Here is a 55301-nt window from a genome sequence, read left to right as displayed (position 1 = left end):
GCGCTGTCCTCGCTGAACCCGGTCCTGTCCGTCGGCTACCAGCTCGGCGAGATGTTCCGCGTGCACCAGGGAGCCTCCAAGAAGGAGGCCAAGGCCAAGTCCATCGAACTGATGGACCGGGTGAAGATCCCCGCCGCCTCGTCCCGGGTGAGCGACTACCCGCACCAGTTCTCGGGCGGCATGCGTCAGCGGATCATGATCGCGATGGCGTTGGCCCTGGAGCCGGACCTGATCATCGCGGACGAGCCGACGACGGCGCTGGACGTGACGGTGCAGGCCCAGGTGATGGACCTGCTCGCGGAGTTGCAGCGCGAGTACAACATGGGTCTGATCCTGATCACGCACGACCTGGGCGTGGTCGCGGACGTCGCCGACAAGATCGCGGTGATGTACGCCGGCCGGATCGTCGAGACCGCCCCCGTCCACGAGTTGTACAAGCGCCCCGCGCACCCGTACACCAAGGGACTGCTGGACTCGATCCCGCGCCTGGACCAGAAGGGCCAGGAGCTCTTCGCGATCAAGGGCCTGCCGCCCAACCTGCTGCACGTGCCGAGCGGCTGTGCGTTCAACCCGCGGTGCACCGCGGTGCAGGACGTCTGCCGGACGGACATCCCCGTGCTGCACGCGGTGACGGAGCGCGAGGGCGGCGAGCTGCCCGGCCGTCGCAGCGCCTGTCACTTCTGGAAGGAGACGATCCATGGCTGACTCCCCGAAGCTCTCGAAGTCCGGCGAGCCGCAGGACGCCGCCATGCCCAACGTCTCCGACGTCGAGGTGGTCGACGCCCGGTCCGAGGCCGAGGCGGTCGCCGCCGTCGAGGCCCCGGTCGAGCGCGGTGAGCCGATCCTCCAGGTCCGCGGACTGAAGAAGCACTTCCCGCTGACCCAGGGCATCCTGTTCAAGAAGCAGGTTGGCGCGGTGAAGGCCGTGGACGGGGTCGACTTCGACCTGTACCAGGGCGAGACGCTGGGCATCGTGGGCGAGTCCGGCTGCGGCAAGTCCACCGTGGCGAAGCTCCTGATGAGTCTGGAGCGGGCCACCGCGGGCGAGGTCTTCTACAAGGGTCAGGACATCACCAAGCTGTCCGGGCGGGCGTTGAAGGCGGTGCGGCGGAACATCCAGATGGTGTTCCAGGACCCGTACACCTCGTTGAACCCGCGGATGACGGTGGGCGACATCATCGGGGAGCCGTTCGACATCCACCCCGAGGTGGCGCCGAAGGGCGACCGTCGGCGTCGGGTGCAGGACCTGCTGGACGTGGTGGGTCTCAACCCGGAGTACATCAACCGGTACCCGCACCAGTTCTCCGGCGGTCAGCGCCAGCGCATCGGCATCGCCCGCGGCCTCGCGCTGAACCCGGAGATCATCATCTGCGACGAGCCCGTCTCGGCGCTGGACGTGTCGGTGCAGGCGCAGGTCATCAACCTGATGGAGAAGCTCCAGGACGAGTTCAACCTGTCCTACATCTTCATCGCGCACGACCTGTCGATCGTCCGGCACATCTCCGACCGCGTCGGTGTGATGTACCTCGGCAAGATCGCGGAGATCGGTACCGACACCGAGATCTACGAGCACCCGACCCACCCGTACACGCAGGCGCTGCTGTCGGCCGTGCCGGTGCCCGATCCGGAGGCCCGGCAGAACCGGGACCGGATCATCCTCACCGGGGACGTGCCCTCGCCGGCGAACCCGCCCTCCGGCTGCCGCTTCCGCACCCGTTGCTGGAAGGCCGAGGACCGTTGTGCCGAGGAGGTGCCCCTGCTGGCGATCCCCGAGCGGCTCCGGGGCACGGACAGCCTCGCCGCGCACGAGTCCGCGTGCCACTTCGCGGAGGAGAAGGACGTGGTCCACGCCGGCTAGCCCGGGTGGACGGCCACCGTCCCCGGACGGTGGCCGCATCCTTGCCGAAGCCCCCCGCTGACCACAGCGGGGGGCTTCGGCGTTCCCCCGTGTCGTTCCCTGGTGCTGGTGCGGGTTCGTGCCAAGTCGTGCGTAACGTCCGGCGGTCCCCGGGCGTGCTTAAGGCAGGACGGCGGGAACGGCCGGCCACGGAGAGGGACGGGGGTGACGATGGCGACGACCTCAGCGGTGTCGGACGACTTCGACGTGTTCTACGCCGCCACGGTGAAGCGCCTGGTCGCCACGGTGTACGCGGTGACGGGTGACGTGGCGGAGGCGGAGGACGCGGTGCAGGAGGCGTACGTCAGGGCGTGGCAGCGCTGGCCGAAGCTGCTCGCCGAGGGCGACCCCCTGCCGTGGGTGCGCCGGGTCGCGTTGCGTCTGGCGATCAGTACCTGGCGGCGCAAGCGCGGCCGCATACTGGCCCACTTCCGACACGGTCCGCCGCGGGACGTCCCGGAACCGACCGAGGACAGGGTCGCCCTGATGACCGCGCTGCGGCAGCTGACCCCGCAGCAGCGACAGGTCGTCGTGCTCCACCACCTCTTGGACCTCCCGATCGAGCAGGTGGCGCAGGAGACCGGGGCGTCCAACGGCGCGGTGCGCACCCGGTTGAGCCGGGCCCGCAAGATCCTCGGCGAACGTCTGAGCGAGATGGAGGCGGAGACAGAGATGCGACATGAGTGGAGTGCTACGGGGGTGGTCGCGACATGACCAGAGTGGAAGAACTGTTGGAAGACGCGGTGCTGCGCATGCCCGCGGCGCAACAGCTCCGGGCCCGGGCGGCCCGCCGCCGCACCCGCCGGCTGACGGCCACCGGCGCGCTGGCGGCGGTCGTGGTCGGCCTGGCCGGCTGGAACTACTCCCCGGGAGAGGACGTCCAGGAGGTCCAGGCGGCGGCCGTACCGGTGGCCAGCGAGCGCCCGGCGTCCTCCGGCAAGCCGAAGGTGGACGTGGCCAAGCCCTCGAAGGTGCGGCCGCCCGGCGTGTTGCTGCCGCCGACCAACCTGACCAGCATGTCCGACCTGTGGCTCACGCTGAAGTGCGACGCGTCGAAGGCCCGGCCGGGTCCCCCCCGTCACCATTTCGTGAGCGTCAGCAAGGACAGCGACGGCAAGGGCGCCGCCACCGTGGAGCGCAAGACCCGTTACGGTGACCCGCGGCTCGCGCAGGAGGACCACAAGGACCTGCGCCGGGTGCTGGCCGCGTGCGGAATGACGACCAAGGACAAGGTGACCGGCCCGGACCGGTCGCCGCAGGCGCTGTACGAGGGCCGGGACACGAAGGGCCGGGACGTCACCGTCCTGGTCGACCTCGGCACGTACGACCTGGAAGTCACCGAGAGCGTCCAGGCCGCTCGGTAGGCCGGGGAGACAGCCGCGTGCCGCTGGGGCCCATCGGGGGGCGGGCTCCAGCGGACGCCGGTGAGCAGAGCCGAGCCGTCCCACCCGGTAGGTACACCCACCCGGGTGGCTGAATATGCGGAATGTCAGGAGTGAGGTGATATTTGGGCCTAAGTGAAGAGCGAACCTGATGAGGAGGCACTCCATGCGTGGAGTCAGGCGCGCCCCATGGGTCGCGGCGGCGACCGCCGTCGTCCTGGGGGTGACGGCGACGGCCTGCGGGGGCGGCGGCGACAGCGGTGGCGGCGGCGGTGGCTCCGGGGTCGTGAGTTCCTCCTGGGGGGACCCGCAGAACCCGCTGGAGCCCGCCAACACCAACGAGGTGCAGGGCGGCAAGGTCCTCGACATGATCTTCCGCGGCCTCAAGCGCTACAACGCCGATACGGGTGCCGCCGAGGACATGCTCGCCGAGAAGATCGACACCTCCGACTCGCAGAACTTCACCATCACCGTCAAGGACGGCTGGAAGTTCAGCAACGGCGAGGACGTCACGTCCCAGTCCTTCGTGGACGCCTGGAACTACGGCGCGAGCCTGAAGAACAACCAGAAGAACGCCTACTTCTTCGGGTACATCGAGGGCTACGACAAGGTCCACCCGGACTCCGGCGAGCAGAGCGCCGACACCCTCTCGGGGCTGAAGGTCGTCGACCCCAAGACGTTCACGGTGAAGCTGAACCAGAAGTTCTCCACGTTCCCCGACACCCTCGGGTACGCCGCCTTCGCCCCCCTGCCCCGGGCGTTCTTCGACGACCACGCCGCCTGGCTCAGCAAGCCCGTCGGCAACGGCCCGTACGCCATCGAGTCCTACACCAACGGTTCGCAGATGTCCCTGCGGGCCTGGGCCGACTACCCGGGCTCCGACAAGGCGAAGAACGGCGGCATCGACCTCAAGGTCTACACCGACAACAACACCGCGTACACCGACCTGATCGCGGGGAACCTCGACCTGGTGGACGACATCCCGGCAGCCCAGTTGGGCAACGTCGGCGCCGACCTCGGCGACCGGTACATCAACACCCCGGCCGGGATCATCCAGACCCTGGCGTTCCCCTTCTACGACCCGGCGTGGTCCGACTCGAAGGTCCTGAAGGTCCGGCAGGGCCTGTCCCGGGCCATCGACCGGAAGCAGATCACCGAAACGATCTTCCACAAGACCCGTACCCCCGCCACCGACTGGACCTCCCCCGTGCTCGGCGAGGACGGCGGCTTCCAGGACGGGCTCTGCGGCGACTCCTGCGACTACGACCCGGCGGCGGCCAAGAAGCTCGTCGACGAGGGCGGCGGCCTCCCCGGCGGACAGGTGAAGATCTCCTACAACTCCGACACCGGCTCCCACAAGGAGTGGGTGGACGCCGTGTGCAACTCCATCAACAACGCACTCGGCAACGACACGGCCTGCGTCGGCAACCCGATCGGGACCTTCGCCGACTTCCGCAACCAGATCACCGACCGGAAGATGTCCGGACCCTTCCGGGCCGGCTGGCAGATGGACTACCCGCTCATCCAGAACTTCCTCCAGCCGCTGTACTACACCAACGCCTCCTCCAACGACGGCAAGTGGTCCAACAAGGACTTCGACAAGCTCGTCGACCAGGCCAACGCCGAAACCGACCAGGCCAAGGCCGTCGGCCTGTTCCAACAGGCCGAAGAGGTCGTCCGGGACAACATGGCCGCCATCCCGCTCTGGTACCAGAACGGCAGCGCCGGCTACTCCCAGCAGATCTCCCAGGTGAAGCTGAACCAGTTCAGCGTGCCCGTCTACAACGAGATCGAGGTCAGCTGACGCCGGCGCCCGGCCACCGGTCCCGGCGCCGCCCGCCCCGCGCGGCGCGCCGGGACCCCACCCCGGACACCACGACCCCTGGAGCCGTTCATGGGACGTTATGTGATCCGGCGTCTGCTGCAGATGATCCCCGTCTTCATCGGCGCCACCCTGCTGATCTTCCTGATGGTCAACGTGATGGGCGACCCCATCGCCGGCCTGTGCGGACAGCGCGCCTGCGATGCGGCGACCGCCGCCCAGCTCAAGAAGGAGTTCGGCCTCGACAAGCCCGTGGTGCAGCAGTACCTCACCTACATGGGCAACGTCTTCACCGGCGACTTCGGCACCGCCTTCAACGGACAGCCCGTCACCGACCTCATGGCGTCGGCCTTCCCGGTGACCATCCGGCTGACGATCGTCGCGATCCTCTTCGAGATCGTCATCGGCATCACCCTCGGGGTGCTCACCGGGCTCCAGCGGGGCCGCCCCTTCGACACCGGGATCCTGGTGCTCACCCTGATCGTGATCTCCGTCCCCACCTTCGTCACGGGCCTGCTGCTCCAACTGCTCCTCGGGGTCGAGTGGGGCTGGATCCGCCCCTCGGTCTCCCCCGAGGCACCCTTCGACGAGCTGATCGTCCCTGGCCTGGTCCTCGCCTCGGTGTCCCTCGCGTACGTCACCCGACTGACCCGGACCACCATCGCGGAGAACCGCCGCGCCGACTACGTCCGCACCGCCGTCGCCAAGGGACTGCCCCGGCACCGGGTGGTCACCCGACACCTGCTGCGCAACTCGCTCATCCCGGTGGTCACCTTCATCGGCACCGACATCGGGGCCCTCATGGGCGGCGCCATCGTCACCGAGCGCATCTTCAACATCCACGGCGTGGGCTACCAGCTCTACCAGGGCATCCTCCGCCAGAGCACCCAGACCGTCGTCGGCTTCGTGACCGTCCTCGTCCTCGTCTTCCTGGTGGCCAACCTGGTCGTGGACCTGCTCTACGCCGTACTCGACCCGAGGATCCGCTATGCCTGAGCAACTGCCCGACGACGGCGCGATCGCCTCGACCGGCGCGGGCGGGGCGATGGACCTCGCCACCGCGGAGGGCGAGACGCTGGAGCGCACCCCGGGCGGGCCCCTCGGCACCGGACCCGCCGCCAAACCCCGCTCCCTGTGGTCCGACGCCTGGCACGACCTCCGGCGCAACCCGGTCTTCCTGCTCTCCGCACTGTTCATCCTCTTCCTCGTCTTCATCTCCCTGTGGCCCGGCGCCATCGCCTCCGGCAACCCCCTCAACTGCAATCTGGCCGACGCGCAGAAGGGCTCCTCGCCCGGCCACCCCTTCGGCTTCAACGGCCAGGGCTGCGACGTCTACACCCGGACCGTCTACGGCGCCCGCACCTCCGTCACCGTCGGCGTCTGCGCCACCCTCGGCGTCGCCCTGCTCGGCTCCACCCTCGGCGGCCTCGCCGGCTTCTTCGGCGGCACACCCGACGCCCTGCTGTCCCGGCTCACCGACGTGTTCTTCGCGATCCCCGTCGTCCTCGGCGGTCTGGTGCTGCTGTCCGTCGTCACCAGCAACACCGTCTGGCCCGTCATCGGCTTCATGATCCTGCTGGGCTGGCCGCAGATCTCCCGGATCGCCCGCGGCTCGGTCATCACCGCCAAACAGAACGACTACGTCCAGGCCGCCCGCGCCCTCGGCGCCTCCAACACCCGCATGCTGCTGCGCCACATCGCCCCCAACGCCATCGCCCCGGTCATCGTCGTCGCGACCATCGCGCTGGGCACGTACATCGCCCTGGAGGCCACGCTGTCCTACCTCGGCGTCGGACTGAAACCGCCCACCGTCTCCTGGGGCATCGACATCTCCTCCGCCTCCCCCTACGTCCGCAACGCCCCGCACGCACTGCTGTGGCCCTCCGGGGCGCTGGCCGTCACCGTGCTCGCGTTCATCACCCTCGGCGACGCGGTCCGCGACGCCCTCGACCCCAAGCTGCGCTGAGGAGGCCGCCGCGATGCTGCTCGACGTACGCGATCTGCGGGTGGAGTTCCGGACCAGGGACGGAGTCGCCCGCGCCGTCAACGGCGTCAGCTACACCGTCGACGCGGGTGAGACGCTGGCCGTGCTGGGCGAGTCCGGTTCCGGGAAGTCGGTGACCGCCCAGGCGATCATGGGCATCCTCGACACCCCGCCCGGGCGGATCACCGGCGGCGAGGTCCTGTTCCGGGGGCAGGACCTGCTGAAGCTCAAGGAAGACGCCCGGCGGAAGATCCGCGGCGCCGACATGGCCATGATCTTCCAGGACGCGCTGTCCTCGCTGAACCCGGTTCTGACGGTGGGCGACCAGCTCGGCGAGATGTACCGCGTGCACCGGGGACTCTCCCGCAAGGCCGCCCGAGCCCGGGCCGTGGAACTGATGGACCGGGTCCGCATCCCGGCCGCCGCGGAACGCGTGACCCAGTACCCGCACCAGTTCTCGGGCGGCATGCGTCAGCGGATCATGATCGCGATGGCGTTGGCCCTGGAGCCGGACCTGATCATCGCGGACGAGCCGACGACGGCGCTGGACGTGACGGTGCAGGCCCAGGTGATGGAGCTGCTGGCCGACCTCCAGCGCGAGTTCAACATGGGTCTGATCCTGATCACGCACGACCTGGGCGTGGTCGCGGACGTCGCCGACAAGATCGCGGTGATGTACGCGGGCCGGATCGTCGAGACCGCCCCCGTCCACGACATCTACAAGGCCCCCGCCCACCCCTACACCAAGGGACTGCTCGAATCGATCCCGCGCCTGGACCAGAAGGGCCGGGAGCTCTTCGCCATCAAGGGCTTGCCCCCGAACCTCGCGCACATCCCGTCCGGTTGCGCCTTCCATCCGCGCTGTCCGATGGCCCAGGACGTGTGCCGCACCGACGTGCCACCGCTGGCCGAGGTGTCCGACGAGCGCCGTAGTGCCTGCCACTTCTGGAGGGAGACGCTCCATGGCTGACGCCCCGGTCCCCGCCCCCTCCACCCCGTCCGACCCGTCCGACCCGTCCGACGAGGAGCGCGTCGACGCGTTGGAGACGCCCGTGGCCCGGGGGGAGCCGATCCTGGAAGTGCGCGGACTGTTCAAGCACTTCCCGCTGACCCAGGGCATCCTGTTCAAGAAGCAGGTCGGCGCGGTGAAGGCCGTGGACGGGGTCGACTTCGACCTGTACCAGGGCGAGACGCTGGGCATCGTGGGCGAGTCCGGCTGCGGCAAGTCCACGGTCGCCAAGACCCTCGTCCACCTGGAACGCCCCACGGCCGGGGTGATCAAGTACAAGGGTCAGGACATCACCAAGCTGTCCGGGCGGGCGTTGAAGGCGGTGCGGCGGAACATCCAGATGGTGTTCCAGGACCCGTACACCTCGTTGAACCCGCGGATGACGGTGGGCGACATCATCGGGGAGCCGTTCGACATCCACCCCGAGGTGGCGCCGAAGGGCGACCGTCGGCGTCGGGTGCAGGACCTGCTGGACGTGGTGGGTCTCAACCCGGAGTACATCAACCGGTACCCGCACCAGTTCTCCGGCGGTCAGCGCCAGCGCATCGGCATCGCCCGCGGCCTCGCCCTCAACCCCGAGATCATCATCGCCGACGAGCCCGTCTCGGCGCTGGACGTCTCGGTGCAGGCACAGGTCATCAACCTGATGGAGAAGCTCCAGAACGAGTTCAACCTGTCCTACATCTTCATCGCGCACGACCTGTCGATCGTCCGGCACATCTCCGACCGCGTCGGCGTGATGTACCTCGGCAAGATCGTCGAGCTGGGCACCGGCACCGAGATCTACGAACACCCCACCCACCCGTACACGCAGGCGCTGCTGTCCGCCGTGCCCGTCCCCGACCCGGAGGCCCGCGAGCACCGCGAACGCGTGATCCTCACCGGGGACGTGCCCTCGCCGGCCAACCCGCCCTCCGGCTGCCGCTTCCGCACCCGTTGCTGGAAGGCCCAGGAGAGGTGCGCACTGGAGGTGCCGTTGCTGGCGGTGCCCGCCGAGTTCCGGTACGTCGAGGGGCCCGCCGCGCACGCCTCCGCCTGCCACTTCGCCGAGGAGAAACAGGTGGTCCCCCCGGAAACCCCCGCGCCCCCCGAACCCCCGGAGCCACCTGCGCCCCCCGAGCCCCCGGGGCCGACGGAGGGTCGTTAACACCTCGGCAACCCACCCGCCACGATCCCGATATACGTGCGCGGCACGCTCGTGGACGTACGGCCGTGCGGGTGCCGTAGGCCGGCCGGAGGCACACCGCGTAGCCCCGGCCGGCCACCCGACGGGTCAGCGCCCACCCAGCCCGAGGGCCCGCCGCAGGAAGTCGACCTGAAGCAGCAGCAGGTTCTCGGCCACCTCCTCCTGCGCCGCCAGGTGCGTCACCCCGGTCAGCGGCAACACCTCGTGCGGACGCCCCGCGGCGAGCAGCGCCGAGGACAGCCGCAGGGTGTGCCCCACCACCACGTTGTCGTCCGCGAATCCGTGCACGAGCATCAACGGCCGGTGCGGCTCCGCGGCACCGGACAGCCCGTCGTCGGTGACGAGGGAGTTGGCCCCGTACGCTTCCGGGCTCTTCGCGGGATCACCGAGGTAGCGTTCGGTGTAGTGCGTGTCGTACAGCCGCCAGTCCGTGACGGGCGCCCCCGCCACCGCCGCGTGGAACACGTCGGGCCGCCGCAGCACCGCGAGCGCGGCCAGGTACCCGCCGAACGACCACCCCCGGATTGCCACCCGGGACAGGTCCAGCGGGAACCGCTCGGCGAGCCCGTGCAGTGCGTCGATCTGGTCGTCGAGCGTCACCGTCAGGTCCTGGTGGACCGCCTTCTCCCACGCGGGGGAGCGGCCGGGCGTGCCGCGGCCGTCCGCGACGACCACCGCGAACCCCTGGTCGGCGAACCACTGCGAGGTCAGGTACGCGTTGTGCGCCGCCTGGACCCTTTGACCGTGTGGTCCGCCGTACGGATCGAGGAGGACCGGCAGTAGACCCTGGTGGGGAGAAGGATCGGTCGGGAGCAGGACGGCGCACGGCACGCGCCGCGTGCCCCCCTCCGTGAGCGTCACGCGCGGGGCGAGAACCGGACGTTCCGCGTACGACGCCACCTCGGCCACGGGAGCACCGTCCCGCAACACCCGCACCCGGGCGCCCGGCGCGTCCGGTACCGCCGACACCAGCACGGTCACCGGCCCCGACCGCACCGCCCGGTGCACCCCGACCTCCTGCGAGATCCGCTCGTTGCCCCACTCGTTGACGCGGTAGACGTGCACCTCGCCGGTCTCCGGGGCGGCGGCCTCGGCCCCGGCCGAAGCCGCGACCAGGACGTCGTCGTCCGAGACGTCCAGGATCGCTCGCACATGCAACTGCGGACCGGTGAGCGGCCTGTCGCCCACCGCGAGCACCCGGGCGCCGCCCTCGTCGACGAGGCGCACCAACTGTCCGTCCGGTGACCAGCAGGGCGCTCCGGGGAAGAGTTCCAGCCAAGGTTCGCCGTCCTCCGCGTGCACCATCCGCGTGCTGCCGTTGTCCGGATCGAGTGCCAGGTACGCCTGCGACTGCTGGTCGCGCGTCTGGACCAGCAGCAGGGGGGCTCCGGCGGCCGACCAGTGCACCCGGGCCAGGTACGGGTGGCGCTCCCGGTCCCACACCACCTCCACCCGGGACCCGTCCAGGCCCACGACCCACAGCCCCACCTCGGCGTTGGGCGTCCCGGCGCGGGGGTAGGGGACCCGCTGCGGGGCCCCTTCGGGATGCGCCGGGTCGGAGATCCACCACCGGTGCACCGGTGCGTCGTCGGCCCGCGCCACCAGCAGCCGGTCCGATGCGGGCGCCCACCAGAAGCCCCGTGAGCGCCCCATCTCCTCGGCGGCGATGAACTCCGCGAGCCCGTACGTCACGGTGTCCGTCTCGGGCCCCACCAAGGTGCTCCCGTTCGCCGTTCCGTCGCCCGGGTCCGCGCCGTCGGCACGTGTCACTCGCAGCGCGCCGGCCGACACGTAGGCCACGTACCGGCCGTCCGGCGAGGGGCGCGGGTCCAGTACGGGGCCGGGCACGGGGAGTTCGCGTACCGTGCCGGCCCGGAGTTCCCCCACGAACAGTCGTCCGGAGAGGGTGAAAGCCGCCAACTCCACGGCGGCGTCCGTCGCGTAGTCCACGATGCCCGCGCTGGACTCCCGGCTGCGTTCGCGGCGGGCCCGTTCCGCCTCGGACAGGTGCTCCCGGGCCCCCGAGAGCACGGTGGCCGGGTCGGCGACCACTCGTTCGGTGCCTTCCGGAAGGTCGAGCACCCAGAGTGCATTCGCCCGATCAGTACCGTTTCGCGACCGCAGAAAAATGACGCGTTCCCCGTCTGGAGCCACGGTGAACGTCCTTGGTGCACCAAGGGAGAAGCGCTGAGTGCGGGCATACTGACGGGGGAAGGACAGGGGCTCGGAAGTCATCCTCCGAGCGTAGGACGCATGCGCCCCCCTGTGCTGCCGTGAGCCGACCTTGTGCGATCCATGCGATCACGCGGATAGTTATGATCCGTGACGCAAGGTGGGTATCAACCCGCTGTCAGACGTTCGAACCGTGACGGTCATTTGGGAGGTGAACCGCCGTGGCACTCTCGATTTCGGCGGTGGTGCTGCTGGCGATCATCGTCTTCATCCTGATCAAGAAATCGGGACTGAAGGGCGGTCACGCCGTCGTGTGCATGCTGCTCGGCTTCTATCTCGCCAGTTCTTCGATCGCCCCGACGATCACCGAGGTCACCTCGAACGTCGCGGGCATGATCGGCGACATCGACTTCTGACCCCGACCCGTGGTGATGCGCCCCCCGAGGGGCGCCCGGTGCCGTGCGCGCGGGCCTGGAGGCACGCGCGCCGGGGAGTACGCGGTGGTGCGCGACCCGCGCGCCGCCGCCGTGGGGCGGGACGGGCAGGGCGGCCCGTCACCGTCGCGACCCGCATAAGGATCGCGACAAGATCCCCTAACCCTTCGGTTCTTCCGCCGACGGGCGCCCCGTCCTCGTAGGCTGTCCACATGATGGAACTGCCCGCCCGGCGCCTGCTGCTCGTGCACGCGCACCCCGACGACGAGTCGATCACCAACGGGGCGACCATGGCCAAGTACGCGGCCGAAGGCGCCCGCGTGACCCTGGTCACCTGCACCCTCGGCGAGGAGGGCGAGGTCATCCCGCCCGACCTGGCCCGGCTCACCGCTGACCGCGAGGACGCCCTGGGCGCCCATCGCGTGCGGGAGCTGGCGACCGCCATGAAGGCGTTGGGCGTTCACGATCACCGGTTCCTCGGCGGCCCCGGCCGGTACCGCGACTCGGGCATGACGGGCCTCCCACAGAACCGTCGCGAAGGCTCCTTCTGGAGCGCCGACCTGGACGAGGCCGCCGCCCACCTGGTGGACGTCATCCGCGAGGTCCGCCCCCAGGTCCTGGTCACCTACGACCCGAACGGCGGCTACGGCCACCCCGACCACATCAAGGCCCACCGCGTCGCCGTCCGCGCGGCCGACCTCGCGGCGGAGCGCGCGTACCGCCGCGACCTCGGCGAGCCGCACACCATCGACAAGATCTACTGGAACCGGGTCCCCAGGTCCGTGGTCGAGGACGGCTTCGCCCGGCTCGACGAGGCCCTGCCGGACCTGCCGTTCCCGCGCGCCGCCTCCGTCGGCGACGTGCCCGGCGTGGTCGCCGACGACCGGGTCACCACCGTCGTCGACGGCAGTGCGCACGCCGAGGAGAAGGCTGCCGCGATGCGCGCCCACGTCACCCAGGTCGAGGTCGCCGGACCCTGGTTCGCCCTCTCCAACCAACTGGCCCAGCCGCTGTTCGCCGTCGAGTACTACGAACTCGCCCGCGGCACCGCGGTCGGCACCCCGGAGACCGACCTGTTCGCCGGAGTGGCGGACGCCTCCGCACCCGGCGCCTCCGCACCCGGCGCCTCCGCACCCGGCGCCGGTGACACGATCGGCGCGCCCCGCTCCGTCCCGGCGTCCTCCGCCGACGAAGGGGCGGCGGCCCGATGAGCGCCCCCGCACCCGACCCCGGACCCGGCGGCTTCCTGCTCCAGGGGCCGCCGCCCGCGGGCCGGATCGCCGCCTACGGCCTGCTGTTCGTCCTCGGCCTGGTGATCGGCGTGGCCGGCTCGCTGCTCCAAGGGGGCTGGTTCCCCGGCGGGTTGCTGCTCTCCCTCGCCGGGACGGGCGGACTGTTCCTCGGCGGCGCGTTCGCCACCCGGACCCGGGCCGGAGCGGTGGCGCCCGCCGCGGGCTGGCTGGTCGCCGTCATCCTGCTCACCTCCAGCCGCCCGGAGGGGGACTTCCTGTTCGCGACGGGCTTCGGCTCGTACGCGTACCTGCTCGGCGGGATCGCCGTCGCTGTGATGTGTGCCACCCTCGGCCGGGTGGTGCAACCGGGCGCGGATCCCGCCCGACTTGGCAAGTGACGTACCACTTCGCCGGAGCACGGCGGGGCTGGTTCGGCAGGGTTCTCCCCACGGCCGCAGTCCGCTTGCCGGCGGCGGCCAGTATGGTGGTGCGCGCCGCCGAACTACCCCAGCCTGCGACGGGGGAAACCCCCTAGCGAGGTCGAGTCGGGCGGTGGAGCCAACCGGGAGAACCTGCCTTGAGTCGTGAAACTGACAGTTCGTCCTCCGGGCCGCACGGGCGCGGAGGAGCCGCATACCCGTCGGGGACACCGGCGTACGGCACCCCCGCGGGTGCCGCCCCGGGTGTCGGGCCGGACGAGCGCCAGAGTGCCGACGCCTCCGCAGAGGACCGCAAGACGGAGACGACCCTGACCACCCGGGTCCGCATCAACATCCCCGGGTCGCGCCCGATCCCACCGGTCGTCATGCGCACCCCGGTCGCCGAGTCCGATGCGGGGCCCGGCCGGGACGCCGACACCGGGGCCACCCACCCGCCGGCGGTGCCCGGCCAGGCCGCGGCCCCGGCCGGCCCAGCCGCGCAGGCTCCCCGGCCGCCCGGCCAGGGGGCCGACGGCGATCCGGAGAAGCCGAGCGCGTGGTTCGCGCCCCGCAAGTCGGGCCCCGCGCGCGGCGGCCCGTCGGGCACGCCCGCCAACGGCACCCCGATGCACCCCGGTTCGCCGGCCGCCCCGGCCCCGGCGGACCACGGCCACGGCCACGGTCAGGTTCCCGGCGGCGGCACCCTCGGGGGGCTACCCGTCGGCGGCCCGCAGGACACCCACGGCGACCTCCCGTACTTCACCCCCGGCGTCCCCCAGGGGCCCGAGGCGACCGGTGAGATGCCGCGGGTCGGGGCGCCGCGGATGAGCGACGACACCGCCGTCCTCACGCCGCAGCAGCACGCCCCGGCGCCCCCGGGCGGCCCCCTGGCACCCGGGGGGCCCATCGGCGCCGTGCCCGCCGGACCCGGCGACAACGTCTCGGGACACACCCTCACCAGCGGCATCCCCGTGGTGCAGCCCGCGGTGAACCACCCCGTCCCGGGGGGCGAGGTCCCCGGTGCCGGGCCCGTCGCGCAGCCGCCCGCACCCGCTCCGGTGGTCCCGCCGCCCGCCGCCGACAAGCCGGCCGGGCCGACCGCACCGGCCGGGCCGTCGGGGTCGGCCGCGTCGAGCAAGCCGGCCAAGAAGAAGGGCCGCAGCAAGCTCGTCCTGCTCGCGGTGCTCGTCGTGCTGGCCGGCTCGGGAACCTACGGCGCCGGACTGCTGCTCAACCACTCGGACGTCCCCAAGGGCACCACCGTGCTGGGCGTCGACATCGGCGGCGGCACCCGCGACGAGGCCGTGAAGAAGCTGGACGCCGCGCTCGGCAAGCGGATCACCCAGCCGCTCCAGCTCTCCGTCGACGGCAAGACGGTGCCGCTGCGGCCCGACCAGGCCGGTCTGACCTTCGACACCGATGCCACCGTGGCGTCCGCCGCGGGCAGCGACTACCACCCGGTCTCCGTGGTCACCTCCCTGTTCGGCGAGGAGCGCGTCGTCTCCCCGTCGATGCCGGTCGACACCGAGAAGCTCCAGGTCCAGTTGGAACGGGCGGTCGGCGGCGGCAGCGGCGCGGGCGACGGCGGGATCCGCTTCGAGGGCGGCAAGGCCGTCGCCTCCTACGGCAAGCCCGGCAAGGGCGTCGACGTGAAGGGCTCTCTCCTGGCCATCGAGGAGGCGTTCCGGGTCCAGGTCGAGACGGGCAAGTCCGCGCCCGTCAAGCTCGCCGCCACCGACCGCGAGCCGTCGATCAGCAAGGCCGAGGTGGACCGGATGATGAAGGAGTTCGCCGAGCCCGCGATGTCCGGTCTCGTCACCATCACCGCCGGCCCGAACGCCTCGATCCCCTTCGGCCCGGACAAGTCGTTGCCGCAGATCATCGGGGTGAAGGCGGTGAACGGCAAGCTCGTGGACACCTACGACCTGGCGGCGCTCCAGAGCCTGTACGGCAGCACCTTCGACGGGGTCCTGGTCACCCGGGGCACCGGCGAGAAGACCGCGGTGACCCCGCAGGACGTCGCCTCGGCCCTCAAGCAGGCCCTCAAGGGCAAGACCCAGGCCGAACGCACCGTGGCCATCCCCCTGGACGCGTCCTGACGCCTGCACGGCCCTCCGGGGCCGTGACGGCACCCTGACGTCCACGGTGCCCTGCGGGGTGCGGGTGGTGCCTCCCGGGCGTGCGCTGTCCCGTGCGGGTGCGTGGGGGTTGCCCGCGCAGTTCCCCGCGCCCCCTTCGGTACGTCCACCTGCGGGTGCGCTGTTCCCTGCGGGGTGTGGGTGGTGCCTCCCGGGGGTGCGTTGTCCCGTGCGGGTGCGTGGGGGTTGCCCGCGCAGTTCCCCGCGCCCCTGTCGGGGCGCTCCCCACGCAGGGGTCCCGTCAGGGGCGCGGGGAACTGCGCAAAACCACAGCGCACCGCACCGGACCACGCACCCGCAGGGGACAGCACCCTGACGGCCCCGACGGCGGTCAGTTGAGCCGGGAGCGCGCGGCCCGGGCCCGCGCCCGCACCTCTTCGGCCGCCCGTTCGTCCACCGCCCCCACCACCTCGGCGTACGCGTCGAACTCCGCGGCCCCGCCGAGGAAGTCGCCCCGCTGCACCAGCAGCTGGCCCCGCTCGTACCGCAGCCGCGCCGGGTGCGAGGGCAGGGCCAAGGCCAACTCCACGGCCCACAGCGCCACGTCGGAGCGCTCCGGGCGGGCCGTCGCCCACGCCCGGACGTTGTTCAGGACGCGCACCACGATCTCCAACGGATCGGCGGGCCCCAGCACGGCCGGATCGAGCGGCGCCCCGGTGGCCCGGACCGCCAGGGCGTCCGCGTCACCCTCCGACAGCACCCGCCCACCGTCGAACGGATCAGCGAGCACCTGCTCGCCCGGCGGGCCGAACCCCACCACGAAGTGCCCCGGCAGCGCGACCCCGTAGACCGGCGCACCGGCCCGCCGGGCCACCTCCAACCACACCACCGACAACAGGATCGGCAGCCCCCGGCGCCGCTCCAGCACCGCGTGCAACAGGGACGACTCCAACTTCCGGTAGTCCGGGGGAGTGCCCCGGAACCCGTACCGCTCCCCGAGCAGTTCCGCGACCGCACCGGCCCACTGACGGGGACCCCCGGGCCGGTACGGGAGCTCGCCGGCCAACCGGTCCAGCTCCGTCTGCGCCGCGTCGAGCCCGGCCTCCCCGCCCGCCGCGAACGCCGGATCGGCCGCGGCGCCCACCAACAGGCACAGCACCGCCAGGTCGGGGCGCTCCGCCCGCGCCTCTTCGGCGAACCTCCGTCGCCACCAGGTGTCCCGCACGTGCCCGTCCGCCCCGTCTCAGCCGCGCCCGGGCGCCCGGTAGTGGTGGTAGGCGTGATGGGTGGTGAAGCCCGCCCGCCCGTACATCGCGAGGGCGGGGTCGTTGTCCGCCTCGACCTGGAGCCAGGCGGCCGACGCGCCCTGAGCGAGCGCCTGCCCGGCCAGTGCGGCCATCACCGCCGTACCGAGCCCCCCGCGCCGGGCCTCGGGCGCCACCTCGACGGCCATGAACCCCGCCCACCGGCCGTCCACCACGCACCGGCCGATCGCCAGCGGCGGCGCGCCCGGCTCCCCGTCGACCGAGGCGAACCACACCGTGGTCCCGGGGGCCCCGGCCGCGAGGACCCGGCGCACCTCGGGCCCGGGCTCCCGGGACCGCTGGTAGCGGCGCAGCCAGTCGGCGTCGAAGTCCCGCTCCACCCGGACGACCGCGGGGGGCTCAGACACCCGCTCCGGGGTGGCCAACGGGGTCAACGGGGCGATCCGCACCTCGGCGGACACCTCCCGCGTCCAGCCCCGTGCCTCCAGCTCCGCGCACAGCTCCTCCTGGGTCCCCCGCGCCCCGGTGGCCGTCTGGAGGTACGCGGGCAACTCCCGCTCCTCGTACCACGTCCGCACCAGGGCCAGGGCCTCGTCCAGCGGCACGCCCGGATCGCCCAGCGGCAGCACCGAGTTGGCCCGCCGGGTGAACCCCGCGGCGGCCCGCAGCTCCCAGTCGCCCAGCCGTTCGTGCTCCACCGGCTGCCAGGCGCGGGCGGTGACCCGGGCCAGCTCCGGGTAGTCCGCCGCCGGGCCCCGACGGCGGGCCGGCGCGGCCGGCACGACCTTGCCCGCGACCAACGTCGCGGCGTCGATCCGCACCGCCTCGCCGGTGCGCCTGGTCACCACCAGGACGCCCTCGTCCCAGGATGTGAGAAGCCCGACCGTGTCGGTGAACGCCGCGCTGTCCCCGGGCGAGCGGTGGACCCGCCGAACGGAGACGCGTTTGCCCACGTCAGCCGGGGTAATTCGGATCTCAAGCAAACCTCGCGCGCCGAATTCCACGGTTCTGTCCACCCCTCCTGTTCGGATCATGCCCCAGAACGGAGATACTAGGTGCGGGCATCGACGACGCCGCGCTCCCGCGCGCCAGGCGGCGGAGCCTACTTCAGGCCCGCCAGCGCCCTATCGAGGAGGAACGACAGCGTGACATACGTCATCGCGCAGCCTTGTGTCGACGTCAAGGACAAGGCGTGCATCGAGGAATGCCCGGTCGACTGCATCTACGAGGGCTCGCGGTCCTTGTACATCCACCCGGACGAATGCGTTGACTGCGGTGCCTGTGAGCCGGTCTGCCCGGTCGAGGCGATCTTCTACGAGGACGACACCCCGGAGGAGTGGAAGGACTACTACAAGGCGAACGTCGAGTTCTTCGACGAGTTGGGTTCCCCCGGCGGTGCCAGCAAGCTCGGCCTGATCGAGCGCGACCACCCCTTCGTCGCCGCGCTCCCGCCGCAGAACCAGTAGGCGGCCCCGGCTCGTGCGCCACCCGGCCCCGTACGGTCGTCGCCGTACGGGGCTGAGGCGTCCACGGGCCCGTGGGTTCCGTGACACCCGCTCGTGACCCGCGGACGTACCGCCCGGGGCCCGGGCCGCTCGCACCGCACCGCCCGCACCGCAGAAAGCGAACTGATCCCGTGTCCGCGACCGAAGCGCCCGCCGACCGCCTCCCCACCTTCCCGTGGGACAAGCTGGAGCCCTACAAGGCCACGGCGGCGGCCCATCCGGACGGCATCGTCGACCTCTCCGTCGGCACCCCCGTGGACCCCGTCCCGGAGCTGATCCAGAAGGCACTGGTCGCGGCGGCCGACTCACCGGGCTACCCGACCGTCTGGGGCACCCCGCAGCTGCGGGACGCGCTCACCCACTGGTGCGAGCGGCGGCTCGGCGCACGGGGCATGACCCACCGGGGCGTCCTGCCGGTCGTCGGCTCCAAGGAACTCGTCGCCTGGCTGCCCACCCAGCTCGGCCTGGGCCCCGGCGACCGGATCGCCCACCCGCGGCTCGCGTACCCCACCTACGAGGTCGGCGCCCGGCTGGCCCGCGCCGAAGCCGTCACCTACGACGATCCGCGTGACCTCGACCCCACCGACCTCAAGCTGCTCTGGCTGAACTCCCCGTCCAACCCGACGGGCCGGGTGCTGTCCCGCGGCGAGTTGGCCGACATCGTCGCCTGGGCCCGTGCATATGGGGTGCTGGTGTTCTCCGACGAGTGCTACATCGAACTCGGCTGGGAGTCCGAGCCGGTCTCGGTGCTCCACCCCGACGTGTGCGGCGACTCCCATCAGGGCCTGGTCGCCGTCCACTCCCTGTCGAAGCGCTCCAACCTGGCCGGCTACCGGGCCGCGTTCATCGCCGGTGACGAGGCCGTGCTCGGCCCGCTGCTCCAGCTCCGCAAGCACGGCGGCATGATGACCTCGGCGCCCACCCAGGCCGCGGCCGTCGCGGCCCTCTCGGACGACGCGCACGTCACCGAGCAGCGCGCCCGCTACCGTGCCCGGCGGACCGCGCTGAGGACCGCCCTGGAAGCGCACGGCTTCCGCATCGACCACAGCGAGGCGAGCCTGTACCTGTGGGCCACCCGCGGCGAACCCTGCTGGGACACGGTCGCCCACCTGGCCTCCCTGGGCATCCTGGCGGCCCCCGGCGACTTCTACGGGGAGGCCGGCGCCCAGCACGTGCGGATCGCCCTGACGGCGACCGACGAGCGGGTCGCGGCGGCCGTCGCCCGACTGGCCTGACCCGCCGCGCCCGGGGCCCGCGCGGCACCACGGAACCGGACACGGGAAGGGGCCCGGGAAGCCGCATGCGCTTCCCGGGCCCCGCGCCGTGAACGTCAGCCGAGGGGCAGGCCGCCGGGCAGCCCGCCCTTGCCGGCGGCCCCGGTCACCCCACCGAGCACGCCACCCGCACCGCTGACGCTCCCGGCCGCCTTCTGCGCGGCGGGGGCGGCCTTCTTGGCGCCCTTGCCCACGGTCTTGCCGGCCTGGGGCACCGCCTTCTTGACGACCTTGGCCCCGGTGTTCCCGGCGACCCCGGTCGCATTGGTCGTCGCGCCGTCCACGGTGTTGCCGACGTTCGCGCCGTCCAGGGCGGTGAGCGCGCCCACCGGCGCGTTCATCGGGAGGTCCACGGCGGCGCTCGCGGAGCCGGCCGCACCCACCACGGGCACCGCTCCCGCCGCCACGAGCAGTACGGCGCGGGCGATCCGACGGGTCAGGGGGAGGGACATGATGCTCCTTCAGACGAGGTTCAGCGAAGTCCGGTGGACCCGGCGGGCCCCTCGGACGCCGTGACTACCGAACGGACGCCCCCGGAGGTTGCGGCACCCCGAGGTAAAGACTGGGCAACGCATCGCATAATCCGTTGGACGCAAAAACGGGCAAAGGTCACCCGCGCCGATGTGCCTCGATCGGCTCGGAGCCCGCGGCCCCCAAGGGATCCGGACCGTTCGCGGGCGGTCCGCGCACCGCGCCCGCCCCGCTGCCCCGGGCTCCGGTACGGCCGGGCGGGAATCCCCCGCCCGGGTGACCCCCGGCCGCTACTGTCCGGTGACGATTCGGACCCGTTCGGCGGCGGTGTCCACCCCGCTGCCGCTGGGCCCCCGGGTGACCGGCCACTGCCCCGGCGCGGTGCCCGGGGTCCACCGCAGGCCCGCGTACGTCACTTCCTCGATGCCGAGCGCCGCCGAGTTGGCGACCGCCCAGTGCGCCAGCTCCCAGCCGCGCTGCCGGTCCCCCGGCTCACCGCCCGGCCCCCGGGGCACCGGCAGCAGCACCTCGCGCCCACCCGGTGCGGGTGCCGGTGCCGGTGCGGCGGGCGCGGTACCGCCGTCCTCGCCGTCCGGAGTGCGGGACACCTCGGCGCCCGCCGGCGTCAGCACCTCCTGGCCGAAGTCCCGCACCAGCGCGGCCCGTACGCCCGCCGCCGAGCCCGCCGCCCGTACCCCGCCGTCCTCGCAGGTCAGCGTGGCCTCCGACCGACCCGTGAGGGCCGCCGCCAACAAGGTGGCGTCCGGCTCGTGCTTGGCGTACGCCTGCGGATAGCCACTGCGCTGCACCCGCTGCGCGGCGACCGTCAGCGGCAGCCGTGAGTACCCGGTGACCTGCTCCAGGTGCTCGTAGAACTCCGCCGACGAGTACACCGGGTCGCCGATCTGCTCCGCGGTGCCCCAGCCCTGGGACGGCCGCTGCTGGAACAGGCCGATCGAGTCCCGGTCGCCGTGGTCGATGTTGCGCAGCCCCGATTCCTGGAGCGCGGTGGCCAGGGCGATCGTCACCGCCCGCTCCGGCATCCCGCGCGCGGTGCCGACGGCCGCGACGGTCGCCGCGTTGACGGCCTGCTCGGACGAGAACCGGTACGCGGCGCCGTCGCCGTTGCCCGACACCACGGTGCACAGCGCACCGCCCCGGGCGCCGTTCAGCTGGTGCACCACGACGTAGCCGGACACGGCGAGCAGCACGGCCAGGGCGATCCCGCGTCTGCCCGCGCGGTGCACAGGGCGGCGCCGCACGCGGCGACGGCGCCCGGCGGCAGCGGCGGACTCGGCGGCGGCAGCGGTATCGGACACGCGGCCCACGGTACTGGAGGGAGTGCCGGTGCCCCAGGGGACGGGGCGCCCCGGATCCGCCTCCCGACCGGTGCCCCCGGCGCCGGGAACGGGGACGCGGAGGTGGGGGAAAGGAGGGAGTTAGGGTCGGGGCCATGGACCGCACCACGCCCGCCGCCCCCGTACCGTCGACCGCCGCCGCGCACCCCGGCCCGGGCCCCGGGGAGCACGCCGCCCTGGACCTCGACCAGGACGCCGCGCTGCTCACCGCGCAGCTCGTCGACTTCCCCTCCGAGAGCGGTACCGAGAAGCCGCTGGCGGACGCCGTGGAGCAGGCCCTGCGCGCGCTGGGACACCTGACGGTCCACCGGTACGGGAACAACGTGATCGCCCGCACCGAACTGGGGCGCGCCGAGCGGGTGGTGCTCGCCGGGCACATCGACACCGTGCCCATCGCGGACAACGTGCCCTCCCGGCTCGACGCGGACGGCGTGCTGTGGGGCTGCGGCACCTGTGACATGAAGTCGGGCGTCGCCGTACAGCTGCGGATCGCCCGGACGGTCCCCGAACCCAACCGCGACCTCACCTTCGTCTTCTACGACAACGAAGAGGTCGCCGCCGAGCTGAACGGCCTGCGGCACGTCGCCGAGGCGCACCCCGAGTGGCTGGAGGCCGACTTCGCCGTGCTCCTGGAGCCCTCCGACCAGCAGGTCGAGGGCGGCTGCCAGGGCACCTTGCGGGTGCTGCTGCGCACCCACGGGGAACGCGCCCACTCCGCGCGCTCGTGGCTGGGCTCCAACGCCATCCACGCCGCCGCCCCGATCCTCGCCCGGCTCGCCGCCTACCAACCGCGCTACCCGGTCATCGACGGGCTGGAGTACCGCGAGGGCCTCAACGCCGTGCGCATCGAGGGCGGGGTCGCCGGGAACGTCATCCCGGACGTGTGCACGGTCACCGTGAACTTCCGGTACGCCCCCGACCGCAGCGAGGAGGAGGCGTTGGCCCACGTGCGGGAGGTCTTCGCCGACTGCGGGGTGGACGAGTTCGTGGTCGACGACCACAGCGGGGCCGCGATGCCCGGGCTGTCCCACCCGGCGGCCCGCGCCTTCATCGAGGCGGTGGGCGGCACCCCGCGGCCCAAGTTCGGCTGGACGGACGTGTCCCGGTTCAGTGCGCTGGGCGTGCCCGCCGTGAACTACGGGCCGGGCAATCCGCAGCTTGCGCACAAGCGGGACGAGCGGGTGCACACCGGGCAGATCCTCGGCGCGGAGGAGCGGTTGCGCCACTGGCTCACCTCCTGACCCGGGCGTGGGGCGGTGTCAGCACCCCGGACATCCTGAATTACGCCGTTCGTCATCCCCGTGGATCTAGGCTGAAGGGGCAACACCGTCAGTGGAAGGGGAGTTCTATGGGCGTTCCGGACGCACAGGGTCCGCCGGAGGAGCAGGTCGTCGGCCCGGTGGTGCGACGGCGGGGGCAGATCCAACCCGGCACCACCGACCAGCGGCTGCTGGACACCGAGGAGGACTCCGGATGGGTGCACACCGACCCCTGGCGGGTCATGCGCATCCAGTCGGAGTTCGTGGAAGGCTTCGGGGCGCTCGCTGAACTCCCCAGCGCCATCAGCGTCTTCGGTTCGGCCCGCACCCGACCCGGGACCCCCGAGTACGAGTCCGGGGTGGAGATCGGCAAGGCCCTGGTGGACGCCGGGTTCGCGGTGATCACCGGGGGCGGCCCGGGCGCGATGGAGGCGGCGAACAAGGGCGCGCGCGAGGCCCGCGGCATCTCCGTCGGCCTCGGCATCGAGCTGCCCTTCGAGCAGGGCCTCAACCCGCACGTCGACATCGGGGTGAACTTCCGCTACTTCTTCGTCCGCAAGACGATGTTCGTGAAGTACGCGCAGGGCTTCGTCGTCCTGCCCGGTGGGTTCGGCACCCTGGACGAACTCTTCGAGGCGCTGACCCTCGTCCAGACCCGCAAGGTCACCCGCTTCCCGATCGTGCTGTTCGGCTCCGCGTACTGGAACGGGCTGGTGGACTGGCTCCGCGACACGGTGATCGCCAGCGGCAAGGCCGCCGACAAGGACCTGACGCTCTTCCACGTGACCGACAGCGTCGAGGAGGCGGTGCAACTGGTCACCAAGGAGGTGGCCCGCTAGCCGCGCGCCGGGGTCCGGTGCGCGCGGTGCGTCCACCGGGCCCGTGGGCGTCCGTCGGGCCCGCGGGCGTCAGGCGAGTCCGCGCCGGGCGACCGCCGGCGGACGGTGACCCGCGATCGACGCCACCATGTCGAGCACCTGCCGGGTCTCGGCCACCTCGTGCACCCGGTACACCTGGGCCCCGAGCCACGCGGACACCGCGGTCGTCGCCAGGGTCCCGACGAGCCGCTCCTTCACCGGGCGGTCCAGCGTCTCCCCGACGAAGTCCTTGTTGGACAGGGACACCAGCACCGGCCACCCCGTGGCGACCATCTCATCGAGCCGCCGGGTCGCCTCCAACGAGTGGCGGGTGTTCTTCCCGAAGTCGTGCCCCGGATCGATGAGCACCGACTCCCTGGGCACCCCGAGGGCCACTGCCCGCTCCGCGAGCCCCACCGTCACGTCGAGGACGTCGGCCATCACGTCCGCGTACTCCACCCGGTGCGGCCGGGTGCGGGGCTCGGCGCCGCCCGCGTGGGTGCACACCAGACCCGCGCCGTACCGGGCGGCGACCTCCGCGAGCCGCGGATCGACCCCGCCCCACGCGTCGTTCAGCAGGTCCGCGCCCACCTCGCATACGGCCTCGCCGACCTCGTGCCGCCAGGTGTCCACACTGATGACCACCTCGGGGAACCGCCGTCGCACCTCGGCGACGAAGCCGACCGTGCGCCGGGCCTCCTCCTCGGCGGTGACCTCGGCGCCGGGGCCCGCCTTCACCCCGCCGACGTCGATGATGGCGGCCCCCTCGGCGACCGCCTGCTCCACCCGCGCGAGCGCGGGTTCGTCCCGGAACGTCGTACCCCCGTCGTAGAAGGAGTCCGGGGTGCGGTTGACGATCGCCATGACCACCGGTTCGTGCGCCCCGAACTCGCGCCTGCCCAGCCTGAGCATCCCCTGTGTCCCTCCGACGAACGTGCGGTCCCGCGGTACCGGGCGGTACTGATCGGTCGCCTGCGACCTTAACCGTCGGCGCCGCATGGCACGATCGGGCCTGACACTTTTCGTGCCGGCCCCCGCCCGGGCCGGCCACCGGACCTGGGGACCGTCGAGATGGTCATGTTCTTGTTCCTGCTGCTCGCGCTCGTGGTCGTGGTCGGCGCGGTGACGCTCGCCGTGGTGGGCGGTGGCGAGAGCGGACCGCTGCCCGCGGCGCCGCCCGAGCAGTACAGCGAGCCGCTCCCCCCGGACCGCCCGGTGGGCCGCTCCGACGTGGAGGCGCTGCGCTTCCCGCTGGCGCTGCGCGGCTACCGGATGGTGGAGGTGGACGAGGCGCTCGGCCGTCTCGGCGCCGAACTGTCCGAGCGGGACGCCCGCATCGAAGAGCTGGAGTCCGCCCTCGCCGGTGCCCGCGCCCACCGCTTCGACGCTCCCGGGGCTCCCGACGCTCCCGGTGCCCCCGGGGCGACGGCCGGACCGGTGCCGGCCCGTACCGAGGAGCCCGGCCCCGACGCGCCCCCCGAGGACCACGCATGACCCGCGCGGACGGGGCCGTGGACGCGAACGCCGTGCCCGTCCCGCCGACCGACGCGGTGCCCGGACCGGACGGACGCCTGCGCTGCCCCTGGGGCCTGTCCGCCGACGACTACCGCGCCTACCACGACGAGGAGTGGGGCCGCCCGGTCCACGGCGACGACGCGCTGTTCGAGCGGCTGTCCCTGGAGGCGTTCCAGTCGGGCCTGTCGTGGATCACGATCCTGCGCCGCCGCGAGGGCTTCCGCCGGGCCTTCGCCGGCTTCGAGATCGCCGCGGTCGCCGCCTTCACGGACCACGACGTCGAACGGCTGCTGGACGACCCGGGGATCATCCGCAACCGCGCCAAGGTGACGGCGACGCTCGCCAACGCCCGCGTCCTGGCCGACTGGCCCGCGGGTGAACTCGACGCGCTGATCTGGTCCCACGCCCCCGATCCCGCCACCCGCCCGGCGCCCAGGACCCTCGCCGACGTCCCGGCCGTCACCGAGGGGTCCACCGCACTGGCGAAGTCCCTCAAGTCCCGTGGGCTGCGCTTCGTCGGACCCACCACCGCCTACGCCCTCATGCAGGCGTGCGGCCTGGTCAACGACCACCTGGACGCCTGCTGGGCCCGGACGCCCGCCGCCTCCGGCCGCTGACGGGAGGGGGCTTCCCGCGGCCCGCCGGGCGGTCAGCGGCCGAGGAACCGCGGTCGGGTCTTGTGGACGAAGGCGTCCACGGCGATCCGGTGGTCCCGGGACGCCCCGGCCCGCCGCTGGAGCCGGTCCTCCTGCTCCAGGGTCGCGGGGAGGTCGTGCGCCTGGGCGAAGGCCAGCGACTCCTTGAGCGCCGCGTAGGCGAGGGTGGGCCCCTGTGCCAGCTCCCGGGCCACCCGCCGGGCCTCGGCGGCCAGCTCGCCGGCCGGCACCACCCGGCTGGCGATGCCCAGCTCGTACGCCTCGGCCGCCTCGATCGACCGGGGGAGGAACAGCAGGTCGGCGGCGCGCCCGGGGCCCACCACCCGGGGCAGCGTCCAGGAGATCCCGGAGTCCGCGGACAGCGCGACCCCGGCGAACGCCGTGGTGAACGAGGCGGTGTCGGCGACCACCCGCACGTCCGCCGCCAGGGCGAAGCCGAAGCCGGCGCCCGCGGCGACGCCGTTCACCCCGGCCACCACGGGCTTCGCCATCCCGGTCAGGGCCCGCACGATCGGGTTGTAGTGGTCGCGGACGGTGCCCATGACCTCTCCGGCGTCCGGGCCGGCGTCCGCCGCGAGCGTCGCGACGTGCTCCTTGAGGTCCTGCCCCACGCAGAACGCCCGCTCGCCGGCCCCGGTCAGCAGCACCGCACGCACCGCGGCGTCGGCCGCGGCCTCCTCGACGGCGTCCCGCAGCGCCTCCTTGGTCACGGTGTCCAGGGCGTTCATCGCCCCCGGACGGTTCAGCGTGATCGTCGCGAGGGCGTCGCTCACCTCGTAGAGCACGGTGTCGGCCATGGCGGGGTCCTCTCCGGGCGGGGGTATCCCGGTGCGCACGGGCACCTCGGGACCGCCGGGGAACGCGGTCCGAGCCCAGCATGACGGAGGCCGCCGCGCATCCGCATGTGACCTGCATCAAACAATTCCGGGTCCCCCCAACCCCTCGGGAACCCGGAGTACCACGGCCAGGTCGGCGAATTGAGTGGTTTTGCGGGAGCACGTTGCCCAAGCGATGCAGACCGATGTTGGTCATCAGGTCCCGGCATGCGGGATAATGACCGGGAAGCAATGTGTTCGACGCCGGACGCTGGCCCTGTGAAAGGGAGCGTCGTCGGCTGACGATGAGCTGGTTTCAGGAAGGGGAACGAGCATGGCGGCCATGAAGCCGCGGACGGGCGACGGCCCGCTCGAGGTGACCAAGGAGGGGCGGGGCATCGTCATGCGCGTTCCGCTCGAAGGCGGCGGTCGGCTCGTCGTAGAGCTGACCCCGGATGAGGCCGACGCGCTCGGCGATGCCCTCAAGAAGGTCGTCGGCTGACGGCGGGCCCCGACCTTCTGCGTTCTCCCAGCTGCCCCGGCATCGTACGCGGTGTCGGGGCAGCTGCATGGGCGGAGTGCGCACGTCCCGCGCGTGCCCTGCACCACGCCCGCGGGCGGGCGGGCCGGTCGAGCGCCGGCGCCCGGGGCGCCGAGGGGCGCCCGCCGGGTACCGGGCTCCGGCGGTGGCTACCGCTTCACCGCGCACAGCAACCCGTCGCCGACGGGCAGCAGCGAGGGCACCAGCTCGGCGTTCTCCCGCACCCCGCGCACCAGCTCGCGCAGTTTCAGCACCTCCATCGGCTGCGGCCCCGAGTCCACGGTCCGCCCGTCCGCGAAGACGCCCTCGAAACAGACCAGACCGCCCGGCCTCAGGAGCCGCAACGATTCAGCGAGATAGTCGACGCACTCCAGGCGGTCCCCGTCACAGAAAACGAGGTCGTATCCGCTGTCCGCGAGCCGCGGCAGCACGTCCAGCGCCCGCCCCGGAATGAACCGCGCCCTATTCGTGGCGAAACCCGCGAGTCGGAACGCCTGCTTGGCGAACTGCTGGCGCTCCGGCTCCGGATCGACGGTCGTGAGTACCCCGTCCGGTCGCATGCCGTGCAGAAGATGTATTCCGGAAACCCCGGTGCCGGTGCCGATCTCGGCGACCGCCTTGGCGCCCGCCGTCGCGGCGAGCATCCGCAGTGCGGCGCCGGTCGCGGGCGACACCGGGCGCAGCGCGGCCTCACGGGCCCGGTCCCGGGCCCAGTGCAGCGCCTCCTCCTCGGCGACAAAGGCGTCAGCGAACGCCAAGCCCGTCTGCCGGTTGCCGGTAATGACCCTCTCCTGTCCCCCTGGGATGTCTGGCCGTGACTGTATCCGCTGGCGCCGGGAACCCGCAGATGGGACCGGGCGTTATAGGAGGGTGGGGAACGAGGTGCGACGGGAATCACGGACAACGGGGGCGGCGAATGGACGGGAGCGGGCGGCAAGTCCTGACGCATGACCAGAACCACGTACCAAATTCACGTAAAATTGCTTATCCGGAGCTAACGGGCGGGGTGGCTATGGTAGGGGCTCCACTGGACACCACCAGAGCCGACAGGGGAGGTGCGGCTGCGCCCGCGGATAGGGGAGGAGTGCTGCGGCGCCTTCTCCGCTCGGTGGGTGAGCCGAAATCCGTGACCAACACCGCTGACCGCGTTGCCCACTCCGCTCCGACAGCGACCTTCACCGCCGACGCGGACGCGCAGACGTGGACTCCGCCCACCTGGGAGGAGATCGTCAGCACCCACAGCGGCCGGGTCTACCGTCTCGCCTACCGACTCACGGGCAACCAGCACGACGCCGAGGACCTCACCCAGGAGGTCTTCGTCCGCGTCTTCCGCTCCCTGTCCACGTACTCGCCCGGCACCTTCGAGGGCTGGCTCCACCGCATCACCACCAATCTCTTCCTGGACATGGTGCGGCGCCGGCAGCGCATCCGCTTCGACTCCCTCGGGGACGACGCCGCGGAACGCCTGCCCAGCCGCGAGCCCTCACCCCAGCAGGTGTTCAACGACACCCACTTCGACGCCGACGTCCAGCAGGCGCTGGACACCCTCGCGCCGGAGTTCCGGGCCGCCGTGGTCCTCTGTGACATCGAGGGCCTGTCGTACGAGGAGATCGCCGCCACCCTGGGCGTCAAGCTCGGTACGGTCCGCAGCCGGATCCACCGGGGTCGCTCCCAGCTGCGCAAGGCCCTCCACCACCGGTCGCCGCACGCCCGCGCCGAACGTCGCGCGCCCGTGGTCGCCGGTGCCCCCGCGCTGGGAGGAGGAGGCGCGCCCGCGTGAGTGGATCCCGTCCGACACCTGTCGAGCAGCACCTCGGGGACCGGCTCGCCTCCTTCGTCGACGGCGAGTTGAGCCATGACGCACGCGATCGCGTGCTCGCCCACCTCGCGACCTGCCCCCGGTGCAAGGCCGAGGCGGATGCCCAGCGCCGCCTGAAGACGGCCTTCGCCCAGGCGGCGCCCCCGCCCCTGTCCGAGAGCTTCCTCGCCCGGCTCCAGGGCCTGCCCGGCGGTGGCCTGCCCGGCGGCCCGAGCGGCCCCGGCGGTCCCGGCAGCGGACTGCCGGTCTTCGAGTCCGGCGGCGACCCCTTCGCCTTCGCCCCGACGCTCACCCCCACCTCCCCCGGCGACCCCCTCGGCCATCCGGCGCCCTCCGGCGCCGGTGCCCCGGGCGCCTCCGGTTCGGGGTTCCGCATCCACCCTGTGGGCCGGCCGGACACCGAGCGGTCCGCCGCCCGCGGCCGCCGCCGCTTCGCCTTCGCCGCGGCCGGAGCCGTCTCCCTCGCCGCGATCGCCCTCGGCGGGGTCACCACGATCACCGCCCCTGTCGACGGCGGTGACGCCCGCGGCCCCAGCAGCAACAACGTCACCCCCCTGCGCACCCAGGGCAACGCCGTTCCGGCCGGGGACGCCCCACGCCGTCGCTCCGCCACGCCCATGCTGGGCCAGCGCACCGGCGGGGCGCTCGCCGGCCCCGTGGCCCCCGCCCCCGCGGCGGCACCGCTGCTCCCCGGGGCGCCCCGGTCGCACCTGCGGCCGATGGAGGCCGTGCAGGCGCTGGCGGCACCCCTGCTCGCCGGAGCCTCGGTGACCTCCGGGCTGCTGCACCCGGTGCCCCCCGTCACGGGGCCGCTCACGGACCCGCGTCCGCTGGCGCCCCTGGCACCGTTGGTGCGTGCGGGCGAGGGCGCAACCCGAGCGTTCGGCGATCCGGTCTCCGACGGCCACCGGTCCCCCCGGACCGACGCCCCGGCTCCTTCGCCGCACCCCGCGCCCGCCCACGCCCAGGCACCGGAGGCCACCCGCTGACGTCCGCTCTCCGGTCCAGGTCCGAGGGGCGTCCCGAGGGGCCGCGGCCCTTCAGGACCGCCCCCCGGACCTGATTGAATTCCCGGGGACGTGCTCCGCAGGGACGGGCCGTCCAGTCGATGGTTCACGAGCGGTGACGACCGCGCAGCGGGTGTGGGGAGACGATGGACGAGGGCAAGCCGAAGTGGTGGAGTCGGCCGGCGCCCGCGGCCCCCGGCGAGGGGACCGCGACACCCGTGCCCGCGCCCGCTCCGGGAACCCCGCCCGAGGACGCACCGGGTGACCGCGGCGGCGCCGCCGAGCCCCGTCCCGACGCCCACCCCGTCGACCTGACGAAACCCCCGTCGCCCCGCCCCGTCGCGCTCCCCGACACCGCTACGGGGCAGGCCGCGCAGACCGCTGCCGCCCAGCCCCCCGCCGCGGCCCCCGAGCCGCCCGCCGAGCGGCGTCCCGTGCCCCTGCACGCCCCGGACCCCTACGGCACCCCGCCGTACGGCCAGCCGGGCCCCTGGGCGCCCGCACCGCCCGTCCAGCACCCCGCGGCCACCCCCGCGCACGGCGTGCCCACGATCCCCGCCCAGGGCCCCGCAGCCGGCCCCCCGTCGTACGGGACCTCCCCGCCCGGCGCCGCAGCCGCACCCCACGGCACCCAGCCACCCGCCGGAGCCGTGCCGCCTGGCCCCGTGCCGCCGGGCGGCGTCCCGCACGGCACGCCCGGCCACGGAACCCCGACGCACGGCGCAGCCGCCCCGTACGGTCCGCCGTCGGGTCACCCCCGGCCGCAGGGCGGTCCGGGCCCCGAGGAGGGCGCGGGCGGGCCCTGGGCGCGGTACGACCCGTGGGCCGGGGCGCCGCTCCAGCCGGTCGGCGACGGCACCCGCGGCGGGGCGGGTCCCCGGACGGGGGCGCCCGCACGGCGCGGACTGCTCGTGGGGGCGCTCGTCCTGGGCCTGGCCGCGGGCGCGGTCGGCGGGGTGACGGGCGCGTACTTCGAGGCCAGGCGCACCACCCGGGTCGAACTGCCGCAAGCCGCCCCCGAGCCCCGGGACCGGGCACCCGACAGCGTCGCGGGGATCGCCGCGCGCTCCCTGCCCGGAGTGGTGACCCTGCACGTGCGGGGCGGCGCCGACCAGGGCACGGGCACCGGCTTCGTGCTCGACGGCCGCGGACACATCCTCACCAACAACCACGTGGTCGAACCCGCGGGGGCCGCCGGGGAGATCACGGTGACCTTCAGCACCGGTGAGGTCGCCGAGGCCGAGATCGTCGGACGGGACACGGGGTACGACCTCGCGGTGGTCAAGGTGACGGGGGTCGCCGGGCTCAAGCCGCTGCCGCTCGGGAACTCCGACGACGTCCGCGTCGGCGATCCCGTCGTCGCGATCGGTGCGCCCTTCGACCTGGCCAACACGGTCACCTCGGGCATCATCAGCGCCACGGAACGGCCCATCACGGCGGGCGGTGAGAAGGGCGACGGCAGCGACGTCTCCTACGTCGACGCCCTCCAGACCGACGCGCCGATCAACCCCGGCAACTCCGGGGGGCCGTTGATGGACTCCCGGGCCCGGGTGATCGGCATCAACAGCGCCATCCGCTCCGCCGACGGCGGTGACGGTGCCCCGAGCGGACAGTCCGGCTCCATTGGCCTCGGCTTCGCCATCCCCGTCAACCAGGGCAAGCGGGTCGCCGAGGAGTTGATCAACACGGGGAAGGCCACCCACCCGATCATCGGTGTCACGCTCGACATGGACTACACGGGCGACGGCGCCCGGGTCGGTTCCGAGGGCAACGACGGGGCGCCGGCCGTGGTGGAGGACGGCCCCGGCGCCCGGGCGGGCATCCGGCCCGGCGACGTGATCACCGAGGTCGACGACCAGCGGGTCCGCTCCGGTGAGGAACTGATCGTCAAGATCCGCGCCCACCGCCCCGGTGACCGGCTCCAGCTCACCCTGGAACGCGGCGGCCGGGAGCACCGGGTGACCCTCGTGCTGGGGTCGGCCACCGGCGGCTGACCTCCGGTCCGGTCGGGATGGCGCCGACCGGGCCCGGACAGTACCGGACGCACGGGGTCGGCGGGTACCGTGGGAGCGGTCCGGGACCATGGAAGACCCGCTGCGGGCCGGAGGACATCGCAAGGGAGCGCTAGGTGTTCAATGACATAGGCTGGGCCGAGGTCCTGACCCTCGCCGTGCTCGGCATGCTCGTCTTCGGTCCCGACAAGCTTCCGAAGGCGATCCAGGACATTTCGCGGATGATCCGCAAGATCCGCGAGTTCTCCGACAGCGCCAAGCAGGACATACGGGATGAACTGGGCCCGGAGTTCAAGGACTTCGAGTTCGAGGACCTGAACCCCAAGGCGTATCTGCGCAAGCAGCTCGGCAACGACGACCTGGGGCTCCAGGACATCCGCGACAGCTTCGACCTCCGCAAGGAGATGGCCGAGCTGTCGGACTCGGTGAACGACGTGGAGAGCCGCACCGACGGCACCCGGGCCGCGGCCGGCGGGGCGGCGGCCGCTGCCGCCGGCGGCCGGGCCGACCTGGTGAAGAAGCGGAGTCTCGACGCGGGGGAGCGGCCCCCGTTCGACATGGACGCGACCTGACCCGACCCGCGCTCGCCCCCGCACCCGTCCGGACCCGTTCCGGGTGATCCGTCACCCGGGCCGGGCGGTCCGGTCCGGGTGCGCTCCCGCGTGCTCCCCGAGTGCCCCCGGTGCGTCAACCCGTGGGGCCGGGTCGCTGACATGGGCCGGGAGTGCCGCCACTCGCCTGTTTGTGCCCGGTTTGCCCCCGGGCCGTGCGGTGGCGCCGTAACTCCGGGAATCCGGGTGGCTATTCTCCCTTGTTGTTGTGCGGGCCGACACCAGGTCGCCCGAGGGGGGCGGGCCGCTCCGGTCCGACGAGTGCGAGGAGGCGTCCGCAGATGGAGACGACGAGTCAGGTGGGCGCGCAAGCACCACCCCGGGAAGGCGCCGCGGCTACCGAAGGCGCCGGGGCCACCGGGAGCGCCGGGGGCGTACGACCGGCCGTGCCCGCGCGCCGCACGGTGGACAACTTCCTGATGGCGCCGTTCCCCTGGTACGGCCTCGACGGGGCGTTCACCGGTACCCGGTGGCTGCTCCAGGCCGGGACCTCCGCCGAGGGGGTGGTCGAGCACGGTTCCATCGGGCACGGCGACGAACCCTCGCTGCGGGCCGCCGACACCCGGGACGCCGCCGAACGCGACCGGTTCGCCGTGGTGGTGACCGTCGCGGCCAGCCCGGTGCGCAGGACCGCCGACGGCACGGGGGTGCTGGAGGCCACGTCGGTGTCGTCCGCGGCCTGGCTCGCCGGCTCCGGACTGCTCGCCGTCACCTGGCCCGCGCAGATGGACCACACCCTGCGCGACGACTGGCTGACCCAGCAGACCGAGACCGCGTGGGTGCTGGCGGACGACCTCGCCAGCGACGATTGGGCCTCGTTGTCGCTGCCGGTGGACGGGGTGCCGACGCCGTTCCACTACCGCGAGTCCGAGTACGGCTGGGTGCTCGCCGGGTCCACCCGCGAGGGCGTGCACCTCGGCGCGTACGGGCGGGGCATGAGCGCCTACGGGCTCGGGTTCTCGGTGGTCAAGGACATCGAGGAGTACGCCTGACACCCGGCGAGCCGTGACCCGTCCGCACTGACCCGGGCCCTCACGACCGGTCGTGGGGGCCGAGTTCCTTGACCAGGAAGACGGCGGGTTCCTCGACCGGGTGCTCGACGCCCGCGTCGTCGGTGAAGGAGTAGCGGTCCAGGTAGCGGACGGTGGGCCGGTACCCCAGGCGGGCGTAGAGGGCCGCGGCCCGCGGGTTCCCGTGGTCGTCGACCCCCAGCCCGACGAGGCGGCGGCCCCGTTCGGCGGCGAGCCGTTCGGCCCGGCGGATCAGGGCGCTGCCCGTGCCGCGGGACTGCAACGCCTCCACCACGTGCAGACCGTTGATCTCCGGGCAGTCGGCCACGACGGCGCGCACCTCCGGCGCCGCACAGCCATTCCAGCGGACCTCGCAGACCCCGGCCGGTCGGTCGTCGTCCAGCCGGGCCACCAGGAAGGTGCTGGTACCCGCGACCTGTCGGGCGTACCGCTGGAGGTGGTAGGAGACGGCGCTCGGCGAGGGCAGGACCTCTTCGATCGGGTCCAGGTCTTCCGCCCGGCAGCTCGTGATGCGCATGGGCGTCATCATGCTGCCCGCCGGGCGCCGGGGGCGAGGCGTTTGCCCCCGGGCCCGTACCCGCGTCAGAACTTGTTGCGGGGCGTGATGCCGAGCGAGAGGCCCGCCAGTCCCCGCTGCCGGCCGCCCAGCTTGCCGGCGATCGCGCGCAGCGCCGAGCCCGCCGGGGAGCCCGGGTCGGAGAGCACCACCGGGGTGCCGTCGTCGCCGCCCTCCCGCAGCCGCACGTCGATCGGGATGGAGCCCAGCACCGGCACGCTCGCCCCGGTGATCCGGGTCAGCCCGTCGGCGACCTTCTGCCCGCCGCCCGTGCCGAACACGTCGACCATCTCGTCGCAGTGCGGACACGGCAGCCCGGCCATGTTCTCGACCACGCCGACGATCTTCTGGTGGGTCTGCACGGCGATCGAACCGGCCCGCTCCGCGACCTCGGCGGCGGCCTGCTGCGGGGTCGTGACGACCAGGATCTCCGCATTGGGCACCAGCTGCGCGACCGAGATCGCGATGTCACCGGTGCCGGGCGGCAGGTCGAGCAGCAGCACGTCGAGGTCGCCCCAGAACACGTCCGCCAGGAACTGCTGGAGCGCCCGGTGCAGCATGGGGCCCCGCCACACCACGGGCTCGTTGCCGGGCGTGAACATGCCGATGGAGATCACCTTCACCCCGTGCGAGGAGGGCGGCATGATCATGTTCTCGACCTGGGTGGGCCGTCCGTCGACGCCCAGCATCCGCGGCACCGAGTGCCCGTAGATGTCGGCGTCCACGACCCCGACCTTCAGGCCGTCGGCGGCCATCGCCGCCGCGAGGTTCACCGTCACGGACGACTTGCCGACGCCGCCCTTGCCGGAGGCCACCGCGTACACCCGGGTCAGCGACCCGGGCTGGGCGAACGGCACCTCACGTTCGGCCCCTCCGCCGCGCAGGGCGGAGGCCAGTTCCTTGCGCTGTTCGTCGCTCATCACGTCGAGGGTGACGTCGACCCGCGTGACGCCTTCGACGCGGGCCACCGCCTCGGTCACGTTGGTGGTGATGGTCTCGCGCATCGGGCAACCGGAGACCGTGAGGTAGACGGTCACGGCGACCACGCCGTCCGCACCGATCTCCACCGATTTGACCATCCCCAGCTCGGTGATGGGTCGCTGGATCTCGGGGTCGTTCACCGTCGCCAGCGCTTCGCGCACCGCGTCTTCCGTAGCCATACCGTCGATGGTACGGCGCCCCACCGGGGCCCCGGTAAGGCCCGTCAGCGGTCGGTTGCGTCACGTCCCGGGGGCCGGCGCACGGCGGGCTCCACGGGTCTGTCGCGCCGCTCGTCGAGCTCCCGCAGCAGCCCCTCCAGCTCGGAGCGCATCCAGTCCCTGGTCGCCACCTCGCCGAGCCCCGTCCGCAGCGCCGCGACCTCCCGACTCAGGTACTCGGTGTCGGCGATCGAGCGCTCGTTCTGCTTGCGGTCCTGCTCCAGGTTGACCCGGTCCCGGTCGTCCTGCCGGTTCTGCGCCAGCAGGATCAGCGGCGCCGCGTACGAGGCCTGGAGCGACAGGGCGAGGGTCAGGAAGATGAACGGGTACTGGTCGAAGCGCACCGCGGGCGGCGCCCAGATGTTCCAGGCGACCCAGCAGATGATCGTGAACGTCATCCAGACGATGAACCGTCCGGTGCCGAGGAACCGGGCGATCCGCTCGGTCAGCCGCCCGAAGGCGTCCGGGTCGTAGTCGGGCCACAGCCGGCGGCGCGGGGCGAGCGGCTGGTCGAGCCGGACCCGGGGCCGGGTCTGCTCCCGGTCAGCGGCCATGTCCGGGTGCCTCCTCGCCGCCGGTCCCGTCCGCCAACTCGTGGAACTCGTGCTCCCGCCAGTCCTCGGGCAGCAGATGGTCCAGGACGTCGTCCACGGTCACCGCCCCGAGCAGCGAACCGCCGTCGTCCACGACCGGCGCGGCCACCATGTCGTACGTCGCGAAGAAACCGGCCACCGCCGGCAGCGAGTCCTGCGGCGACAGCGCCTGGAGGTCGTCGTCGAGGATCGAGCTCACCAGCGTGTACGGGGGGTCCCGCAGCAGCCGCTGGAAGTGCACCGTCCCCAGGTACTTCCCGGTCGGCGTCTCGTCCGGCGGGCGGCACACGTACACCTGGGCGGCGAGCGCCGGCGACAGATCGGGGTTGCGGACCCGGGCCAGGGCGTCGGCGACCGTCGCATCGGGTCGCAGCACCACCGGTTCGGTGGTCATCAACCCGCCCGCGGTGCGCTCCTCGTACGCCATCAGCCGCCGCATGTCCGCCGCGTCATCGGGCTGCATCAGGTTCAGCAGCCGCTCCTGGTCCTCCTCGGGCAGTTCGGACAGCAGGTCGGCGGCGTCGTCCGGGTCCATGGCCTCCAGCACGTCCGCCGCGCGCTCCTCCTTCAGCTTGCCGAGGATCTCGATCTGGTCGTCCTCGGGCAGTTCCTCCAGGACGTCCGCGAGCCGGTCGTCGTCGAGCGCGGCGGCCACCTCGGCGCGACGCTTGGCAGACAGGTGGTGCAGCACGTTCGCCAGGTCGGCGGGGCGCAGCTGCTCGAAGGTGGCGAGCAGGGTCTCCGCGCCCTGCCCCTGTTCGTCCAGCGAGAAGCCGGTGACGGCCTCCCAGCCGACGGTGAGCGCCTCGCCCTTCTGCCGTCGGAAGCCCGCGGTGCGGCGGGGGGCGCCCCGGCGGACGAAGATCCGGTCGATCTCCCAGTCGCGGCGGGCCGGCAGCTGCCGCACGGACAGGTCGAGCACGGTGACCTCCTCGCCGGTGTCCACCAGCCGCACCCGTCGGTCCAGCAGCTCCCCGAAGACCAGCCGCTCGGTCGGCCGCTGTTCGAAGCGCCGCACGTTCAGCACCCCCGTGGTGATCACCTGGCCGGCCTGGACCCCGGTCACCCGCGTCATCGGCAGGAAGATCCGGCGCCGTGAGGTCAGCTCCACCACCAGCCCGAGCAGGCGCGGCGGCCGGTGCCCGACCCGCAACATGGCGACCAGGTCCCGCACCCGCCCGACGTGGTCACCGCCGGGATCGAACACGGTGACGCCGGACAGATGGGAGACGAAGATCCGAGGAGCACCCGCTGCCATGTACGTGCCTCCCTCGTGTGCACCGCGCCGCGCCCGTACGTCCCGCCCGTACGTCCCCCTGGTACGTGCCGCCCGTATGAGCCCTTCTTGGTGTTTGTCCGGTAATTCGCGCTTCAGGCTAGCCCGTCCGGGTAGGTGACGCCCGCTCACGGCAACCGGAAGGACTGGGTCGGGCGGGCACGGACGGCACCGGTACGCTGCCGTGCACCGCCGTTCATCGCGGCGGTCCCCCCGTACGAGAGGCAGCCCCGTCTGTGTCAGCGGTTCCCCTGCGCCGGGGTCGGCGCGCGGTGATGGTGAGCATGGTGTGCGCGGGAACGATGGTCGCCACCCTGGGGCTCACGGGCTGCGGCGGCGGCGACGCCCCCCCGGACCCCGACCAGGGCACCAACGGGGTCGGCAAGCTGTCGGCCACCGAGATCCAGAACAAGACCCGGCTCGCCGCGGAGCGGGCCGCCGCCGTCCGGCTGTCGGGCACCGTCCGGGTCAAGGGCCAGGGCTACCGGCTCGACATGCGCCTGTCGGACCGGGGCGGCACCGGGTCGGTGCGCTCCAAGGGCGGCACGATCCGCCTGCTCAGGATCGGCGAGAAGCTGTACCTCAAGGCCGACTCCTCGTTCTGGACCCACGGGACGAAGGGCTCCGAGACCACCCCGGAGAAGGCCGCCTCGGACCGGGCCGCCGCCGAGAAGCTCGACGGCAAGTACGTGAAGGTCCCCGCCGGCGACCCCTCCTACCAGCAGCTGAGCGGCTTCGCCGACATGGACCTGCTGCTCGACGGGCTGATCACCCTGCACGGCACCCTGGAGAAGGGCGAACGGGGGGCCGCCGGTGGGGTCAAGACCATCCGGCTCACCGGCGACCGGGGCGCGGGCGGCACCCTCGACGTCTCCCTGGAGGGCACCCCCTACCCGCTGCGCCTGGTCCGGGCCGGGGGCGCCGGGACGATCAGCCTCAGCGACTGGAACCGCGACGTCCCGCTGAAGGAGCCGGCGTCCTCCGAGGTCGTCGACTACGGTCGGGCGCTGCCCGCGTCCTGACGGCGCTCCGGCTCAGCGTCCGCGGCGCCGCCGCAGCAACAGCTTGGGCAGCGCCGCGGGAGCGGGCTGACGGGTGGTCACCGGGGTCTCCAGCGGAACCGCCGCGAGGGACCCCGTCGGCACCTCGGTGTCGACGGCGCCCGGCTCCAGCCGGAGCACCCGGCACTCCCGCGCCCACCGTCCGGGCGCCTCCTCCCCGTCGTGCGCGTTCAGCCGCTTGCCCTTCAGCTCCTGGACGGCCGCCGTCCACGGCTCGCCGTCCGGCGCGAGTTCCACCACCCGGGCGGTCCAGGCGACCAGCCGCCCGCCCTTGTCCTTGCTGCGCACGGTGACGGTCGCCGTGCCCCCGTCGACCAGCCCCGGCAGCGGCTGTTCGCCCGGGCCGTCACCCAGGACGAGCGCGGCGCCCTCGTGCCACACGTGCCACAGCGGTCGGTCCGGGCCGTCGCCCCGGACCCAGATCAGCCCGGACTTCTTGGTGGCTTCCTCGACGAGCGCCCGGTCGAGAGGTGATTCCGTCATGGGGCAAGAGTAGACAGCGCGCGCACCGCCCCGGCCACCTGCGGCGCCCCCGCGGTCACAGCCAGCCGTTGCGCTTCAGGGTGCGGTGGATGGTGAGGCAGATGACGACCGTGACGCCGAGCACCATCGGGTACCCGTACCGCCAGCCCAGCTCCGGCATGTGCTCGAAGTTCATCCCGTACACCCCGCAGACCATCGTCGGCACCGCGATGATCGCGGCCCAGGAGGTGATCTTCCGCATGTCCTCGTTCTGCGCGACGGACGCCTGCGCCAGATTGGCCTGGAGGATTGAGTTCAACAGTTCGTCGAAGCCGGTGACCTGCTCCTGCACCCGGGTGAGGTGGTCGGCCACGTCACGGAAGTACTTCTGGATGTCCGGGTCGACCAGCCGCATCGGTCGCTCGCTCAGCAGTTGCATCGGCCGGGCCAGCGGGGCCACCGCCCGCTTGAACTCCAGCACCTCCCGCTTGAGCTGGTAGATCCGCCCGGCGTCCACCCCGCGCGCCACCCCGCGCCGACCGGGCGAGAACACCTCGGTCTCGACCTCGTCCACGTCGTCCTGCACCGCGTCGGCGACCGCCAGATAGCCGTCCACGACATGGTCCGCGATGCCGTGCAGGACCGCCGAGGGGCCCTTGGCGAGCAGCTCCGGTTCGCCCTGGAGACGACTGCGCAGCGCCCGCAGCGAACCCTGGCCGCCGTGCCGGACGGTGATGAAGAAGTCCGCGCCGGTGAAGCACATGACCTCGCCGGTCTCCACGATGGCGCTGGTCGCGGTGAGTTCGTCGTGCTCGACGTAGTGGATGGTCTTGAAGACGGTGAAGAGGGTGTCGTCGTACCGCTCCAGCTTGGGCCGCTGGTGGGCGTGGACGGCGTCCTCGACGGCCAGCGGGTGCAGCCCGAACTCGGCTGCGATCACCGCGAACTCGGCCTCGGTCGGCTCGTGCAGGCCGATCCACGCGAATCCGCCGTCCCGGCGCACCTGGAGCATCGCGCCGTGCGGGGTCAGGCACTCCGCCGAGTCGACGCGGCGGCCGTCGCGGTAGACCGCGCAGTCGACGATCGCCGAGGGCGTCGCCGGATCGCGGGTGGTGTCGTAGGCGCTGTCGTCCTTGCGGTGGGCGGGCCGAACGGCTGCACGCAGGTCACGGATCATCGACATGGGCGGACTCCTTCGCACCGGGGAGCCACGGACGACGGGTGGAACTGCCCGGAATGGGGACGTCCGCGCCGCGGTGTCCCGGTCGGATCGCAGGGATCGACGGAACGGTCGATGTGTGGCACGTCCACAAAGCGGGGAGCACCGCACCGAGGTGGCGGCTCCTTCGCGTTTCGCTACTGGTTCACAACTGCGGGTACTGCGTGCGCGGCAGCGGCTTTGCACCGCTGACACGGCCGTACGGCACCGGGCCGGGCAGGGCGGGGCACGGTGGACGGGCCGGGGTGGGCCCGGTGGGAACGCTGTGCTCTTCCGTCACGCGCGACCGGACGCCGGTGGTGGACCGGCGACGGGACGGGGGACCCGGTGTCCGTCCCCGAAGGATGACGGGGCGGACCGAACGGGAGGGGGCCCGAAGGGGGCGCGTACGCGAAGCGGTAGGAGCCGGACGGTGCGCGGAGCGGGACCGTGACCGGCGGAGCTACGGACTCAGCGACCGGAAGAGCGGGTGATACTGCACGATCGACTTCGATCCATGACAGCCCCACCTCCTCCGGCCGGTCCCCCGTGGGGGATGTCCAAGGTTCCGGGACGTGAGCGCGACGCCGATGCGTACCGCTGGGAAGACCGTCCCGAACAGCGGCCAAGACTAGCAGTCGGTTGACGTGTCAAGGGCGCCTTCCCACCGTTGTCCTACGGCTCCCTGACGCCCGCCGTCCCCGGCGCTCCTCCCCGACACCCCTGTGACATGCGGATTCTGACGACCGGACGGGCGTTCTATGCTCGCGGGCATGGCAGATGTTCTCCCGCTCGTCGAGGCCCGTTTGCGTACGACCTTCGGGGAACCGGACGCCCGGGCGGCGGTCACGTTCCTCGGCACCGACCGGATCGAGGTCCTGCGGTTCGTCGAGGGCCCGCCGGCCGGCCCCGGGACGCCGGGGGAGCCCGGCCCGTACGTCCGCTACGTCACCCTGGGCATGTCCGCCCGCCCCATGACCGACCCGACGGCGCTGGTCGCCGACCCCGAGCGCGGGCCGCGGGCCGAGCTGGTGCTCACCGTGCGCCGTGGGCCCGCCGACACCGACGGGGTGCTGCGGACCCTGGCCGTGCTGGCGGCGAGCCCGCAGGTCGAAGGGCTGGTGGTCGCCCCGGGCGCCTCGCTCGACGTCGGCGGACCGCTGTGGCCGGGGGCGCCCTTCACCTCCGTGCTCGTCGCCGAACCCGGTGGGCTCGTCCCCGATCTGGAGCCGGACCCGCCGCGCGAGGCCGTCGCCTTCCTGCCGCTGCTGCCGATGACCCCGAACGAGGCCGCGTGGAAGCGGGTGCACGGCGCGGGCGCCCTCCACGAACGGTGGCTGGCGCGCGGGACCGACCTGCGCGATCCGCTGCGCGCGGGCGTCCCGCTCGACTGAGGCCCCGTGCGACCGACGTCTCGCCGCGGCGGGGGGCGTCACCGCGGGCGCGGGGCGCGCAGTCGGGTGATCATCCTTTGATCTTCCTTGACTCGTGGACGGTCAGGGGGGACCGTTGACGGCTATGAGGGGCGAACCCAGTTGCCCGAAGTGTGGAGGCCGGGTCAGGGCTCCCGGACTCTTCGCCGATACGTGGCAGTGCGCCCTGCACGGGGCGGTGCAGCCACTCCAGCCCGTGATCCCGCCCAGCGTCGAAGCCCTCGGCGTGGTCGTGAACCGCGCCCGGGTCCCCGTCTGGATGCCCTGGCCGCTGCCCGTCGGCTGGCTCTTCACCGGCGTCGGTTACGCCGGTGACGACCGCAGCGGCGGCCGGGCCACCGTCGTCGCCTGCTCCGGCCCCGGGCCGCTCGGCGGCATCGGCGAGCTGCTGCTCGTCGCCGAGGAACTGGGCGTCGGGCTCGGCGCCCGGTACGCCGGCGTCGACGGCCCCGACCCCGGCCCGCACATCAGCGTCGAGAAGCCGCCCGAGGCCAAGGTCCTCGCCTCCGGCCGCCCGAGCCCGCTGTGGCACGTCTCCGGAGCGCCGCCCGACCGCGCGGTCTTCGCCGGCGAGGCCCGCGGCCTGTGGCTGTGGGCGGTGGTCTGGCCCGAACAGTCCGGCCTGCTGATGTACGACGAGCTGGTCCTGACCGATCTGCGGGACGCCGGCGCCGAGATGGACCTCCTGCCCTGCGGGGCGCTCTCCCCCCGGCTGCTGTCCCCCTGACCGCCCCCTGACGCCCTCCTGGCGCCCACCGACCACCCGCGGCCACCCCCTCGGTGTGTCCACCGCCTCAGCCTCCGGACGGTCGGAACCCCGCTACGGCCGGTTATTCTGGAGCGTCCCTGTGTCCCGCGTTCCCCGTGGGGCCGAGTCGGTTTGGAGTCCGTCGTGCGCATCGACCTGCACACCCACTCCACCGCGTCCGACGGCACGGACACCCCCGCCCAACTCGTCCGCAAGGCCGCCGCGAGCGGGCTCGCCGTCGTCGCGCTCACCGACCACGACACCACCCGCGGCCACGCCGAGGCGCGGGCCGCCCTCGCGGACCCCGCATCCGACGCCGCACACCTGACGCTGGTCCCCGGCGCGGAACTCTCCTGCCGCCTCGACGGCGTGGGCCTGCACATGCTCGCCTACCTCTTCGACCCCGACGAGCCGGAACTGCTCGCCCAGCGCGAACTGGTCCGTGACGACCGGGTGCCGCGCGCCCAGGGCATGGTGACCCGGCTCCAGGACCTCGGCGTACCGGTGACCTGGGAACAGGTCGCCCGGATCGCCGGCAACGGCTCCGTGGGACGTCCGCACGTCGCCGAGGCGCTGATGGAACTCGGTGTCGTCTCCTCGATCTCCGAGGCGTTCGCCCCCCAGTGGATCGGGGACGGCGCCCGCGCGTACGTCGCCAAGCACGAACTCGACCCCTTCGACGCGGTCCGCCTGGTCAAGGCCGCCGGCGGCGTCACCGTCCTCGCCCACCCCGGCGCCGCCCGCCGCGGCGCGACCGTGTCCGAGGCGACGATCGCCGCGCTGGCCGCCGCCGGACTCGACGGCATCGAGGTCGACCACATGGACCACGAACCCGCCACCCGGGCCCGGCTGCGCGGACTCGCCGCCGAACTGGGACTCCTGGGCACCGGGTCCAGCGACTACCACGGCAGCCGCAAGACCTGCCTGCTCGGCGAGTTCACCACGGACCCCGAGATCTACGGGGAGATCACCCGCCGCGCGACCGGCGCGTTCCCGGTGCCCGGGGCCGGGGGAACCCCCGCCCCGCTGACCACCGACGGCTGACCTCTCCCGCCCGCGCGCCGTACGCGCCCGGGCCCGTGCCGCCCCCCGGGCCCGCTCCCGGGCCGAGCACGCCGGCCGGCCGTCCTCACCCTCTGCTCCCGTGCCCCGTCCGGGACGCAGGTTCCCTCCCGTACCGCTCCGAGCTGCGCCGAACGGCGCCCGCTCCCTCCCGCAAGGCACTACCTACCGTGTTCGACCTCGCTGTGTTCGGGTCCCTGTTCCTGACCCTCTTCGTCATCATGGACCCGCCGGGAATCACCCCGATCTTCCTCGCGCTGACCTCCGGACGGCCCACCCGCGTCCAGAAGCGGATGGCCTTCCAAGCGGTCTGCGTGGCCTTCGGGGTGATCGCCCTGTTCGGCTTGCTCGGCCACGAGATCCTCAACTACCTGCACGTCTCGGTGCCCGCCCTGATGATCGCGGGCGGACTGCTGCTCCTGCTGATCGCCCTGGACCTGCTCACCGGCAAGACCGACGAACCGAAGCAGACCAAGGACGTCAACGTCGCCCTCGTCCCGCTCGGCATGCCGCTGCTCGCCGGGCCCGGTGCGATCGTCTCGGTGATCCTCGCCGTGCAGAAGGCCGACACCGTGGGTGCGCAGGTGTCGGTGTGGGTCGCGATCCTCGCGATCCACCTGGTGCTCTGGGTCGCCATGCGGTACTCGCTGCTGATCATCCGGGTCATCAAGGACGGCGGGGTGGTCCTGGTGACCCGGCTCGCCGGCATGATGCTGTCCGCCATCGCCGTGCAGCAGATCATCAACGGCGTCACCCAGGTCATCAAGGCGGCCTGAGCCCCCCCGGACCCACAGCAGTCCCCTGGACACACGACAGGGCCCCCGGTGACGACGTCGTGTCGTGCGGGGGCCCTGTCACACACCGGGCGCGGCGACCGTGGGCCGCGTGCCCGTCGGCGCTGTTACGAGGCGGACGGTTCCGCCGGGCGGATGTACAGCCGCTGCCCGATGGCGGCGGCCTGTTGGACGATCCGGTTGACGGAGGCGGCGTCCACGACGGTCGATTCCTCGGCGGTGCCGTCGACGTCGTTCAGGCGCATGATCTCGAAGCGCAAGAGCTTCTCCCTTCGTCTGCGTGATCCTCCCCGGGGGGAGAACTGGTCGTACGGACCGGACGCGCACCCGCACGACCACCGGGATCCCGGGGCCGGGGACGAGCCGGTCCGTCAAGAGCGCGTCGCACGCCGGGCAACCGCAGGGGCCCCGGGACGTGCGCTCACTCCCCGTACAGCGCGGTTTCCACCGTATTCATTCCCTACACTAAGGAAAATTTTCGCCGGACTAAAGAACGCCGGTGGCGCGGGACGGGTTGTGTCCCCTCCGGCGCGCCCCGGACAATGGGGGCGATGAGCGAGGAACAGCAGGGTGCGCCCTGGTCAGGGCCGGATGCCACACCCGTGAGAACGTCCGGGACGCACCGGGGTGACCCGGGCGCCCCGGCCCCGGGCGCCGAGGAGTCCGCCGCCCTGCTCGCCCGGCTCGACCTCACCAACGAGCTGCTGCGGCGCATGGTCGCCGAGGTCGCCAAGACGCCCGCCACCCACGCGATCTTCGTGGACGCCGGCTACGTCTACGCGGCTGCGGGCCGGCTCGTCGCGGGGACGGAGGACCGGCGCGCCTTCGACCTGGACGCCGAGGGGCTGATCGAGGCGTTCATCGACCGGGCCCGCACGATCTTCGCCGACAGCCGTCTGCTGCGCGTCTACTGGTACGACGGGGCCCGCCGCCGCATCCACACCGCCGAACAGCAGACCATCGCGGAACTGCCGGACGTCAAGGTCAGGCTCGGCAACCTCAACGCCAACAACCAGCAGAAGGGCGTCGACTCCCTGATCCGCACCGACCTGGAGTCGTTGGCCCGGCACCGGGCGATCAGCGACGCGGCCCTGCTCGGCGGGGACGAGGACCTGGTGTCGGCGGTGGAGGCGGCCCAGGGGTACGGGGCACGGGTCCACCTGTGGGGCGTCGAGGCGCCCGAGGGCCGCAACCAGGCCGAGCCCCTGCTGTGGGAGGTGGACAGCCAGCGCGTCTTCGACCTGGAGTTCTTCAAACCGTACGTGTCCCGGCGGACCGTCTCCTCGTACGAGACCCAGAACACCCCCCGGCCCAGCCGGGAGGACGTGCGGTTCGTGGGGGCGCAGATCGCCGCGAAGTGGCTCGCCGCCCGGGGGCGCGACGCCCTGGCCGACCTGCTGCCGGGGCACCCCTACCTGCCGGGCTCGGTGGACCAGGACCTGCTGGTGGAGGCCGAGGGCAAGCTCCAGTACTCGCTGCGCGGCCACTCTGACCTGCGACGCAGCCTGCGCGACGGTTTCTGGGAGCACGTGCGCACCCAGTACTGAGTACGCCCTCAGTGCCCGGGCGCCGGGAGGGTCAGAGCGGGACCGCGTCCCAGAAGTCGGCGAGGGCGGTGGCGGTCTCGGCGGGGCGCTCGGTGTTGGGGGAGTGTTCGGCGCCCACGACGACCGTGCGGCGCGCGGCGAGGCGGTCGGCCATCTCGTCGAGCAGCGGCACCGGCCAGGTCTCGTCCCGCTCGCCCGAGATGACGTGCCGGGGCAGGGAGAGCGCGGCCAGTTCGGGCACCCGGTCCGGCTCCGTGCACAGCAGGCGCCCGGCGGCGAGGATCTGGGCGGGGCTGTTGCGCAGCCAGCGGGCGCGCAGCGCTGCCTCGTCCGTCGCTTCGTCCGTCGCGTTGCCGTCCGCCGCGCCGGTGGCGGCGTCCTCGGGCGCGGGGGCCTCCAACGACTGCATCGCCTCCCACACCCGGCCCATGTCGAGCACGGCGAGGGCGTCCCGCAACAGCTTGACGCGCTCGCGCTGCGCTGCGGATATCTCGGCGGGACCGGAGGCCATCAGGGTGAGCGACGCGAACGCGGCCGGCTCGGCCAGCACCGCCGCGCGCGCCAGATGACCGCCGAACGAGTGCCCCAGCAGGTGCACCGGGCCCGGGCCGGTGGCCGCGAGGGCGTCCCGCTGGGCCAGTACGTCGCGCGCCAACTCCTCCTGGGCGTAGGGCGCCGGATCGTCGTGGGGGCCGGGCGACTCGTACTGGCCGCGCCCGTCGACGGCCACCGTGCGGTAGCCCCGGGCGGCCAGCGGCAGGAGCAGTGCGATGAAGTCCTCCTTGCTGCCCATGAACCCGGGCAGCAGCAGCGCGGTGCCGCGCAGGGGACCGTCCGGACGGTGCGCTCCGTCCGTGTCGAGGGCGGCGAACCCGCCGCGGGGCGTGGAGATCACCCGTGCGGAGACTCCCGGGGGCGGCACGAACGTCGAGGGCCTGCTCATACCCGAAGGCTAACGGCCGCCGGGAAGGGCCGCCCCGCCGAGGCACCGGGTTCCGTCGGGCGGACACGACAGCGGCCCGGCACCCCCGTGCGTCGGGGTGCCGGGCCGCCGGCCGTCAACTGCGGGACTTCAGCCCTCGGGGGCCTCGGCCACCTTGCGGGTGCGGCGCCGCCGGGGCTTCGCCTCGGGGTCCGCGGCCTCGGAAGCGGCGGGCTCGACGACCGCCGCGGCCTTCTTGGCGCGCGTGCGGCGCGGCTTGGCCGGCGCCTCGGTGGGCTCCCCGCCGTCGGCCTCGGCGGCCGGGGCGGTGGCGGTCTCCACGGGGGCGACCGCCTTCTTGCGGGTGCGTCGCTTGGGGGCGGCGGCCGGCTCGGCAACCTCCTCGGCGGTGACGGGGGCGGCGGGCGCCTCCGGCTCCGTGGCGACGGCCTTCTTGCGGGTGCGGCGACGCGGCTTGGCCTCCGCGGCGTCCACGACGTCCTCGGCGGCCGGGGCTGCCACGGCGTTCGGCGCTTCCTCGGCGGTCGGTGCTTCCACGGCGGTCGGCGCGACGGCCTCCGCCTCGGGGGCGGCCGCCGCCTTGCGGGTCCGACGGCGCGGCTTGACCTCGGGCTCCGCGGTCACCGCTTCGACGGTCACCCCGGTGCTCGGCTCCGCGACCTCGGCCACCACGGCCGGTGCCTCGACGGCCTTGCGGGTCCGACGGCGCCGGGGCTTCACCTCGACCTCCTCGGCGACGGGGGCCTCGGCCACCGTCGCGGAAGCGGTCACGGCCTCGACGTCCGCCACGGCGGGCGCCTGCGCTGCGCCGGCGGTGGCACCGGAACGCGTCCGGCGGCGACGCCGGGGCGCCTCCACGACCTCGGGCGAGGGCTCGACCGGCGACTGCGTGCCGGCGGTCGACGCGCTCGGGTTCGCGGCGGCGTCCTCCAACGGGGTACCGCCACGGGTCCGACGACGACTGCGCGGCGTCCGGGCGGGCCGCTCGCGTTCCTGCGGGGCGGCGGCGACGGGAGCCCGTCCACCACGACCGCGGGGGCTGCGCCCGGTCTCACCGAGGTCCTCGACCTCTTCGGCGGCGAGCCCGGCCCGGGTCCGCTCCGAACGCGGCAGGATGCCCTTGGTGCCCTCGGGGATGCGCAGCTCGGCGAAGAGGTGCGGGGACGTGGAGTACGTCTCCGGCGGATCGGTGAAGGGCAGGTCCAACGCCTTGTTGATGAGCTGCCAGCGCGGGATGTCGTCCCAGTCGACCAGGGTGATCGCCGTACCCGAGGCACCCGCGCGACCGGTGCGGCCGATGCGGTGCAGATACGTCTTCTCGTCCTCGGGGGACTGGTAGTTGATCACGTGCGTGACGTTCTCGACGTCGATGCCGCGCGCGGCCACGTCCGTGCACACCAGCACGTCGACCTTGCCGTTGCGGAACGCCCGCAGCGCCTGCTCCCGGGCGCCCTGGCCCAGGTCGCCGTGGACGGCACCGGAGGCGAAGCCGCGCCGCTGGAGCTGCTCGGCGATGTCGGCCGCGGTGCGCTTCGTCCGGCAGAAGACCATCGCCAGGGCGCGGCCCTCGGCCTGGAGGATGCGGGCGACCATCTCCGGCTTGTCCATGGAGTGCGCGCGGTACACGTGCTGCGAGGTGTTCGCCACGGTCGCGCCCTCGTCGTCCGGCGCGGTGGCGCGGATGTGCGTGGGCTGCGACATGTAGCGGCGCGCCAGACCGATGACGGCGCCGGGCATCGTCGCGGAGAACAACATGGTCTGCCGCTTCGGCGGCAGCATGTTGATGATCTTCTCGACGTCCGGCAGGAAGCCCAGGTCCAGCATCTCGTCGGCCTCGTCCAGGACGAGGCACCGGATGTGCGTGAGGTCGAGCTTCTTCTGGCCCGCGAGGTCGAGCAGGCGTCCGGGGGTGCCGACGACCACGTCGACGCCCTTGCGCAGGGTTTCGACCTGCGGCTCGTAGGCCCGGCCGCCGTAGATCGCGGTGACCCGGACGTTGCGTACCTTGCCCGCGGTGAGCAGGTCGTTGGTGACCTGGGTGCACAGCTCACGGGTCGGTACGACGATGAGCGCCTGCGGTGCGTCGGTCAGCTGCTCGGGGGTGGCGCGCCCCGCCTCGACGTCGGCCGGGACGGTGACCCGCTCCAGGATCGGGAGGCCGAACCCGAGGGTCTTGCCGGTACCGGTCTTCGCCTGGCCGATCACGTCCGTGCCGGAGAGGGCGACGGGGAGGGTCATCTCCTGGATCGGGAAGGGCGTCGTGATACCGACGGCCTCAAGGGACTCGGCGGTCTCGGGAAGGATTCCGAGATCTCGGAAAGTCGTCGCTTGCGTCTGCGTAATCAGGGTGGTGCCTCTTCTGTGAGACGCGGTGCGGAGTGAGCGCTTGGGGGTCTTGTACCGTGCCGGTGAACCCCGGCCGCCTTCGCGAACCGGGTGGCGCGGGACCACAGCCGACGCTCGAAACTCTCGTACCGCTATGAGGGCCCCTCCATCGTCGGTACGCACTGTGCCGTACCTGGGAGGGCTGTCTGGTCGGAGCCGATCGGGCCAGCGACCGGGCATCCTCATTCCTGTGCCCGTCGTGTTCGCCGACTCAACCTGCCGTGGTCACCCGTTCACATGACCATCGTGGTACATCGGCGCACTCAGCGGGCGCATTACCACCATACCCCGGAATCGCGCAGGCGCGGTGGCCGAATTCGTCACGTCACGGTCGCAGGGTGGCTCGCGCACGCCCCGTGCACCGCTCGTGCGCCCGTCGCCACACTCCTTGACCAGGGCCTTCCCGGGGTGGCCGCGCGGGCTATTGTGCGCTTCATGACGACGCCTGACCACGCTGCCGAAACGCCCGCCGAACCCACCGGGGTCGCCGCCCAGGACTGGGACCGCGCCTCCGCCGACCCCCAGTACCGGGCCGCGGTCGTCGATCTGCTCGGCGCGCTCGCGTACGGGGAGCTGGCGGCGTTCGAACGGCTCGCGGAGGACGCGAAGCTCGCGCCCACCCTCGCGGACAAGGCCGCGCTCGCCAAGATGGCGTCGGCCGAGTTCGCCCACTTCGAGCAGTTGCGGGACCGGCTGGCGGCGGTCGGGGTCGAGCCCACCGAGGCGATGCAGCCGTTCGTCGCCGCGCTGGACGGGTTCCACCGGCAGACCGCGCCGTCGGACTGGCTGGAGGGCCTGGTCAAGGCGTACGTGGGGGACTCCATCGCCAGCGACTTCTACCGTGAGGTCGCCGCCCGGCTCGACTCCGACACCCGGGCGCTGGTGCTCGCCGTCCTCGACGACACGGGGCACGGCGGGTTCGCCATCGAGAAGGTGCGGGCGGCCATCGACGCGGATCCCCGGGTCGGGGGGCGGCTCGCCCTGTGGGCGCGACGGCTGATGGGGGAGGCGCTGTCGCAGTCCCAGCGGGTGGTCGCGGAGCGCGACGCGTTGTCGACGATGCTGGTGGGCGGGGTTGCAGACGGGTTCGACCTGGCCGAGGTCGGGCGGATGTTCTCGCGGATCACCGAGGCGCACACGAAGCGGATGGCTGCGTTGGGGTTGGCCGCGTGATGCGCGCGGTGCGCTGTTGTTCTTGGTGGCGTTCCCCGTGACGTCGGGTGCGGGTGCGCTCCGCTGGGCCTGCGCTGTCCCGTGCGGGTGCGCTGGGCTGTTGCGCCGTTCCCCGCGCCCCTAGTCAGGGGTTGCCTCTTGCGGTGCGCTGTTCCCTGCGGGTGCGTCGTGGTTGCCCGCGCAGTTCCCCGCGCCCCCACGGGGCTCCGCCCCTCCGACGGGGTCCGCCGCACTGACGGGGTCCGCCGCACTGACGGGGTCCGCCGGGCTGAGGGGCTTCGCCGAGCTCAGGGGATCCACCGGCCTAGGGTGCCCCGATAGGGGCGCGGGGAACTGCGCAACAGCCCAGCGCACCCGCACGGGACAGCGCAGCCGGACGCGAGGGGTCAAGCGGGAGCGGAGCGGCGTACGCGGTGGGGGCGCAGCAACAGGGACAGCAGCGCAACGGCAACCGTGCCCGCACCGAACAACGTCGTGGCGACCCCGGGATCCCCGAGCGCCGTACGCGTCACGAACGCACCGAACAAGGCCCCCACCACCCCGGTGGTCAGCACCAGCCGAGCCGCGGGCAACCGATCCGCCCGCAACCGCAGTACGGCCAGCGCCAGACCGAGCCCGATCACCGCGGAACCCACCGCCACCCAAACCATGTCGTGGTCCCTCCCACGCGGTTCCGCCGCATCCGTCGTCCGTGCAGCGGATCTACCCCCGCCGTCGAGCGGGCAATCCTGTCCCGGTGCGCACACGACGGAGCGGCCCGGCGGGATTCACCCCACCGGACCGCTCCGTCGTGTCTGCGGGCCCGCGTCACCGCACGGGCGGACGGCCGCCTACAGCGCGCTGAAGCCCACCTTGCGCTGCGTCGGCTCACCGAGCTCCACGTACGCGAGCCGGTCGGCCGGCACGAGCACCTTGCGGCCGTGATCGTCCACCAGGCTCAACAGCTGAGACTTGCCGGACAGTGCCTCGGCCACCGCGGTCTCGACCTCCTCGGCGGTCTGACCGCTCTCCAGAACGATCTCGCGGGGCGCGTGCTGCACGCCGATCTTGACCTCCACGGCTATGTCCCTCCGACGGTCTTGATGTGCGCGGCCCTCCGCGCCGTACCTGGCACACACTAGCCCGGTGCGCCGGGGGGAAAGTCACGGTGGAACACGCCGGTAGCGAACAGCGCGCGGGTGCGGTCCGGTCCTCGTACCGGATCGACCGCCGCGGCTACTGCGGCAGCTCCGTGCCGTGCAGCGGGAAGCCGGCGATGCCGCGCCAGGTCAAGGAGGTCAGCAGGTGCACGGCCGTGTCCCGGGGGATGTCGCTGCCGCTGGACAGCCAGTAGCGGGCCACCACCTGGGAGACGCCGCCGAGACCGACCGCCAGGAGCATCGACTCCTCCTTGGGCAGGCCCGTGTCCTCGGAGATCACCTCGGAGATCGCCTCCGCACATTGGAGGCTCACCCGGTCCACCCGTTCCCGGACGGCCGGCTCGTTGGTCAGGTCCGACTCGAACACCAGACGGAACGCGCCGCCCTCGTCCTCCACGTACGCGAAGTAGGCGTCCATCGTGGCCGCCACCCGCTGCTTGTTGTCCGAGGTCGAGGCGAGGGCCCCGCGCACCGCCTGGAGCAGCGCCTCGCAGTGCTGGTCCAGGAGCGCCAGGTACAGATCGAGCTTGCCCGGGAAGTGCTGGTACAGCACCGGCTTGCTGACCCCCGCGCGCTCCGCGATGTCGTCCATCGCGGCTGCGTGGTAACCCTGGGCGACGAACACCTCCTGGGCGGCGCCCAAGAGCTGGTTGCGCCGGGCACGCCGCGGGAGGCGGGTGCCCCGCGGGCGGGCCGCGTCTGTCTGCTCGATGGCTGTCACGCCGCCTCCCAAGATCGACCGTGTGCGGTGTGCGCCGCGACGCCCATCGTACTTTTCGGTAACCCCTCGGCGCGCGGCGCGAGGGCAGAATTTCACGTACCGGACGGGGCGGGAACGCCCCGGACGCAGGGGGAACCGTACACAGGGCGCGCAGCGGGCGCCGCGCCAGCGTCACCGGCCCGCGCCCGCCGGCGGCCCGCGCCGCCGTGCGTCAGCGGTGTCCGGTCAGCGGTAGTCGTCCTCGTCCAGTGCCACCACGCGGGCCTGCTCGGCGCGGTCCCCCTCGTCGGCGGAAGCGGGGTCGGAGCCCGGGACCGCGTCGTCCTGCTCCGGTGCGAGCTCGGTCAGCTGCTCCGCCGTGTCCGCCTCCGGCGCCTCGACGTCGTGGGCGGTCCTGGCCTGCGCGGCTTCCCGGGCGTCCTCGGAGCGCCGGGTCCCGGGGTCGGTGGGGTCGGTGGCCATGCTGTCCTCTTCCCGAGCGGTGGGGCGTCCGGCCCCTCGACGGGGGGAGGGTGCCGGTGCCCCCACGCTACGCCCAGTCTGTGACGGCGAACACAGGAAACCGGGCGTGATGGTCTCGTAACATTGCCGCATGTCTTCGTCGGAGTCGCCGCACCTGTCAGCCGCGGCCGTGCCACGGGTCGGCGCGGTCAGGGCCGCGGAGGGGGAACGGCTGCACTCCGTCCGGCTCCCCGGGCTGTCCCTCGCCGTGCGCTCGCGCCCCGCGGCCCGTCCCGGCCTGCCGCCCGCGCTGTACGTCCACGGGCTCGGCGGTTCCTCGCAGAACTGGTCGGCCCTGATGCCCCTCCTCGACGACCTCGTGCACAGCGAGGCGCTCGACCTGCCGGGCTTCGGCGACTCGCCGCCCCCCGAGGACGGCGCCTACTCGGTCACCGCGCACGCCCGCGCCGTGATCCGCTACCTGGACGCCGCCGGCCGCGGCCCCGTGCACCTGTTCGGCAACTCCCTGGGCGGTGCGATCACCACCCGGGTGGCCGCCGTCCGGCCGGACCTCGTACGGTCGCTGACCCTGGTCTCGCCCGCCCTGCCGGAACTGCGCGTCCAGCGCACCGCGGTGCCGACGGCCCTGCTGGCCCTGCCCGGGGTCGCCGCGCTGTTCACCCGGCTGACCCGGGACTGGTCGGCCGAGCAGCGCGTCCGCGGCGTGGCCGGTCTGTGCTGGGGCGACCCGGAACGGGTCACGCCCCAGGGCTTCGCCGCGGCCGTCGCGGAGATGGAGCACCGCCAGACGCTGCCCCACTTCTGGGACGCGATGGCCCGCTCCACCCGCGGCATCGTCGACGCCTACACCCTCGGCGGGCAGCACGGACTGTGGCGGCAGGCCGAACGGGTGCTCGCCCCGACCCTGCTGGTGTACGGCGGGCGCGACCAGTTGGTCTCCGCCCGGATGGCGGAGCGGGCGGCACGTTCCTTCCGGGGTTCCCGACTGCTCACCCTGCCCGACGCCGGGCACGTCGCCATGATGGAGTACCCCGACCTCGTCGCCACGGCCTTCCACGACCTGCTCCGCGACCTCGGCACGGCCGCCGCGAGAACGGGCGGCACGGACCGGAACGACGGTGGGCGGGACAGCGGACGCGCGACTGTGGGACCCTCCGGTACGGATGAGTCCGCCGACGCGCAGACGGGGAGCTGAGACGCCGCGTGGGACGCCATAGCCGCAAGGGCCCTGCGGCGAAGAAGGGTGACGCCGCGCCGCGTGCTGCCGCGCCCCGGTCCGCCGAGCCTCCCGCCCCCGCTCGCGAGCCGCGGGCGGGACAGCCGCGGATCCCGCAACCGCCGCGGTACACCGAGGGGACCCCCGCCCGGGGCGTGCCCCTGGTACGGGGCGGACACCCCGAGCAGCGGGAGGCCGGGGGAGGCTGGGGCACCGTTCCCGGCGCCGCGGCCCCCGGGCGCCACCAGGTGCCCGGTCCCCGACAGGACTACGTCGACGCGTTCGGGGACGACGGCACGGACGACGTGTTCACCGCGGGGTCGCACGGACCGCCCCCCGGCGCCGCGGGACCGCGGACGGTCCTCCCGGGGCCCTACCGCTCGGGCCCGTACGGAACGGGGCCCGCGACCCCGGGCGCCCCGTCCGCCGGACCCCCGTACGCCCCCGCCGACCCGTACGCCTCCGTCACCCGCTGGGACGACGTCGAACTCGCCGACCCCCTCGACCCCACCGACGCCGCCGCCGTCGAGGAGGCCGCGCACCGGGCCGACCCCCGGCAGCCCGCCGCCGGACGGGCCCGCCGCCGGGCCGCGGTACCGCCGCCGCGCGGGCCCGGTGACGAGCGGGGCCACGCCCCGGCGGGACCTGCGGGGCCTGCGGGCCGGGGCGGCAAGAGCCGTACCTTCACCGGGATCACCGCCGCCGCGGTGACCACCGTCCTCGCCGTCGTCGTCGCCGGACAGGTGGCCGAGCGGGACGGTGACACCACCGGGCACACCCGCGCCGCGGAGGAGGCCGACCGGCAGCGCGACGATCCGCCCTCGCGCTCCGACAGCCGACCCACCCCGTCCGACAAGCCGGCCGTCGCGAAGCCCCCGACGTACGCCGAGCAGATGGGGCGGACCTACCCGCTCGACCCGAAGCTCAAGGCGACCGGGAAGTTCGACGCCGTCCCCGGTTTCGTCAAGGCGCCCGGCAAGGGACAGCGGTTCCGCTACCGCGTCGACGTGGAGCGGGGCCTCGGCCTCGACGGCCGACTGTTCGCCGATGCGATCCACAAGACCCTGAACGACGAGCGCAGTTGGGCCCACGGCGGAGCCCGTACCTTCGAACGGGTCTCCTCGGGTGAGGCGGACTTCGTCATCACCCTGGCGAGTCCCGGGACCACCGGCGCGTGGTGCGCCAAGTCCGGCCTCAACACCACCATCGACAACGTCTCCTGCGACTCGGCCAGCACCGAACGCGTGATGATCAACGCGTACCGCTGGGCGCAGGGCTCCGAGACCTACGGCAAGCGCATCCACGCGTACCGGCAGATGCTCATCAACCACGAGGTGGGGCACCGACTGGGCTTCGGTCATGTGAGCTGCCAAACGGACGGCGAACTCGCCCCCGTGATGCAGCAGCAGACGAAGTTCCTCGCCCACGACGGCATCAGTTGTCGGGCCAACCCCTGGGCCTACCCGGAGAGTTGACCGATCATCAGGAGAGCGTCCGGCCCGACCCGGACGTCACTCCATGCGGTCGTCGTGATCCATAGCGCGACCGAACGCCGTCCGCACGCGAAAGTTACGTCTCTTCACCCCTTCCGGTGGCGGGGGGGGGCCCCCCCCGCCCCCCCCCCCCGCCCGCCCCGCCCCCCGCCCCCCCGGGGGGCCCCCCCCCGCCGCGGGGCCCCAAAACGCCCCCGCGGGGGGGGCGGGGGGGGGGGGTTTGTTTGCC

Annotated in this window: 55 protein-coding genes (1 of these 55 running past the window's edge); 34 read left to right on the top strand and 21 right to left on the bottom strand. The window is 73.0% G+C overall.

The genetic code is table 11. The features are described from left to right. The 9 genes from ACFYOU_RS01075 to ACFYOU_RS01035 all read left to right on the top strand — a co-directional run. On the top strand, nt 1-705 hold the 3' portion of the coding sequence (locus ACFYOU_RS01075; protein ID WP_389765111.1) for an ABC transporter ATP-binding protein. It extends 354 nt beyond the left edge of the window; the window shows 705 of its 1059 coding nt (coding positions 355-1059); its start codon lies beyond the left edge, outside the window; the stop codon is at nt 703-705. Next, the gene (locus ACFYOU_RS01070; protein ID WP_391302496.1) at nt 698-1858 is read left to right on the top strand and encodes a dipeptide ABC transporter ATP-binding protein; all 1161 of its coding nucleotides are present in this window, start codon (nt 698-700) and stop codon (nt 1856-1858) included. Before ACFYOU_RS01075 ends, ACFYOU_RS01070 begins: the two co-directional genes overlap by 8 nt. Nucleotides 1859-2068: 210 nt before the next feature. Then, complete coding sequence (locus ACFYOU_RS01065; RefSeq protein WP_391302495.1) at nt 2069-2611, top strand: SigE family RNA polymerase sigma factor; 543 nt, start codon at nt 2069-2071, stop codon at nt 2609-2611. Continuing rightward, on the top strand, nt 2608-3261 hold the full coding sequence (locus ACFYOU_RS01060) for a hypothetical protein (RefSeq protein WP_391302493.1): 654 nt from the start codon (nt 2608-2610) through the stop codon (nt 3259-3261). Before ACFYOU_RS01065 ends, ACFYOU_RS01060 begins: the two co-directional genes overlap by 4 nt. Nucleotides 3262-3445: 184 nt before the next feature. Further along, complete coding sequence (locus ACFYOU_RS01055; protein WP_391302491.1) at nt 3446-5083, top strand: ABC transporter substrate-binding protein; 1638 nt, start codon at nt 3446-3448, stop codon at nt 5081-5083. A gap of 90 nt (nt 5084-5173) precedes the next feature. Next, the gene (locus ACFYOU_RS01050) at nt 5174-6097 is read left to right on the top strand and encodes an ABC transporter permease (RefSeq protein ID WP_389765120.1); all 924 of its coding nucleotides are present in this window, start codon (nt 5174-5176) and stop codon (nt 6095-6097) included. After that, nucleotides 6090-7067, top strand: coding sequence for an ABC transporter permease subunit (locus ACFYOU_RS01045; protein WP_391302489.1), 978 nt, complete (start codon nt 6090-6092; stop codon nt 7065-7067). Before ACFYOU_RS01050 ends, ACFYOU_RS01045 begins: the two co-directional genes overlap by 8 nt. 13 nt (nt 7068-7080) lie before the next feature. Next, a complete protein-coding gene (locus tag ACFYOU_RS01040; protein ID WP_389765124.1) occupies nt 7081-8055 on the top strand; it encodes an ABC transporter ATP-binding protein in 975 nt (324 codons plus the stop codon). Beyond that, nucleotides 8048-9241, top strand: coding sequence for a dipeptide ABC transporter ATP-binding protein (locus ACFYOU_RS01035; protein WP_391302486.1), 1194 nt, complete (start codon nt 8048-8050; stop codon nt 9239-9241). The genes ACFYOU_RS01040 and ACFYOU_RS01035 overlap by 8 nt, the downstream gene beginning before the upstream one ends. 126 nt (nt 9242-9367) lie before the next feature. On the opposite strand, the gene ACFYOU_RS01030 is transcribed toward ACFYOU_RS01035, so the two are convergent. Next, entirely contained in the window at nt 9368-11515 is a 2148-nt protein-coding gene (locus tag ACFYOU_RS01030; protein ID WP_391302484.1) for a prolyl oligopeptidase family serine peptidase, read from the bottom strand. A gap of 158 nt (nt 11516-11673) precedes the next feature. On the opposite strand from ACFYOU_RS01030, the gene ACFYOU_RS01025 reads away from it, so the two are divergent. From ACFYOU_RS01025 to ACFYOU_RS01010, 4 genes are all read left to right on the top strand, one after another. Beyond that, nucleotides 11674-11868 carry a hypothetical protein gene (locus ACFYOU_RS01025; RefSeq protein WP_385494622.1) on the top strand — a complete coding sequence of 65 codons (195 nt, stop codon included), beginning with the start codon at nt 11674-11676 and terminating at the stop codon, nt 11866-11868. Nucleotides 11869-12098: 230 nt separating this feature from the next. Then, nucleotides 12099-13097, top strand: coding sequence for an N-acetyl-1-D-myo-inositol-2-amino-2-deoxy-alpha-D-glucopyranoside deacetylase (gene mshB / locus ACFYOU_RS01020; protein ID WP_391302482.1), 999 nt, complete (start codon nt 12099-12101; stop codon nt 13095-13097). Continuing rightward, the gene (locus ACFYOU_RS01015) at nt 13094-13516 is read left to right on the top strand and encodes a DUF6113 family protein (RefSeq protein ID WP_391302480.1); all 423 of its coding nucleotides are present in this window, start codon (nt 13094-13096) and stop codon (nt 13514-13516) included. Before mshB ends, ACFYOU_RS01015 begins: the two co-directional genes overlap by 4 nt. Nucleotides 13517-13695: 179 nt before the next feature. Next, entirely contained in the window at nt 13696-15636 is a 1941-nt protein-coding gene (locus tag ACFYOU_RS01010; protein WP_391302478.1) for a hypothetical protein, read from the top strand. A 370-nt stretch (nt 15637-16006) separates the two neighbouring features. Here the strand turns inward: ACFYOU_RS01010 and ACFYOU_RS01005 are convergent, their stop codons facing one another. Both ACFYOU_RS01005 and ACFYOU_RS01000 read right to left on the bottom strand, forming a co-directional pair. Beyond that, a complete protein-coding gene (locus ACFYOU_RS01005) occupies nt 16007-16840 on the bottom strand; it encodes a tetratricopeptide repeat protein (RefSeq protein WP_391302476.1) in 834 nt (277 codons plus the stop codon). 18 nt (nt 16841-16858) lie between these two features. After that, nucleotides 16859-17884 (bottom strand): GNAT family N-acetyltransferase, encoded by a 1026-nt coding sequence (locus ACFYOU_RS01000; protein ID WP_391303756.1) that lies wholly within the window; start codon nt 17882-17884, stop codon nt 16859-16861. Between the two features lie 141 nt (nt 17885-18025). Between ACFYOU_RS01000 and fdxA the strand changes: the two genes are divergently transcribed. Next, on the top strand, nt 18026-18346 hold the full coding sequence (gene fdxA / locus ACFYOU_RS00995; RefSeq protein WP_019058397.1) for a ferredoxin: 321 nt from the start codon (nt 18026-18028) through the stop codon (nt 18344-18346). A gap of 170 nt (nt 18347-18516) precedes the next feature. Then, entirely contained in the window at nt 18517-19620 is a 1104-nt protein-coding gene (locus ACFYOU_RS00990) for a bifunctional succinyldiaminopimelate transaminase/glutamate-prephenate aminotransferase (RefSeq protein WP_391302474.1), read from the top strand. A gap of 95 nt (nt 19621-19715) precedes the next feature. Here ACFYOU_RS00990 and ACFYOU_RS00985 read toward each other — a convergent pair whose 3' ends face one another. Together ACFYOU_RS00985 and ACFYOU_RS00980 are read right to left on the bottom strand one after the other, a co-directional pair. Beyond that, nucleotides 19716-20111: an ATP-binding protein gene (locus ACFYOU_RS00985; RefSeq protein WP_389765137.1), complete on the bottom strand. Its 396-nt coding sequence runs from the start codon at nt 20109-20111 to the stop codon at nt 19716-19718. Nucleotides 20112-20420: 309 nt separating this feature from the next. Next, on the bottom strand, nt 20421-21392 hold the full coding sequence (locus ACFYOU_RS00980; protein ID WP_391303755.1) for a heavy metal transporter: 972 nt from the start codon (nt 21390-21392) through the stop codon (nt 20421-20423). Between the two features lie 191 nt (nt 21393-21583). Here ACFYOU_RS00980 and dapE point away from each other — a divergent pair, with 191 nt between their 5' ends. After that, a complete protein-coding gene (gene dapE / locus ACFYOU_RS00975) occupies nt 21584-22729 on the top strand; it encodes a succinyl-diaminopimelate desuccinylase (RefSeq protein WP_391302472.1) in 1146 nt (381 codons plus the stop codon). 107 nt (nt 22730-22836) lie between these two features. After that, nucleotides 22837-23586, top strand: a complete 750-nt coding sequence (locus tag ACFYOU_RS00970; protein ID WP_387010645.1) for a TIGR00730 family Rossman fold protein — start codon at nt 22837-22839, stop codon at nt 23584-23586. Between the two features lie 69 nt (nt 23587-23655). On the opposite strand, the gene folP is transcribed toward ACFYOU_RS00970, so the two are convergent. Beyond that, nucleotides 23656-24516: a dihydropteroate synthase gene (gene folP / locus ACFYOU_RS00965; protein WP_391302470.1), complete on the bottom strand. Its 861-nt coding sequence runs from the start codon at nt 24514-24516 to the stop codon at nt 23656-23658. Nucleotides 24517-24675: 159 nt separating this feature from the next. Between folP and ACFYOU_RS00960 the strand changes: the two genes are divergently transcribed. Together ACFYOU_RS00960 and ACFYOU_RS00955 are read left to right on the top strand one after the other, a co-directional pair. After that, entirely contained in the window at nt 24676-25098 is a 423-nt protein-coding gene (locus ACFYOU_RS00960) for a DivIVA domain-containing protein (RefSeq protein WP_391302468.1), read from the top strand. Further along, entirely contained in the window at nt 25095-25736 is a 642-nt protein-coding gene (locus tag ACFYOU_RS00955) for a DNA-3-methyladenine glycosylase I (RefSeq protein ID WP_391302466.1), read from the top strand. Before ACFYOU_RS00960 ends, ACFYOU_RS00955 begins: the two co-directional genes overlap by 4 nt. A gap of 32 nt (nt 25737-25768) precedes the next feature. Here ACFYOU_RS00955 and ACFYOU_RS00950 read toward each other — a convergent pair whose 3' ends face one another. Continuing rightward, the gene (locus tag ACFYOU_RS00950; RefSeq protein ID WP_391302464.1) at nt 25769-26572 is read right to left on the bottom strand and encodes an enoyl-CoA hydratase-related protein; all 804 of its coding nucleotides are present in this window, start codon (nt 26570-26572) and stop codon (nt 25769-25771) included. Between the two features lie 352 nt (nt 26573-26924). On the opposite strand from ACFYOU_RS00950, the gene ACFYOU_RS00945 reads away from it, so the two are divergent. Continuing rightward, the gene (locus ACFYOU_RS00945; protein ID WP_003966491.1) at nt 26925-27092 is read left to right on the top strand and encodes a DUF3117 domain-containing protein; all 168 of its coding nucleotides are present in this window, start codon (nt 26925-26927) and stop codon (nt 27090-27092) included. Nucleotides 27093-27280: 188 nt separating this feature from the next. Here ACFYOU_RS00945 and ACFYOU_RS00940 read toward each other — a convergent pair whose 3' ends face one another. Next, nucleotides 27281-27937 carry an O-methyltransferase gene (locus ACFYOU_RS00940; RefSeq protein WP_385494645.1) on the bottom strand — a complete coding sequence of 219 codons (657 nt, stop codon included), beginning with the start codon at nt 27935-27937 and terminating at the stop codon, nt 27281-27283. Between the two features lie 206 nt (nt 27938-28143). On the opposite strand from ACFYOU_RS00940, the gene sigE reads away from it, so the two are divergent. From sigE to ACFYOU_RS00915, 5 genes are all read left to right on the top strand, one after another. Further along, nucleotides 28144-28911, top strand: coding sequence for an RNA polymerase sigma factor SigE (gene sigE / locus ACFYOU_RS00935; protein WP_385494609.1), 768 nt, complete (start codon nt 28144-28146; stop codon nt 28909-28911). Continuing rightward, nucleotides 28908-29939, top strand: a complete 1032-nt coding sequence (locus ACFYOU_RS00930; RefSeq protein WP_391302462.1) for a zf-HC2 domain-containing protein — start codon at nt 28908-28910, stop codon at nt 29937-29939. Before sigE ends, ACFYOU_RS00930 begins: the two co-directional genes overlap by 4 nt. 164 nt (nt 29940-30103) lie before the next feature. Continuing rightward, nucleotides 30104-31951, top strand: coding sequence for a trypsin-like peptidase domain-containing protein (locus ACFYOU_RS00925; protein WP_391302460.1), 1848 nt, complete (start codon nt 30104-30106; stop codon nt 31949-31951). 134 nt (nt 31952-32085) lie between these two features. Then, nucleotides 32086-32541, top strand: a complete 456-nt coding sequence (locus ACFYOU_RS00920; RefSeq protein ID WP_391302458.1) for a sec-independent translocase — start codon at nt 32086-32088, stop codon at nt 32539-32541. A gap of 320 nt (nt 32542-32861) precedes the next feature. Beyond that, on the top strand, nt 32862-33572 hold the full coding sequence (locus tag ACFYOU_RS00915; RefSeq protein ID WP_391302457.1) for a hypothetical protein: 711 nt from the start codon (nt 32862-32864) through the stop codon (nt 33570-33572). 40 nt (nt 33573-33612) lie between these two features. Here the strand turns inward: ACFYOU_RS00915 and ACFYOU_RS00910 are convergent, their stop codons facing one another. From ACFYOU_RS00910 to ACFYOU_RS00895, 4 genes are all read right to left on the bottom strand, one after another. Continuing rightward, complete coding sequence (locus ACFYOU_RS00910; RefSeq protein WP_391302455.1) at nt 33613-34128, bottom strand: GNAT family N-acetyltransferase; 516 nt, start codon at nt 34126-34128, stop codon at nt 33613-33615. 65 nt (nt 34129-34193) lie between these two features. Beyond that, the gene (locus ACFYOU_RS00905) at nt 34194-35327 is read right to left on the bottom strand and encodes a P-loop NTPase (RefSeq protein ID WP_391302453.1); all 1134 of its coding nucleotides are present in this window, start codon (nt 35325-35327) and stop codon (nt 34194-34196) included. A gap of 44 nt (nt 35328-35371) precedes the next feature. Beyond that, nucleotides 35372-35920 carry a DUF1003 domain-containing protein gene (locus tag ACFYOU_RS00900; protein WP_387010633.1) on the bottom strand — a complete coding sequence of 183 codons (549 nt, stop codon included), beginning with the start codon at nt 35918-35920 and terminating at the stop codon, nt 35372-35374. Further along, nucleotides 35910-37217, bottom strand: coding sequence for a magnesium transporter MgtE N-terminal domain-containing protein (locus tag ACFYOU_RS00895; protein WP_389765161.1), 1308 nt, complete (start codon nt 37215-37217; stop codon nt 35910-35912). The genes ACFYOU_RS00900 and ACFYOU_RS00895 overlap by 11 nt, the downstream gene beginning before the upstream one ends. 254 nt (nt 37218-37471) lie before the next feature. Between ACFYOU_RS00895 and ACFYOU_RS00890 the strand changes: the two genes are divergently transcribed. After that, on the top strand, nt 37472-38257 hold the full coding sequence (locus ACFYOU_RS00890; RefSeq protein WP_391302450.1) for a hypothetical protein: 786 nt from the start codon (nt 37472-37474) through the stop codon (nt 38255-38257). 12 nt (nt 38258-38269) lie between these two features. On the opposite strand, the gene ACFYOU_RS00885 is transcribed toward ACFYOU_RS00890, so the two are convergent. Together ACFYOU_RS00885 and ACFYOU_RS00880 are read right to left on the bottom strand one after the other, a co-directional pair. After that, nucleotides 38270-38779: a hypothetical protein gene (locus ACFYOU_RS00885; protein ID WP_391302449.1), complete on the bottom strand. Its 510-nt coding sequence runs from the start codon at nt 38777-38779 to the stop codon at nt 38270-38272. A 55-nt stretch (nt 38780-38834) separates the two neighbouring features. Continuing rightward, nucleotides 38835-39941, bottom strand: a complete 1107-nt coding sequence (locus ACFYOU_RS00880; protein ID WP_389765165.1) for a magnesium and cobalt transport protein CorA — start codon at nt 39939-39941, stop codon at nt 38835-38837. Between the two features lie 788 nt (nt 39942-40729). On the opposite strand from ACFYOU_RS00880, the gene ACFYOU_RS00875 reads away from it, so the two are divergent. The 4 genes from ACFYOU_RS00875 (at nt 40730) to ACFYOU_RS00860 (ending at nt 43975) form a co-directional block, all read left to right on the top strand. Next, nucleotides 40730-41350 carry a suppressor of fused domain protein gene (locus ACFYOU_RS00875; RefSeq protein ID WP_391302447.1) on the top strand — a complete coding sequence of 207 codons (621 nt, stop codon included), beginning with the start codon at nt 40730-40732 and terminating at the stop codon, nt 41348-41350. 124 nt (nt 41351-41474) lie between these two features. Further along, nucleotides 41475-42116: a DUF6758 family protein gene (locus tag ACFYOU_RS00870; RefSeq protein ID WP_385494596.1), complete on the top strand. Its 642-nt coding sequence runs from the start codon at nt 41475-41477 to the stop codon at nt 42114-42116. Nucleotides 42117-42281: 165 nt separating this feature from the next. Beyond that, nucleotides 42282-43181 carry a PHP domain-containing protein gene (locus ACFYOU_RS00865; RefSeq protein WP_389765169.1) on the top strand — a complete coding sequence of 300 codons (900 nt, stop codon included), beginning with the start codon at nt 42282-42284 and terminating at the stop codon, nt 43179-43181. Nucleotides 43182-43369: 188 nt separating this feature from the next. After that, nucleotides 43370-43975 carry a MarC family protein gene (locus tag ACFYOU_RS00860; protein WP_389765171.1) on the top strand — a complete coding sequence of 202 codons (606 nt, stop codon included), beginning with the start codon at nt 43370-43372 and terminating at the stop codon, nt 43973-43975. A 125-nt stretch (nt 43976-44100) separates the two neighbouring features. Here ACFYOU_RS00860 and ACFYOU_RS00855 read toward each other — a convergent pair whose 3' ends face one another. Further along, nucleotides 44101-44253, bottom strand: coding sequence for a hypothetical protein (locus ACFYOU_RS00855; RefSeq protein ID WP_389765172.1), 153 nt, complete (start codon nt 44251-44253; stop codon nt 44101-44103). A gap of 342 nt (nt 44254-44595) precedes the next feature. Between ACFYOU_RS00855 and ACFYOU_RS00850 the strand changes: the two genes are divergently transcribed. Then, a complete protein-coding gene (locus tag ACFYOU_RS00850) occupies nt 44596-45540 on the top strand; it encodes an NYN domain-containing protein (RefSeq protein ID WP_389765174.1) in 945 nt (314 codons plus the stop codon). A 31-nt stretch (nt 45541-45571) separates the two neighbouring features. Here the strand turns inward: ACFYOU_RS00850 and ACFYOU_RS00845 are convergent, their stop codons facing one another. Together ACFYOU_RS00845 and ACFYOU_RS00840 are read right to left on the bottom strand one after the other, a co-directional pair. Next, a complete protein-coding gene (locus ACFYOU_RS00845) occupies nt 45572-46483 on the bottom strand; it encodes an alpha/beta fold hydrolase (protein WP_391302443.1) in 912 nt (303 codons plus the stop codon). Nucleotides 46484-46612: 129 nt separating this feature from the next. After that, on the bottom strand, nt 46613-48721 hold the full coding sequence (locus ACFYOU_RS00840; protein ID WP_391302441.1) for a DEAD/DEAH box helicase: 2109 nt from the start codon (nt 48719-48721) through the stop codon (nt 46613-46615). A 582-nt stretch (nt 48722-49303) separates the two neighbouring features. Here ACFYOU_RS00840 and ACFYOU_RS00835 point away from each other — a divergent pair. Beyond that, entirely contained in the window at nt 49304-50041 is a 738-nt protein-coding gene (locus ACFYOU_RS00835; protein WP_385494588.1) for a ferritin-like fold-containing protein, read from the top strand. Between the two features lie 386 nt (nt 50042-50427). Here ACFYOU_RS00835 and ACFYOU_RS00830 read toward each other — a convergent pair whose 3' ends face one another. The 4 genes from ACFYOU_RS00830 to ACFYOU_RS00815 all read right to left on the bottom strand — a co-directional run bounded on the left by ACFYOU_RS00830 (nt 50428) and on the right by ACFYOU_RS00815 (nt 52363). After that, a complete protein-coding gene (locus ACFYOU_RS00830) occupies nt 50428-50691 on the bottom strand; it encodes a hypothetical protein (RefSeq protein WP_389765180.1) in 264 nt (87 codons plus the stop codon). Nucleotides 50692-50871: 180 nt separating this feature from the next. Continuing rightward, complete coding sequence (locus ACFYOU_RS00825) at nt 50872-51099, bottom strand: DUF3107 domain-containing protein (protein WP_385494585.1); 228 nt, start codon at nt 51097-51099, stop codon at nt 50872-50874. A 157-nt stretch (nt 51100-51256) separates the two neighbouring features. Further along, nucleotides 51257-51901: a TetR/AcrR family transcriptional regulator gene (locus ACFYOU_RS00820; protein WP_389765182.1), complete on the bottom strand. Its 645-nt coding sequence runs from the start codon at nt 51899-51901 to the stop codon at nt 51257-51259. 225 nt (nt 51902-52126) lie between these two features. Then, nucleotides 52127-52363 (bottom strand): hypothetical protein, encoded by a 237-nt coding sequence (locus ACFYOU_RS00815; RefSeq protein WP_385494583.1) that lies wholly within the window; start codon nt 52361-52363, stop codon nt 52127-52129. A 130-nt stretch (nt 52364-52493) separates the two neighbouring features. Between ACFYOU_RS00815 and ACFYOU_RS00810 the strand changes: the two genes are divergently transcribed. Both ACFYOU_RS00810 and ACFYOU_RS00805 read left to right on the top strand, forming a co-directional pair. Further along, entirely contained in the window at nt 52494-53558 is a 1065-nt protein-coding gene (locus ACFYOU_RS00810) for an alpha/beta fold hydrolase (RefSeq protein ID WP_391302436.1), read from the top strand. Nucleotides 53559-53566: 8 nt separating this feature from the next. Then, on the top strand, nt 53567-55054 hold the full coding sequence (locus ACFYOU_RS00805; protein ID WP_391302434.1) for a DUF3152 domain-containing protein: 1488 nt from the start codon (nt 53567-53569) through the stop codon (nt 55052-55054). Nucleotides 55055-55301 lie beyond the last annotated feature (247 nt).

It is taken from the genome of Streptomyces sp. NPDC005955 (genome assembly GCF_042871255.1).
In the GTDB taxonomy this organism is placed as follows: Bacteria; Actinomycetota; Actinomycetes; order Streptomycetales; family Streptomycetaceae; genus Streptomyces.
The sequence above is the reverse complement of the archived record's forward strand: the minus strand, read 5'-3'. Positions and strand labels throughout refer to the sequence as shown.

What these genes read in the sequence shown, in the direction of transcription:
- ACFYOU_RS01070 (WP_391302496.1), top strand. Translation starts at nt 698, where the DNA reads ATGGCTGACTCCCCGAAGCTCTCGAAGTCCGGCGAGCCGCAGGACGCC.
- ACFYOU_RS01065 (WP_391302495.1), top strand. Translation starts at nt 2,069, where the DNA reads ATGGCGACGACCTCAGCGGTGTCGGACGACTTCGACGTGTTCTACGCC.
- ACFYOU_RS01060 (WP_391302493.1), top strand. Translation starts at nt 2,608, where the DNA reads ATGACCAGAGTGGAAGAACTGTTGGAAGACGCGGTGCTGCGCATGCCC.
- ACFYOU_RS01055 (WP_391302491.1), top strand. Translation starts at nt 3,446, where the DNA reads ATGCGTGGAGTCAGGCGCGCCCCATGGGTCGCGGCGGCGACCGCCGTC.
- ACFYOU_RS01050 (WP_389765120.1), top strand. Translation starts at nt 5,174, where the DNA reads ATGGGACGTTATGTGATCCGGCGTCTGCTGCAGATGATCCCCGTCTTC.
- ACFYOU_RS01045 (WP_391302489.1), top strand. Translation starts at nt 6,090, where the DNA reads ATGCCTGAGCAACTGCCCGACGACGGCGCGATCGCCTCGACCGGCGCG.
- ACFYOU_RS01040 (WP_389765124.1), top strand. Translation starts at nt 7,081, where the DNA reads ATGCTGCTCGACGTACGCGATCTGCGGGTGGAGTTCCGGACCAGGGAC.
- ACFYOU_RS01035 (WP_391302486.1), top strand. Translation starts at nt 8,048, where the DNA reads ATGGCTGACGCCCCGGTCCCCGCCCCCTCCACCCCGTCCGACCCGTCC.
- ACFYOU_RS01030 (WP_391302484.1), bottom strand. Translation starts at nt 11,515, where the DNA reads ATGACTTCCGAGCCCCTGTCCTTCCCCCGTCAGTATGCCCGCACTCAG.
- mshB (WP_391302482.1), top strand. Translation starts at nt 12,099, where the DNA reads ATGATGGAACTGCCCGCCCGGCGCCTGCTGCTCGTGCACGCGCACCCC.
- ACFYOU_RS01015 (WP_391302480.1), top strand. Translation starts at nt 13,094, where the DNA reads ATGAGCGCCCCCGCACCCGACCCCGGACCCGGCGGCTTCCTGCTCCAG.
- ACFYOU_RS00985 (WP_389765137.1), bottom strand. Translation starts at nt 20,111, where the DNA reads ATGTCCCTCCCCCTGACCCGTCGGATCGCCCGCGCCGTACTGCTCGTG.
- dapE (WP_391302472.1), top strand. Translation starts at nt 21,584, where the DNA reads ATGGACCGCACCACGCCCGCCGCCCCCGTACCGTCGACCGCCGCCGCG.
- ACFYOU_RS00970 (WP_387010645.1), top strand. Translation starts at nt 22,837, where the DNA reads ATGGGCGTTCCGGACGCACAGGGTCCGCCGGAGGAGCAGGTCGTCGGC.
- folP (WP_391302470.1), bottom strand. Translation starts at nt 24,516, where the DNA reads ATGCTCAGGCTGGGCAGGCGCGAGTTCGGGGCGCACGAACCGGTGGTC.
- ACFYOU_RS00960 (WP_391302468.1), top strand. Translation starts at nt 24,676, where the DNA reads ATGGTCATGTTCTTGTTCCTGCTGCTCGCGCTCGTGGTCGTGGTCGGC.
- ACFYOU_RS00955 (WP_391302466.1), top strand. Translation starts at nt 25,095, where the DNA reads ATGACCCGCGCGGACGGGGCCGTGGACGCGAACGCCGTGCCCGTCCCG.
- ACFYOU_RS00950 (WP_391302464.1), bottom strand. Translation starts at nt 26,572, where the DNA reads ATGGCCGACACCGTGCTCTACGAGGTGAGCGACGCCCTCGCGACGATC.
- ACFYOU_RS00945 (WP_003966491.1), top strand. Translation starts at nt 26,925, where the DNA reads ATGGCGGCCATGAAGCCGCGGACGGGCGACGGCCCGCTCGAGGTGACC.
- sigE (WP_385494609.1), top strand. Translation starts at nt 28,144, where the DNA reads ATGGTAGGGGCTCCACTGGACACCACCAGAGCCGACAGGGGAGGTGCG.
- ACFYOU_RS00925 (WP_391302460.1), top strand. Translation starts at nt 30,104, where the DNA reads ATGGACGAGGGCAAGCCGAAGTGGTGGAGTCGGCCGGCGCCCGCGGCC.
- ACFYOU_RS00915 (WP_391302457.1), top strand. Translation starts at nt 32,862, where the DNA reads ATGGAGACGACGAGTCAGGTGGGCGCGCAAGCACCACCCCGGGAAGGC.
- ACFYOU_RS00910 (WP_391302455.1), bottom strand. Translation starts at nt 34,128, where the DNA reads ATGCGCATCACGAGCTGCCGGGCGGAAGACCTGGACCCGATCGAAGAG.
- ACFYOU_RS00905 (WP_391302453.1), bottom strand. Translation starts at nt 35,327, where the DNA reads ATGGCTACGGAAGACGCGGTGCGCGAAGCGCTGGCGACGGTGAACGAC.
- ACFYOU_RS00900 (WP_387010633.1), bottom strand. Translation starts at nt 35,920, where the DNA reads ATGGCCGCTGACCGGGAGCAGACCCGGCCCCGGGTCCGGCTCGACCAG.
- ACFYOU_RS00895 (WP_389765161.1), bottom strand. Translation starts at nt 37,217, where the DNA reads ATGGCAGCGGGTGCTCCTCGGATCTTCGTCTCCCATCTGTCCGGCGTC.
- ACFYOU_RS00885 (WP_391302449.1), bottom strand. Translation starts at nt 38,779, where the DNA reads ATGACGGAATCACCTCTCGACCGGGCGCTCGTCGAGGAAGCCACCAAG.
- ACFYOU_RS00880 (WP_389765165.1), bottom strand. Translation starts at nt 39,941, where the DNA reads ATGTCGATGATCCGTGACCTGCGTGCAGCCGTTCGGCCCGCCCACCGC.
- ACFYOU_RS00875 (WP_391302447.1), top strand. Translation starts at nt 40,730, where the DNA reads ATGGCAGATGTTCTCCCGCTCGTCGAGGCCCGTTTGCGTACGACCTTC.
- ACFYOU_RS00870 (WP_385494596.1), top strand. Translation starts at nt 41,475, where the DNA reads ATGAGGGGCGAACCCAGTTGCCCGAAGTGTGGAGGCCGGGTCAGGGCT.
- ACFYOU_RS00845 (WP_391302443.1), bottom strand. Translation starts at nt 46,483, where the DNA reads ATGAGCAGGCCCTCGACGTTCGTGCCGCCCCCGGGAGTCTCCGCACGG.
- ACFYOU_RS00840 (WP_391302441.1), bottom strand. Translation starts at nt 48,721, where the DNA reads ATGACCCTCCCCGTCGCCCTCTCCGGCACGGACGTGATCGGCCAGGCG.
- ACFYOU_RS00835 (WP_385494588.1), top strand. Translation starts at nt 49,304, where the DNA reads ATGACGACGCCTGACCACGCTGCCGAAACGCCCGCCGAACCCACCGGG.
- ACFYOU_RS00830 (WP_389765180.1), bottom strand. Translation starts at nt 50,691, where the DNA reads ATGGTTTGGGTGGCGGTGGGTTCCGCGGTGATCGGGCTCGGTCTGGCG.
- ACFYOU_RS00815 (WP_385494583.1), bottom strand. Translation starts at nt 52,363, where the DNA reads ATGGCCACCGACCCCACCGACCCCGGGACCCGGCGCTCCGAGGACGCC.
- ACFYOU_RS00810 (WP_391302436.1), top strand. Translation starts at nt 52,494, where the DNA reads ATGTCTTCGTCGGAGTCGCCGCACCTGTCAGCCGCGGCCGTGCCACGG.